At 71.7% G+C, this 47331-nt stretch carries 45 protein-coding genes, 3 tRNA genes and 2 pseudogenes (1 of these 50 cut by a window edge); 27 read left to right on the top strand and 23 right to left on the bottom strand.

The window, feature by feature from the left end:
- On the bottom strand, positions 1-35 hold the start of the coding sequence (locus AC0AIB_RS05970) for a LuxR C-terminal-related transcriptional regulator (RefSeq protein ID WP_465096195.1). Its footprint begins 2644 nt before the window's first position; the window shows 35 of its 2679 coding nt (coding positions 1-35); the start codon lies at positions 33-35; the stop codon falls past the left edge of the window.
- A gap of 448 nt (positions 36-483) precedes the next feature.
- Between AC0AIB_RS05970 and clpS the strand changes: the two genes are divergently transcribed.
- From clpS to rdgB, 8 genes are all read left to right on the top strand, one after another.
- Positions 484-774, top strand: a complete 291-nt coding sequence (gene clpS, locus AC0AIB_RS05975; RefSeq protein WP_091251593.1) for an ATP-dependent Clp protease adapter ClpS — start codon at positions 484-486, stop codon at positions 772-774.
- 61 nt (positions 775-835) lie between these two features.
- A complete protein-coding gene (locus AC0AIB_RS05980) occupies positions 836-1330 on the top strand; it encodes a DUF2017 domain-containing protein (RefSeq protein ID WP_328348909.1) in 495 nt (164 codons plus the stop codon).
- A 55-nt stretch (positions 1331-1385) separates the two neighbouring features.
- Positions 1386-1874 carry a M67 family metallopeptidase gene (locus AC0AIB_RS05985; RefSeq protein WP_328339645.1) on the top strand — a complete coding sequence of 163 codons (489 nt, stop codon included), beginning with the start codon at positions 1386-1388 and terminating at the stop codon, positions 1872-1874.
- A 61-nt stretch (positions 1875-1935) separates the two neighbouring features.
- Positions 1936-2355 carry a MoaD/ThiS family protein gene (locus AC0AIB_RS05990; protein ID WP_465096196.1) on the top strand — a complete coding sequence of 140 codons (420 nt, stop codon included), beginning with the start codon at positions 1936-1938 and terminating at the stop codon, positions 2353-2355.
- An 11-nt stretch (positions 2356-2366) separates the two neighbouring features.
- Positions 2367-3332 (top strand): PLP-dependent cysteine synthase family protein, encoded by a 966-nt coding sequence (locus AC0AIB_RS05995; RefSeq protein WP_328339641.1) that lies wholly within the window; start codon positions 2367-2369, stop codon positions 3330-3332.
- Positions 3333-3525: 193 nt separating this feature from the next.
- Positions 3526-4272 (top strand): MBL fold metallo-hydrolase, encoded by a 747-nt coding sequence (locus tag AC0AIB_RS06000; protein ID WP_328339639.1) that lies wholly within the window; start codon positions 3526-3528, stop codon positions 4270-4272.
- Between the two features lie 200 nt (positions 4273-4472).
- Positions 4473-5201, top strand: coding sequence for a ribonuclease PH (gene rph, locus AC0AIB_RS06005; RefSeq protein WP_328339637.1), 729 nt, complete (start codon positions 4473-4475; stop codon positions 5199-5201).
- Entirely contained in the window at positions 5198-5812 is a 615-nt protein-coding gene (rdgB, locus tag AC0AIB_RS06010; RefSeq protein WP_465096197.1) for an RdgB/HAM1 family non-canonical purine NTP pyrophosphatase, read from the top strand. The genes rph and rdgB overlap by 4 nt, the downstream gene beginning before the upstream one ends.
- Before the next feature lie 400 nt (positions 5813-6212).
- Here the strand turns inward: rdgB and hutH are convergent, their stop codons facing one another.
- From hutH to AC0AIB_RS06045, 7 genes are all read right to left on the bottom strand, one after another.
- Positions 6213-7751 (bottom strand): histidine ammonia-lyase, encoded by a 1539-nt coding sequence (gene hutH / locus AC0AIB_RS06015; RefSeq protein ID WP_328339633.1) that lies wholly within the window; start codon positions 7749-7751, stop codon positions 6213-6215.
- Complete coding sequence (locus AC0AIB_RS06020; protein ID WP_328339631.1) at positions 7739-8974, bottom strand: amidohydrolase family protein; 1236 nt, start codon at positions 8972-8974, stop codon at positions 7739-7741. Before AC0AIB_RS06020 ends, hutH begins: the two co-directional genes overlap by 13 nt.
- Before the next feature lie 54 nt (positions 8975-9028).
- On the bottom strand, positions 9029-10384 hold the full coding sequence (locus AC0AIB_RS06025; RefSeq protein WP_465096213.1) for a formimidoylglutamate deiminase: 1356 nt from the start codon (positions 10382-10384) through the stop codon (positions 9029-9031).
- Positions 10381-11622: an allantoate amidohydrolase gene (locus tag AC0AIB_RS06030; protein ID WP_465096198.1), complete on the bottom strand. Its 1242-nt coding sequence runs from the start codon at positions 11620-11622 to the stop codon at positions 10381-10383. Before AC0AIB_RS06030 ends, AC0AIB_RS06025 begins: the two co-directional genes overlap by 4 nt.
- 55 nt (positions 11623-11677) lie before the next feature.
- Complete coding sequence (hutU, locus tag AC0AIB_RS06035; RefSeq protein WP_328339627.1) at positions 11678-13333, bottom strand: urocanate hydratase; 1656 nt, start codon at positions 13331-13333, stop codon at positions 11678-11680.
- Between the two features lie 12 nt (positions 13334-13345).
- Complete coding sequence (locus tag AC0AIB_RS06040; RefSeq protein ID WP_328339625.1) at positions 13346-14197, bottom strand: MurR/RpiR family transcriptional regulator; 852 nt, start codon at positions 14195-14197, stop codon at positions 13346-13348.
- A gap of 71 nt (positions 14198-14268) precedes the next feature.
- Positions 14269-15309 carry an LCP family protein gene (locus AC0AIB_RS06045; protein ID WP_465096199.1) on the bottom strand — a complete coding sequence of 347 codons (1041 nt, stop codon included), beginning with the start codon at positions 15307-15309 and terminating at the stop codon, positions 14269-14271.
- Between the two features lie 125 nt (positions 15310-15434).
- Between AC0AIB_RS06045 and AC0AIB_RS06050 the strand changes: the two genes are divergently transcribed.
- The 3 genes from AC0AIB_RS06050 (at position 15435) to AC0AIB_RS06060 (ending at position 17955) form a co-directional block, all read left to right on the top strand.
- Positions 15435-16268, top strand: coding sequence for an O-methyltransferase (locus AC0AIB_RS06050; RefSeq protein WP_465096200.1), 834 nt, complete (start codon positions 15435-15437; stop codon positions 16266-16268).
- A 169-nt stretch (positions 16269-16437) separates the two neighbouring features.
- Complete coding sequence (locus AC0AIB_RS06055; protein ID WP_328339619.1) at positions 16438-16764, top strand: hypothetical protein; 327 nt, start codon at positions 16438-16440, stop codon at positions 16762-16764.
- 54 nt (positions 16765-16818) lie between these two features.
- Positions 16819-17955 carry an expansin EXLX1 family cellulose-binding protein gene (locus AC0AIB_RS06060; protein ID WP_328339617.1) on the top strand — a complete coding sequence of 379 codons (1137 nt, stop codon included), beginning with the start codon at positions 16819-16821 and terminating at the stop codon, positions 17953-17955.
- Positions 17956-18117: 162 nt separating this feature from the next.
- Here AC0AIB_RS06060 and AC0AIB_RS06065 read toward each other — a convergent pair whose 3' ends face one another.
- The 3 genes from AC0AIB_RS06065 to bcp all read right to left on the bottom strand — a co-directional run bounded on the left by AC0AIB_RS06065 (position 18118) and on the right by bcp (position 20178).
- Positions 18118-18645 (bottom strand): N-acetyltransferase family protein, encoded by a 528-nt coding sequence (locus AC0AIB_RS06065; protein ID WP_465096201.1) that lies wholly within the window; start codon positions 18643-18645, stop codon positions 18118-18120.
- Positions 18646-18710: 65 nt separating this feature from the next.
- Positions 18711-18796 (bottom strand) — tRNA-Leu (locus AC0AIB_RS06070).
- 905 nt (positions 18797-19701) lie between these two features.
- The gene (bcp, locus tag AC0AIB_RS06075; protein WP_328339614.1) at positions 19702-20178 is read right to left on the bottom strand and encodes a thioredoxin-dependent thiol peroxidase; all 477 of its coding nucleotides are present in this window, start codon (positions 20176-20178) and stop codon (positions 19702-19704) included.
- 138 nt (positions 20179-20316) lie between these two features.
- Between bcp and AC0AIB_RS06080 the strand changes: the two genes are divergently transcribed.
- From AC0AIB_RS06080 to AC0AIB_RS06095, 4 genes are read left to right on the top strand one after another with little or no spacing between them, the layout of a single operon-like run.
- The gene (locus AC0AIB_RS06080; protein ID WP_328339612.1) at positions 20317-21036 is read left to right on the top strand and encodes an energy-coupling factor ABC transporter permease; all 720 of its coding nucleotides are present in this window, start codon (positions 20317-20319) and stop codon (positions 21034-21036) included.
- The gene (locus AC0AIB_RS06085; protein WP_465096202.1) at positions 21033-21479 is read left to right on the top strand and encodes a PDGLE domain-containing protein; all 447 of its coding nucleotides are present in this window, start codon (positions 21033-21035) and stop codon (positions 21477-21479) included. Before AC0AIB_RS06080 ends, AC0AIB_RS06085 begins: the two co-directional genes overlap by 4 nt.
- Positions 21480-21493: 14 nt before the next feature.
- The gene (gene cbiQ, locus AC0AIB_RS06090) at positions 21494-22264 is read left to right on the top strand and encodes a cobalt ECF transporter T component CbiQ (protein ID WP_328339609.1); all 771 of its coding nucleotides are present in this window, start codon (positions 21494-21496) and stop codon (positions 22262-22264) included.
- A complete protein-coding gene (locus AC0AIB_RS06095; protein ID WP_328339607.1) occupies positions 22261-23025 on the top strand; it encodes an energy-coupling factor ABC transporter ATP-binding protein in 765 nt (254 codons plus the stop codon). The genes cbiQ and AC0AIB_RS06095 overlap by 4 nt, the downstream gene beginning before the upstream one ends.
- On the opposite strand, the gene AC0AIB_RS06100 is transcribed toward AC0AIB_RS06095, so the two are convergent.
- The 3 genes from AC0AIB_RS06100 to AC0AIB_RS06110 are packed head-to-tail and all read right to left on the bottom strand — an operon-like array spanning position 22952 to position 25330.
- Entirely contained in the window at positions 22952-24100 is a 1149-nt protein-coding gene (locus AC0AIB_RS06100) for a hypothetical protein (RefSeq protein WP_328339605.1), read from the bottom strand. The genes AC0AIB_RS06095 and AC0AIB_RS06100 overlap by 74 nt on opposite strands.
- Positions 24097-24813, bottom strand: a complete 717-nt coding sequence (locus tag AC0AIB_RS06105) for a DsbA family protein (protein ID WP_465096203.1) — start codon at positions 24811-24813, stop codon at positions 24097-24099. The genes AC0AIB_RS06100 and AC0AIB_RS06105 overlap by 4 nt, the downstream gene beginning before the upstream one ends.
- Positions 24806-25330: a MauE/DoxX family redox-associated membrane protein gene (locus AC0AIB_RS06110; RefSeq protein WP_328339601.1), complete on the bottom strand. Its 525-nt coding sequence runs from the start codon at positions 25328-25330 to the stop codon at positions 24806-24808. The genes AC0AIB_RS06105 and AC0AIB_RS06110 overlap by 8 nt, the downstream gene beginning before the upstream one ends.
- A 343-nt stretch (positions 25331-25673) precedes the next feature.
- On the opposite strand from AC0AIB_RS06110, the gene AC0AIB_RS06115 reads away from it, so the two are divergent.
- Together AC0AIB_RS06115 and AC0AIB_RS06120 are read left to right on the top strand one after the other, a co-directional pair.
- A complete protein-coding gene (locus AC0AIB_RS06115) occupies positions 25674-27329 on the top strand; it encodes a copper resistance CopC/CopD family protein (protein ID WP_465096204.1) in 1656 nt (551 codons plus the stop codon).
- 16 nt (positions 27330-27345) lie between these two features.
- Complete coding sequence (locus AC0AIB_RS06120) at positions 27346-28077, top strand: YcnI family copper-binding membrane protein (RefSeq protein ID WP_328339597.1); 732 nt, start codon at positions 27346-27348, stop codon at positions 28075-28077.
- Between the two features lie 172 nt (positions 28078-28249).
- On the opposite strand, the gene AC0AIB_RS06125 is transcribed toward AC0AIB_RS06120, so the two are convergent.
- Positions 28250-29530, bottom strand: coding sequence for a glycosyltransferase family 87 protein (locus tag AC0AIB_RS06125; protein ID WP_465096205.1), 1281 nt, complete (start codon positions 29528-29530; stop codon positions 28250-28252).
- 73 nt (positions 29531-29603) lie between these two features.
- Between AC0AIB_RS06125 and orn the strand changes: the two genes are divergently transcribed.
- Both orn and AC0AIB_RS06135 read left to right on the top strand, forming a co-directional pair.
- The gene (orn, locus tag AC0AIB_RS06130; RefSeq protein WP_465096206.1) at positions 29604-30194 is read left to right on the top strand and encodes an oligoribonuclease; all 591 of its coding nucleotides are present in this window, start codon (positions 29604-29606) and stop codon (positions 30192-30194) included.
- A gap of 100 nt (positions 30195-30294) precedes the next feature.
- Positions 30295-30367 (top strand) — tRNA-His (locus AC0AIB_RS06135).
- A 192-nt stretch (positions 30368-30559) separates the two neighbouring features.
- Here AC0AIB_RS06135 and AC0AIB_RS06140 read toward each other — a convergent pair.
- Positions 30560-31855: a L,D-transpeptidase gene (locus tag AC0AIB_RS06140; RefSeq protein WP_465096207.1), complete on the bottom strand. Its 1296-nt coding sequence runs from the start codon at positions 31853-31855 to the stop codon at positions 30560-30562.
- A 174-nt stretch (positions 31856-32029) separates the two neighbouring features.
- Entirely contained in the window at positions 32030-33307 is a 1278-nt protein-coding gene (locus AC0AIB_RS06145; RefSeq protein ID WP_465096208.1) for a L,D-transpeptidase, read from the bottom strand.
- 186 nt (positions 33308-33493) lie between these two features.
- On the opposite strand from AC0AIB_RS06145, the gene AC0AIB_RS06150 reads away from it, so the two are divergent.
- Positions 33494-33569: transfer RNA gene (locus tag AC0AIB_RS06150), tRNA-Lys, on the top strand.
- 175 nt (positions 33570-33744) lie between these two features.
- Here the strand turns inward: AC0AIB_RS06150 and AC0AIB_RS06155 are convergent.
- The 3 genes and pseudogenes from AC0AIB_RS06155 to AC0AIB_RS06165 all read right to left on the bottom strand — a co-directional run.
- Positions 33745-34095, bottom strand: coding sequence for a hypothetical protein (locus tag AC0AIB_RS06155; protein ID WP_465096209.1), 351 nt, complete (start codon positions 34093-34095; stop codon positions 33745-33747).
- Positions 34096-34164: 69 nt separating this feature from the next.
- The gene (locus AC0AIB_RS06160; protein ID WP_465096214.1) at positions 34165-34545 is read right to left on the bottom strand and encodes a hypothetical protein; all 381 of its coding nucleotides are present in this window, start codon (positions 34543-34545) and stop codon (positions 34165-34167) included.
- A gap of 27 nt (positions 34546-34572) precedes the next feature.
- A pseudogene (locus AC0AIB_RS06165) lies at positions 34573-34818 on the bottom strand (hypothetical protein); the annotation flags it as partial.
- A 326-nt stretch (positions 34819-35144) separates the two neighbouring features.
- On the opposite strand from AC0AIB_RS06165, the gene AC0AIB_RS06170 reads away from it, so the two are divergent.
- From AC0AIB_RS06170 to AC0AIB_RS06185, 4 genes and pseudogenes are all read left to right on the top strand, one after another.
- Positions 35145-35978 carry an SAM-dependent methyltransferase gene (locus AC0AIB_RS06170; protein WP_465096210.1) on the top strand — a complete coding sequence of 278 codons (834 nt, stop codon included), beginning with the start codon at positions 35145-35147 and terminating at the stop codon, positions 35976-35978.
- Positions 35979-36297: 319 nt separating this feature from the next.
- Positions 36298-36447 (top strand): annotated as a pseudogene (locus tag AC0AIB_RS06175) (IS5/IS1182 family transposase); the annotation flags it as partial.
- 490 nt (positions 36448-36937) lie between these two features.
- Entirely contained in the window at positions 36938-37345 is a 408-nt protein-coding gene (locus AC0AIB_RS06180; RefSeq protein ID WP_328339437.1) for a nitroreductase family deazaflavin-dependent oxidoreductase, read from the top strand.
- A gap of 111 nt (positions 37346-37456) precedes the next feature.
- Positions 37457-37897, top strand: a complete 441-nt coding sequence (locus AC0AIB_RS06185) for a VOC family protein (protein WP_465096211.1) — start codon at positions 37457-37459, stop codon at positions 37895-37897.
- Between the two features lie 179 nt (positions 37898-38076).
- Here the strand turns inward: AC0AIB_RS06185 and AC0AIB_RS06190 are convergent, their stop codons facing one another.
- Positions 38077-39189 (bottom strand): cellulose binding domain-containing protein, encoded by a 1113-nt coding sequence (locus AC0AIB_RS06190; protein ID WP_328339431.1) that lies wholly within the window; start codon positions 39187-39189, stop codon positions 38077-38079.
- A gap of 382 nt (positions 39190-39571) precedes the next feature.
- On the opposite strand from AC0AIB_RS06190, the gene abc-f reads away from it, so the two are divergent.
- A complete protein-coding gene (abc-f, locus tag AC0AIB_RS06195; protein WP_465096215.1) occupies positions 39572-41248 on the top strand; it encodes a ribosomal protection-like ABC-F family protein in 1677 nt (558 codons plus the stop codon).
- Positions 41249-41293: 45 nt separating this feature from the next.
- On the opposite strand, the gene AC0AIB_RS06200 is transcribed toward abc-f, so the two are convergent.
- Positions 41294-42436 carry a DegT/DnrJ/EryC1/StrS family aminotransferase gene (locus AC0AIB_RS06200; RefSeq protein ID WP_328339430.1) on the bottom strand — a complete coding sequence of 381 codons (1143 nt, stop codon included), beginning with the start codon at positions 42434-42436 and terminating at the stop codon, positions 41294-41296.
- A complete protein-coding gene (locus tag AC0AIB_RS06205) occupies positions 42433-43665 on the bottom strand; it encodes a cytochrome P450 (protein ID WP_328339428.1) in 1233 nt (410 codons plus the stop codon). Before AC0AIB_RS06205 ends, AC0AIB_RS06200 begins: the two co-directional genes overlap by 4 nt.
- A 491-nt stretch (positions 43666-44156) precedes the next feature.
- Here AC0AIB_RS06205 and AC0AIB_RS06210 point away from each other — a divergent pair, with 491 nt between their 5' ends.
- Positions 44157-45365 carry a cytochrome P450 gene (locus AC0AIB_RS06210; protein ID WP_328339426.1) on the top strand — a complete coding sequence of 403 codons (1209 nt, stop codon included), beginning with the start codon at positions 44157-44159 and terminating at the stop codon, positions 45363-45365.
- 216 nt (positions 45366-45581) lie between these two features.
- Positions 45582-47331: type I polyketide synthase (locus AC0AIB_RS06215; protein WP_465096212.1), on the top strand; the 1750-nt coding region annotated here is incomplete at its 3' end.

Here is a 47331-nt window from a genome sequence, read left to right on the forward strand (position 1 = left end):
TCATCCGTACGGCCGACGAAGCTCCACCGACTCATCCACGCAGCGTATCGATGTGGATCGGTCCAGAGCCACCCGGTCACGCGGTGAAGTGGAGTAACTCCGTGATTGGCACTGAGTATCCGCAATGCGTCGGCGGAGTATGCGCACGGTTGCCGCCGGATGGATTCGCGTACCGCAACCTGCCGCCGGGTGACCGGTACCGGTCCGACGCCCCGCGCGGGTGCGCGACGTCGTCCGGGCCGGGGCCGGCGCGTCGACCGGCACCACGACCTGGTGCCGGAGGCCGACGGCCGAGACGCTCTTCGCGTCCCCCGGGGTTTCCGCCGGTGCGTCGGGCAGCCGGCTCGCCGGCACCACCGGGCGTCCCTCCGGTTTTTCCCGATATCCGTATCTCACCGGGTTTCCGCAGCTCGGGAGGGTGATCAGGGTCGCGCCGGCGTTCCGGTTCATCGGATCGCCACTTCCGGTGGCACGATGGGGGGCATGGCGGCTCCACAGGTTGCACCGGTCGAGACGCCGGACACCGACGAGGTGCCGGTCGCGGACCGGCAGTGGGTGACGATCGTCTGGGACGACCCGGTCAACCTCATGACGTATGTGACCTGGGTCTTCCAGAAGCTGTTCGGTTACAGCCGGGAGAAGGCCGAGAAGCTGATGCTGGACGTGCACCACAAGGGCCGGGCGGTGGTGTCCAGCGGCGCCCGCGAGCGGATGGAGCACGACGCGTCGCAGTTGCACGCGTACGGCCTCTGGGCGACGGTGGACCGCTCGTGAGCGCGAGGAGTGAGCCGGTGTTGCGAGCCCCGCAGTCGCGAACCGAGGTGGCCCCGTGAGTATGTTCCGTCGGCAGGGCGACCGGTACGTGGCGACCTTCGCCGTGGACGAGGCCCGGGTGCTGCGCAAGGTCGCCAGTGAGGTGGTCGGCCTGCTCACCGACGGCTTCGACCATGCCGACCCGGTCGTCGGCCGGCTCTTCCCCGAGGCGTACCCGGACGACCCGGCGGGTACGGCGGAGTTCCGCCTGTACACCGAGGGCGACCTCAAGACCGCCAAGATCGACCAGGCCGGCGCGGTGCTCGCCGCACTGCCCGACTCCGCCGGCGGCGAGGTGCGGTTGGACGCCGAGGCGGCCGAGGCGTGGCTTCGCGCGCTCAACGACGCCCGGCTCGCGATGGGCGTCCGGCTGGAGGTCAAGGACGGCACCGACCTGGGCGAGGAGCTCGACGACGCGGTCGCCGACGACCCGACCTCGTCCCGGGTGTTCCAACTGTCGGTCTACGCCTACCTCGGTTATCTCCAGGAATCCCTGCTCAACGCCTTGATCGACTGAAGTGTGACGGTCACCGCCTCGCCGGGCGCGGCGGGCGGGCGCTAGGCTGGGTGACGTGCTGAGCATCGACCGGTCGATCGTCGAGGCGATCGTCTCCCACGCGCGCCGGGACCACCCCGACGAGGCGTGCGGAGTGGTCGCCGGACCCGTCGGCGGCGACACCCCGACCCGGCACATCCCGATGGACAACGCGGCCCGCTCGATGACGTTCTACGAGTTCGACTCGATGGAGCAGCTGCGGGTGTGGCGGGAGATGGACGACCGCGACGAGGAGCCGGTCGTCATCTACCACTCGCACACCGCCACCGAGGCATACCCGTCCCGCACGGACGTGGCCTTCGCCGGTGAGCCGGGCGCGCACTACCTGCTGGTCTCCACCCGCGAACCGGACACCGAGGAGATCCGGTCGTTCCGGATCGTCGACGGCGTGGTGACCGAGGAGCCGGTGCGGATCGTGGATGCCGGGGTGGACCCGCACGCGGTCCAGTCCTACATGTTCGGGCAGAGCCCGGCGACGGTCGACTACGAGTGTTCCGGCAGCTGACCTTCAGCTCCGCACACCCTTTCCGTCCGGCACCGAGGCACACCCGACCAAGGAGTACGTCATGGCCATCGAGGTTCGCATCCCCACCATCCTGCGCAGCTACACCGGCGGCGCGAAGGTCGTCGAGGGCGCCGGGGACACCCTGGGCGACCTGCTCACCGACCTGGACTCCCGGCACGCCGGCCTGAAGGGCCGGCTGGTCACCGACGCCGGCGCGCTGCACCGGTTCGTCAACGTCTACGTCAACGACGAGGACGTCCGGTTCCTGGGCGCGCTCGACGCCAAGCTCAACGACGGTGACAGCGTGACCGTCCTGCCGGCCGTCGCCGGTGGCGCGTTCGGCTTCGCCGCCGCAGCGGCGATCAGCCAGCACCGTGCCGCCACCGCGGCGGTCAGCCGGCACCGGGTCAGCCAGCACGCCGCCGCCGCGGCGACCGCGTCGTCCGCGGTGGCTCGGCGCGTGGCCGTCGCCGCCCGCTGAGGGCGGGCGTCATGACGCGGTACGACAGCCTGCTCGACGCCTGCGGTGGCACCCCCCTGGTGGGGTTGCCCCGGCTCTCGCCGACGGTGCCCGACGGGGCACCGCCGGTGCGGCTCTGGGCGAAGCTCGAGGACCGGAATCCCACCGGCAGCATCAAGGACCGCGCGGCGCTGTTCATGGTCCGGGCGGCCGAGCAGGCCGGCAGTCTCCGGCCGGGCGACACGATTCTCGAGCCGACCAGCGGCAACACCGGCATCTCGTTGGCCATGGTGGCCAAGATGCGCGGCTACCGGCTGGTCTGCGTGATGCCGGAGAACGTCTCCACCGAACGGGTCCAGCTGCTCCGGATGTACGGCGCGGAGATCATCTTCTCGCCGGCGGCGGGCGGTTCGAACCAGGCGGTCGCCACCGCCAAGCAGATCGCGGCGGAGCACCCGGACTGGGTGATGCTCTACCAGTACGGCAACGAGGCCAACGCGCGGGCCCACTACGAGACCACCGGGCCGGAGCTGCTGCACGACCTGCCCACCATCACGCACTTCGTGGCGGGCCTGGGCACCACCGGCACCCTGATGGGCACCGGACGGTTCCTCCGGGAGAAGGTCGAGGGCATCCAGGTGGTGGCGGCCGAGCCGCGCTACGGCGAGCTGGTCTACGGGCTGCGCAACATCGACGAGGGTTACGTCCCCGAGTTGTACGACGCGACGGTGCTCAACAGGCGCTTCTCGGTGGGCACCCGGGACGCGGTGCTGCGTACCCGGCAGTTGGTGGAGGTGGAGGGGATCTTCGCCGGCTTCTCCACCGGGGCGATCCTGCACGCCGCCCTGGCCGTGGCGCACGAGGCGGTGCGGGACGGCCGCCGGGCCGACGTGGCCTTCGTGGTCTGCGACGGCGGCTGGAAGTACCTTTCCACCGGGGCGTACGGCGGCACGCTCGCCGACGCCGAGAGCGCCCTGGAAGGGCAGCTCTGGGCATGACCAGCTGCGGGGGCCGGCCGGCGGAGTGTCGGCCGGCCCCGTGGGTGTCACGTTGGTGACAACTTCCAGAAGATGATTCTTGCCCCGCCGTCGCTGCGCGTAGGCTGCGCAGCGTGGCGTACGCGTCGGTAGAGATCATCAGCGGTGCTCCCCCCGGCGTTTCGGCTACTCATAGTAATCGCGGGGCCACCGGATGCGGCTGACCGTCCTGGGCTGCGCGGGAAGCTTCCCCGGTCCCGAGTCCCCCTGTTCGGCCTACCTGGTCGAGGCGCAGGGCTTCCGGCTACTTGTCGACTTCGGGTCCGGTTCGCTGTCCACCCTCCAGCGCTACGCCGGCCTGCACGCCCCGGACGCCATCCTCCTGACCCACCTGCACTGCGACCACATCCTCGACGCCGCGTCGTACGTGGTGGTCCGGCGGTACGCCCCGGACGGCCCGTACCCGCCGTTGCCGGTCTACGCGCCGCCGGGCGCCCCGGACCGGCTCGCCACCGCCTACGGCCAGGACGACGGCAGCGTGGAGGACGTCTACCAGTTCTACGGCCTCCAGCCGGGCACCTTCCCGATCGGCCCGTTCACCGTCACCGTCGACCGGGTCAACCATCCCGTCGAGACGTACGGGGTGCGGCTGGAGCACGAGGGTCGGGTGCTCTGCTACTCCTCGGACACCGCCCCCTGCGACGCGCTGCTGCGGCTCGCCCAGGACGCCGACGTCTTCCTCTGTGAGGCGAGTTACCTCGACGGGGTGGACAACCCGCCGGATCTGCACCTCACCGGTCGGGAGGCAGGCGAGACCGCCACCAAGGCCGGGGTGGGCCGGCTGCTGCTGACCCATCTGGTGGTGGCCTGGGGCAGCGAGTCGCACACCATCGCGGCGGCGGCCGGGGCGTACCCCGGGCCGTTGGAAGTGGTCCGGGCCGGTGCCAGCTACGACATCTGACCCGGCCCGGATTCGTGCGGTAGTGTTCGCCGCCGCTTAGCCGGCCCGTCGTCTGGCGCACTCCTGGCCGACATCGGTGGCCGGGTTCCTGCGGGTGCACGACGCCGCCCCGGTCCCGCCGGCCCGGACCGGAGAGCCCCCGGCCTCCGGCTGAGGAGACCGCGGGACGCCTCGATCACCGCACCGCATAGGGTGCAGGGATGGCACGACCTGACGGGCGTCGACCCGACCAACTCCGACCGGTGACGCTGACCCGTGGCTGGAGCACCCACCCGGAGGGCTCGGTGCTCGTCGAGTTCGGGGGGACCCGGGTGCTCTGCACCGCCAGCGTCACCGAGGGCGTGCCCCGCTGGCGCAAGGGCTCCGGGCTCGGCTGGGTGACCGCCGAGTACGCGATGCTGCCCCGGGCGACCAACACCCGCTCGGACCGGGAGAGCGTCCGCGGCAAGATCGGCGGGCGGACCCACGAGATCTCCCGGCTGATCGGCCGCAGCCTGCGCGCCTGCGTCGACCTGAAGGCGCTCGGCGAGAACTCGATCGTGCTCGACTGCGACGTGCTCCAGGCCGACGGAGGCACCCGCACCGCCTCGATCACCGGCGCGTACGTCGCCCTCTACGACGCGGTGAGCTGGCTTGCCACCCGCAAGTCGCTGGCCGGCAAGCCGGAGAAGGTGATGCACCGGTCGGTGGCCGCGGTCAGCGTCGGGATCGTCGCCGGTGAGCCGCTGCTCGACCTCTGCTATGTCGAGGACGTGGCCGCCGAGGTGGACATGAACGTCGTCTGCACCGGTGAGGGTGACTTCGTCGAGGTGCAGGGCACGGGCGAGGACGGGGTCTTCTCCCGGGCGCAGCTCGACGCGTTGCTGGACGTGGCGTCGTTGGGCTGTCTGGAACTGGCCGAGGCGCAGCGGAAGGCACTCGCATCATGAACAAGGTCCTGCTCGCCTCCCGTAACCGTAAGAAGCTGGTGGAGCTCCAGCGCATCCTCGACGGCGCGCTCGGCGCGCACCGGATCGCCCTTCTGGGGCTGGACGACGTCGAGGAGTACCCGGAGCTGCCGGAGACCGGTCTCACCTTCGGTGAGAACGCCCTGATCAAGGCGCGGGAGGGCTGCCGGCGGACCGGCCTGCCCACCATCGCCGACGACTCCGGCATCGCGGTCGACGCGCTCAACGGCATGCCGGGGGTGTTCAGCGCCCGCTGGGCCGGGCGGCACGGCGACGACCGGGCCAACCTCCAGCTGGTGCTGGACCAGATCGCCGACCTGCCCGACGAGCACCGGGGGGCGTCCTTCGTCTGCACCGTCGTGCTGGTGCTGCCCGGCGGCAAGGAGCACCTGGTCGACGGCCGCCAGCCCGGCCGGCTGCTGCGTGCCCCGCGCGGTGAGGGCGGCTTCGGGTACGACCCGATCTTCCTCGGCGACGGCCAGGACCGGACCAACGCGGAGTTGACCCCGCAGGAGAAGGACGCGATCAGCCACCGGGGGAAGGCGCTGCGCGAGCTGGCGAAGCTGGCGGCCAAGGTGCTGCCCGCCAGCTGACCCAGCCGTCGATCGACCCGTCGCCCCGCCGGCGTATGCGACGCCGGCCGGCCGTCGACCGACTCATCGTCGCCGGGATACGCGCCGACGTCCGGCCGTCGATTAAGGAACGGCACCGCAGCCAGTCACCGAAAGTAGTTTCGATCAGGCCCCCACATTTCCACCCCACATCCTTTGCTCTGCTGCTCCCGAGGCGACAGGCACGCAGAGTGTTCGCCAGGATTACTGTTCTTGGAATCTGCGTATGAGTTTTCACTGTTCAAGCCCCTGTCGCGTCAGTGGCAGCAGAGCAAAGGGTCTGCACCGGGGTGGTGGCCCTCGGGACCTTGATCACGCTCGGTAGCCGGGTGCGACGAGTCGGCCTTGACTACTGACCGCCACATTTCTGCCAGCCTCACTGTCAGCTCAGCGGGCCGACCTGCCGTTCGATGGCGGCGCGCAGGTCGGGGCCGGCCAGCACCGAACGGGCCGATTCCAGCACCGGGGCGAGGAAGACGTCCGGGCCGGGCGCGCCGGCCGCCGGGCCGAGCGCGTCCAGCGCGGCCCGTCCCGCCGGCGACGGCACCAGCGGCGCACGGAGTTGAAGCCCCCGGACCGCTGCCAGCAGCTCCACGGCGAGCAGGCTGGTCAGGTTGTCCAGCACGGTGCGCAGCTTCCTGGCCCCCGCCCAGCCCATCGAGACGTGGTCCTCCTGCATGCCGCTGGTCGGCAGCGAGTCGACCGAGGCGGGGGCGGCCAGCCGGCGGTTCTCCGCGACGATCCCGGCGGCCGTGTACTGGGCGATCATCAACCCGGAGTTCACCCCGGCGTCGGGGGACAGGAACGCCGGCAGGTCCCGGTTGCGGGTCACGTCGAGCAACCGGTCCACCCGGCGCTCGGCGATCGCCCCCACCTCGGCGGCGGCGATGGCCAGGTAGTCGGCGGCGAAGCCGAGCGGGGCACCGTGGAAGTTGCCTGTCGACTCGACCCGACCGTCCGGCAGCACCACCGGGTTGTCCACCACCGAGATCAGCTCCCGGCCGGCCACCGTCACGACGAAGTCCAGGGTGTCCCGGGCCGCGCCGGCCACCTGCGGGGCACACCGCATCGAGTACGCGTCCTGCACGGCGTGTGCCAGGTCATCACGGTGCGAGTCCATCACCCGCGAGTCCTGGAGCAGCCGGTGGATGTTCGCCGCCGAGGCGGCCTGCCCCGGGTGCGGCCGGATGGCGTGCAGCTCGGGCAGGAAGGGCCGCTCCGAGCCGAGCATCGCCTCGATGGCCAGCGCGGCGGTCACGTCGGCCATGGTGAACAGGTGCCGGGCGTCCGCGACGGCCAGCAGCAGCATCCCGAGCATGCCGTCGGTGCCGTTGATCAGCGCCAACCCCTCCTTGGCGGCCAACGCGACAGGGGTCAGCCCGGCGTCGCGCAGCGCGTCGGCGGCGTCGACCCGCTCACCGGCCGGGCCGAGCACCCATCCCTCGCCCAGCAGCACCAGTGCACAGTGCGCCAGCGGCGCCAGGTCACCGGACGCGCCGAGCGAACCGTGCTCCGGCACCCACGGGGTGACGTCGGCGTTGAGCAGGTCGACCAGCCCCTGGGCGAGCAGCGGCCGGACCCCGGAACGGCCCAGTGCCAGCGAGCGGACCCGCAGCAGCATCATCGCCCGGACCACCTCCCGGGGCATCGGCGCGCCGATGCCTGCGGCGTGCGAGCGGATCAGCGCATGCTGCAACTCGGCCCGGCGCTGCGGGGCGACGAAGGTGTTGGCCAGCGCCCCGAAGCCGGTGGAGACGCCGTACACGGGGCGGCCGGCGGCCTCGATGCCGTCCACGATGGACCTGCTGCTGACCATCGCGTCGACGGCGGCCGGGGCGAGCACGACCCGGGCGTCGCCGCGCGCCACGGCGAGCACGTCGGCGGGGGTGATCCCGGTGGGTTGGACGGTCACAGTCGACATTGCGGCACTCCGTTGTGCAGGACCTGGCGGACCAGTGGAACACCCGGCCGGTAGGCCAGGTGCAGGTGGGACGGGGCGTCGAGGATCATCAGGTCGGCGCGCGCCCCGGGACGCAGCACCCCGACGTCGGTCCGGCGCAACGCCCGTGCGCCGCCGGCCGTCGAGGCCCAGACCGCCTCCGCCGGGGTCATCCGCATCTCACGGACGGCCAGCGCGACGCAGAACGGCATCGAGGAGGTGTACGACGACCCGGGGTTGCAGTCGGTGGCCAGCGCCACGGTCACCCCCGCGTCGAGCAACCGCCGGGCATCCGGGTACGGCGACCGGGTGGAGAACTCCGCACCCGGCAGCAGGGTCGCCACGGTGCCCGCCCGCCCGTCCGCGGAGGTCGAGCCGTCCCCGGAGGCCGACCCGTCGGCCCCCGCCGAGCCGGCAAGCGCGTCGACGTCGGCGTCGGACAGGTGGGTGCAGTGGTCGACGCTGGCCGCACCGAGTTCCACCCCGAGCCGCACCCCCGGCCCCGGCCCGAGCTGGTTGGCGTGCAGCCGCAACCCCAGCCCGGCGGCCTGTCCGACGGTGAGGATCGCCCGCGCGTGGTCGGCGTCGAACGCGCCGCGCTCGCAGAACACGTCCACCCAGCGGGCGTACGGCGCGGCGGCGGAGAGCATCGGCCCGCACACCAGCCCCACGTAGTCGTCGGGACGACCCGCGTACTCGGCGGGGACGACGTGCGCGCCGAGGAAGGTGGTCTCGCTGGTCACCTCGGCGGCGATCCGCAGCGAGCGGGCCTCGTCGGCAACGGTCAGGCCGTACCCACTCTTGATCTCCATGGTGGTGGTGCCCTGCCGCATCGCCTCGTCGCGCAGCCGGCGCACGGTGTCCCGCAGGTCGTCGTCGGAGGCCGCCCGGGTCGCGCCGACAGTCGTCCGGATGCCACCCCCGGTGTACGGCTCGCCGGCCATGCGGGCCGCGAACTCGGCCGCCCGGTCCCCGGCGAAGACCAGGTGGGCGTGGCTGTCCACGAACCCGGGCAGCACCGCGCCGCCCTCGGCGTCGATCCGCCGGTCGGCGGCCGGCGCGTAGCGGGCCGGCCCGATCCAGACGACCCGACCCGCCTCCACCAGCAGGGCGACCCCGCGCCGCAGGCCCAACGGCCCGTCACCGCCGGCCGCCGGCACGTTGGTGACCAGCTCGCCGATGTCGTCGACCAACAGGCTGCTCACGCCGCCCCTCCCGCCGCCGGGCGCCGCGTTCCGCGCGTCGCCGGACTGGTAGGGCTAGGCACCGGTCACCGCCGCGATCGCCGCGCGCAGCTCCGCCGGCACGTCCACGGTCAGGTGCCGGCCGTCGCGCACCACCTGCCGCCCGTCCACCACCACCTGGTCGACGTCGGCGGCGGTGGCCGCGAAGAACACCGCCACCGGCGGCACCCCGGCGGTACGCGGGCTGTCCAGCCGGACCGTGACCAGGTCGGCGCGTTCGCCGACGGCGATCCGCCCGGCGTCGGCCCAGCCCAGCGCGGCGTGCCCGGTGACGGTGGCCGCGTCGCGCAGCGCGGCGGCGGCGAAGTGCCCGCGTCGCCGGGTACGCAGCCGCTCGTCGAGCTCCACCGCGCGGGCCTCCTCGAACAGGTCGACCACGGCGTGACTGTCGCTGCCCAGGCTGAGCGGAATACCGGCGTCGGCCATCAGCCGGGCCGGGCCGATCCCGTCGGCCAGGTCCCGTTCCGTGGTGGGGCACAGACACACCCCGGTCCGTTGTTCGGCCAGCAGGGTCAGGTCGGCGCTGGTCGGATGGGTGGCGTGCACGGCGGTGACGTCCGGGCCGAGCACTCCGCGGTCGGCGAGCAGCCCGGTCGGGGTACGCCCGTGCACCGTCCGGCAGGCGTCGTTCTCGGCGGGCTGCTCCGACAGGTGCACGTGCAGCGGGGCACCCTGCCGGTACGCCCAGCCGGCGACGGTGGCGAGCTGGTCCGCCGGCACCGCGCGCACCGAGTGGATCGCCGCCCCGCGCAGCGCGTGCGCCCCGGCCGGGCGGAACCCGTCGACCCGTTCCGCCCAGCGCCGCGCGTCCCCGTCGCCGAAGCGCCGCTGCACCCCGGCCAACGGCTCGCCGGCCACCGAGGCGGTCAGGTAGCAGGCGTCCAGCAGGGTGATCCTGATACCGGCCTGCGCCGCCGCCTCGACCAGCGCCGCGCCCATCGCGTTCGGGTCGTCGTACGGGTGGCCGTCGGGGCCGTGGTGCAGGTAGTGGAACTCGCCGACGCAGGTGACCCCGGCCAGCGCCATCTCGGCGTACGCGGCCCGGGCCAGGGCCAGGTAGGAGTCGGGATCGAGCCGGCCGGCGACGGCGTACATCACGTCCCGCCAGCTCCAGAAGTCGCCCCGACCGCCGTGGGTACGCCCGCGCAGCGCCCGGTGGAAGGCGTGCGAGTGGGCGTTGGCCAGGCCGGGCAGGGTGAGCCCGGGCAGTCGTACCGCCTCGGCCAGCACCTCGACCCCGGCGTCCGGTGCGGTGTCCCGGGCCAGCGGGGTGACGGCGGTGAACCGGCCGTCCTCGGCCTCGATCAGCACGTCCGGGGTCGGTGCGGCACGGTCGGGCAGCCACGCCTGTTCGGCCAGCCAACGGGTCAGTGGCATGCCAGCTCCTCCAGCACCCGGGCCAGCGCGACCACCCCGGCCGCACAGTCGGCGTCGGTGGCCGACTCGGCGGGGGAGTGCGACACCCCGGTCGGGTTGCGGACGAACAGCATCGCGGTGGGCAGGTGCGCGGCGAGCACCCCGGCGTCGTGCCCGGCCCCGGTGGGCAGCACCGGCGCGGCAAGCAGTCCCGCCAACCGGTCGGCCAACTCACGGTCGAAGGCGACAAGCGGGGTGGCCGACTCCTGGGTCACGGTCAGCTCGGTGCCGTCCCGCCGGGCCCGCTCGGCCGCCTTGGCCTGCACCGCCTCGACCAGGCCGTGCAGGGTCTCCGCCTCGGCGGCCCGGGCGTCGAGCCAGCCGGTCACCTTCGACGGGACCGCGTTGGTGGCGTTCGGTTCCACCGCCACCCGGCCGACTGTGGCGTGCGCGTCGCGCAGCCGGGCCTCCTTGTTCGCCGCCAGCACGGTGAACGCGTAGGTGAGCATCGGGTCGCGGCGGTCGGCCATCCGGGTCGTACCGGCGTGATTGCCCTCGCCGCGCAGTTCGAAGCGCCACCGGCCGTGCGGCCAGATGGCGCTCGCCACCGCGACCGGCGCGTCGGCGTCGACAAGCACCCGCCCCTGCTCCACGTGCAGCTCCACGAAGGCGGCGAACCGGCCGAGCAGCGCCGGGTCGGCCCCCGCCGGCCGGTCACCCAGCGCCTCGGCGAAGCTCACCCCGGCCGCGTCGCGCAGCCCGGCCGCGCGGTCGACGTCGATCTCGCCGGTGAGCAGCCGCGATCCCAGACACGGTACGCCGAACCGGGCACCCTCCTCCTCGACGAACGCGGCCACCACCACCGGCCGGACCGGGACGGCTCCGGAGTCCCGCAGCTCGTCCACGGCGAGGAACGCGCTGACGATGCCGAGCGGCCCGTCGTACGCCCCGCCGTGCGGCACCGAGTCGAAGTGGCTGCCGGTGAGCACCGCCCCGCCTCCGGTCGGGCCGTCGCTGTCCCGGGTGCCGGTGGGCGGGGTGCCGCCCGGGTCACCCCACCAGGCGAAGAGGTTGCCGTTGCCGTCCTCGCTGACCGGCATGCCCCGGAGGTCGGCCTGTGCCCGGAACCACTCCCGCAGCCGCAGCTCCGGCGCGGTCAGCGCGTACCGCAGGTAGCCGCCGCTGTCGGCGTCCCGGCCGACCGGCGCGATCTCGTCCCACAACTCCCGGAACCGCCCGGCAAGACTGCTCACGCGGTGCCTCCGTTGTTCGCGACTGCGGTGCTCCGCTTCGCTGCGCTCCTCGCGCTCACGCGGTGCCCTCCGCCATGGGGATGCGGACGTCGGTGCGGGCGGCGACGTCGCGGGCGGAGTCGTAGCCGGCGTCGACGTGCCTGATGACGCCCATCGCCGGATCGTTGCTGAGCACCCGTTCGATCTTCTGCCCGGCCAGCGCGGTGCCGTCGGCGACGCAGACCTGACCGGCGTGGATGGACCGGCCGATGCCCACCCCACCGCCGTGGTGGATGGACACCCAGGACGCCCCGCTGGCGGTGTTGACAAGCGCGTTGAGCAGGGGCCAGTCGGCGATCGCGTCGGAGCCGTCGGCCATCGCCTCGGTCTCCCGGTAGGGGCTGGCGACGCTGCCGCAGTCCAGGTGGTCCCGGCCGATCACCACGGGTGCGGACAGCTCACCGGCGGCGACCATCTCGTTGAACCGCACCCCGGCGACGTCCCGCTCGCCGTAGCCCAGCCAGCAGATCCGGGCCGGCAGACCCTGGAAGGCGACCCGGTCGGCGGCCATCCGCATCCACCGGGCCAGCGACTCGTTCTCCGGGAACAGGTCGAGCACGGCCCGGTCGGTGGCGGCGATGTCGGCCGGGTCGCCGGAGAGCGCCGCCCAGCGGAACGGCCCCCTACCCTCGCAGAACAACGGCCTGATGTACGCCGGCACGAAACCGGGAAAGTCGAACGCCCGCGGGTACCCGCCGAGCTGCGCCTCGCCCCGGATCGAGTTGCCGTAGTCGAACACCTCCGCGCCCGCGTCGAGGAAGCCGACCATCGCCTCGACGTGCCTGGCCATCGACGCCCGCGCCCGGTCGGTGAACTCGGCCGGCTTGGCCTGCGCGTAGTCCCGGGCGTCGGCCAGCTCCACCCCCTCCGGCAGGTACGACAGCGGGTCGTGCGCGCTGGTCTGGTCGGTCACCACGTCGACCGCGACGCCCCGGCGGAGCAGTTCGGGGAAGACGGTGGCGGCGTTGCCGACAACGCCGACGCTCAACGCCCGCCGGTCCCGCTTCGCGGCCAGCACCCGGGCGACCGCGTCGTCCAGGTCGTCGGCCACCTCGTCGAGGTAGCGGTCGTGCACCCGCCGGTCGAGCCGGGTCCGGTCCACGTCGACGATCAGGCAGACCCCGTCGTTCATGGTGACCGCGAGGGGTTGCGCCCCGCCCATCCCGCCGCAGCCGGCGGTGAGCGTCAGCGTCCCGGCGAGGCTGCCGCCGAAGCACTTCGCGGCGACCGCGGCGAACGTCTCGTAGGTGCCCTGGAGGATGCCCTGGGTGCCGATGTAGATCCACGAACCGGCGGTCATCTGCCCGTACATGGTCAGGCCGAGCGACTCCAGGCGGCGGAACTCGGGCCAGGTGGCCCAGTCGCCGACCAGGTTGGAGTTGGCAAGCAGCACCCGGGGGGCCCACTCGTGGGTCCGCACCACCCCGACCGGGCGGCCCGACTGCACCAGCATCGTCTCGTCGTCGCGCAGCTCGGTGAGCGTGCGCACCAGCGCGTGGTACGACGGCCAGTCCCGGGCCGCCTTCCCGGTGCCGCCGTAGACCACCAGGTCGTCGGGGCGTTCGGCCACCTCCGGGTCGAGGTTGTTCATCAGCATCCGCAGGGCGGCCTCCTGCGGCCACCCCTTCGCGGTACGGGTGGTGCCACGGGCGGCGCGGACGGGCTGGTGCATGGCGTACTCCTCTCAGCCGAGGAACAACTGACGACGGGCGGCGGACGACTCGAACGCCTCCAGACGGCGTTGGGTCTGGAGCGGTGCGGCGTCGCAGATCGCCTGGAGCACCACCATCGCCAGCGTCATCGGGGCGGTGTGCAGGTCGAAGACGAGGTCGGTGCCGACGGCGGCGGGGAGCACCAGTGCGGCGTACTCGGTGGCGGGGCTGACCGGGGAGTCGGTGATCGCGACGACGGTGAGGCCGGCTTCGCGGGCCGCCCGCAGCGCGTCGAGGGTCTCCCGGGGGTAGCGGGGCAGCACGAAGGCGAGCAGCGCGTCCGCCCCGGCCGAGGCGGCCTGTTCGAGCCGGTCGGTGAGCAGGCTGCCGCCGTCGTCGAGGACCCGGACGTCGGGAAGCACCTTGGCGGCGAAGTAGGCGAAGTAGGCGGCCAGCGGGGCGGCGGCGCGCAGGCCGAGCACCGGCAGCGGGCGGCTCGCCGCGAGCAGCCGGCCGGCGGTGGCGATCTTGTCCCGGTCGGCCAACTCGCCGGCCAGCCGTTCCAGGTTGGCCATCTCGGCACGTACCGCGGCTTGCAGTTCGTTGCCGTCGTCGGGGCGGCCGTCGGGGCCGGCGGCGGTCAGCTCGCGCAGCCGGCGGCGCAGCGCCGGGTAGCCGTCGTGGCCGAGCGCCACGGCGAACCGGGTCACCGACGGCTGGCTGACCCCGGCCAGCTCGGCCACCTCGGCCGCCGACAGGTAGGCCACGGTGGCGGCGTGCTGCACCAGGCAGTGCGCGATGCGCCGCTGGGTGGGGGTGAGCCGGACCCCGTGGAACAGGCCGAGCAGCCGGTCCGGCGGCGCGGCGACGGCTCCTTCATTCATGCCGAGACTCTATGCATGAAATATTTCAGGGGCAAGCGTCGCCCGTTCCCGCGTCGTGCCGGCTGCGCCTGTCAGCGGGCGGCGCGGACGATCTCGGCGGTGGCGTCCCGGCGGACCGCGTCGTAGAACGCCTCGGACTTCTGCTCGTCGGCGAAGACCACGCTCTCGGTGCCCACCCGGCCGGTGCCCCGGGACGGGCTGGTGACGAAGGTCAGGTTGCCGCCCCGCAGGCCGCGCAGCTCGGTCGCCAGGTCCAGCAGCGACATCTCCCGGTCGACGGAGACCGACGCCGAGGCGGCCCGGACGAAGTCGTCGAGCTTCCCCGGGCTGGTCAGGATGCCCCCGGTGGCCGCCTTGTCGAGGATCGCCCGGATCACCTGCTGCTGGTGCCGGATCCGGGCGAAGTCACCGTCCGGGAACTGCTTGCGCTGCCGGGAGTAGTCAAGCGCCGTCTCGCCGTCCATCGTCTGCCGACCGGCGGCGAAGGTGCGCAACGGCGGGTGGATCGAGGTGAAGCGGTGGTCGACGGTGATGTCCACCCCGCCCAGCGCGTCGATGATCTCCTGGAAGCCGGCGAAGTCGACCACCGCCACGTGGTCGACGTGCACCCTGGTGAACTCCTCGACGGTCTGCACCATCAGCGGAATCCCGCCCCAGGCGTACGCCGCGTTGATCTTCGCGGTCCGACCGCCGTGCCGGCCGTCGGTCGACCGGGGCACCCGGACCCAGGTGTCCCGGGGGATCGAGACGAGCTGGGCGCTCTTCCGGTCCTTCGGCAGGTGGGCCAGGATGATCGTGTCGGTACGCGACCCCTCGGTCCGCTCCGGATCCCGGGAGTCGCTGCCCAGGATCATGATGTTCGTGGCGTCCCGGGCCACCACCGGCGGCCGGTTCTCCGTCGGCACCCCGGTGAAGGCGTCCACCCGCTCGACGTCCTTCTCCACCGAGCGCAGATAGAGCGCGCCCGCCGCGACGCCACCCGCTCCGAGCAGGGCCAGCGCCAGCACGACCACCAGCGCGATCCGCCAGCCCCGCCGTCGCTTCGGCGGTGACCCGGGGCCCTCGGTGGAGGTGACCGGGGCGGAATCCGAAACCTGCTCGCCTGCTGGCATGGCCGCATGTTACTGAGTCGTCACCCCGTCGGGCAGCCCGCGTACGCCCGACGGGATGAGGGCCGAAGGTCTGCCGGACGCTGGACGTTCAGTCGCCTGTCACCTGCGGCTGGTAGAACCTCGCCGTGGACGCGACGAAACTGCGCCGGGCCATCGCCCGTACCCCGCTGGCACCGGTGGCCGCCTTCCCCGGACGGCTCGCCCGGGTCGCCCGCTACGACGCGAAGGTGCTGCGCACCTCGGCCAGGTGGCTGGCCACCTCCCGGGAGCACCACAACTACACCTACGAGTTGACCCAGCTCAGCCGACAGCACCTCACCTGGTTCGTCAGCGTGGTCTGCGACGTCCCGGTGGCCCGGGTCCGGGGGTACCTCGCCGAGATCACCGGTGACGCGGCGCTGCGCCGGCACATCGAACAGGCCACCGCCCGGTCCGCTCGACGCGGCCTGGCCGACCGTCGGGTCCGCTACGCGCGCAGGGTCGGCTGGTACGCGATCGTCCGGGCCACCCGCCCCGCCCACGTCGTCGAGACCGGCACCGACAAGGGGCTCGGTAGCTGCGTGCTCGCCGCCGCCCTGCTGCGCAACGCCGCCGAGGGGCACCCCGGCAGGCTCACCTCGCTGGACGTCAACCCGGAGGCCGGCTACCTGGCCCGCAGCGCGCCCTGGTCCGACGTGATCGACCTGGTGGTCGGCGACTCGGTCACCGCGATCGCCGCCCTGGACCGGCCGGTCGACCTGTTCCTGCACGACAGCGACCACAGCCACGCCCACGAGCGCCGCGAGTTCGACGCGGTCGAGCCGAAGCTGGCCCCCGGCGCGATCCTGCTCACCGACAACGTCACCACCACCGGCGTGCTGGCCGAGCATGCCGAGCGCACCGACCGCCGGTTTCTCGCCTACCGGGAGACCCCGCTCGACCACTGGTACCCCGGCGACGGCATCGGCGTCGCCTGGTGAGGCCCGACCGACTGTGACCCGGGCCTGGCCGGCGGGGCCGGGCGGGGGACGGCACCCTGCGGCAGGGGCGGTGCCGGACGGTCGAGGCGCACTCCGCCGGCCGGGGGTTGCCCCGGGTCGGTCGTGGATCGATGATTGCCGAACCACCACCACCGACGGAGGAGTCGAGATGCAGGTTCTCCACCAGCCCCGCGTGGCCTGGGACATGGCCCGGCTGATCGTTTCGGCCGTCCCCGACGACCGGCTCTTCGACTGGTTGTGCGACGAGGTCGGCGCGCTGCTCGGCCCCGACCACGCGCGGTCCCTGCGGGACACCCAGCAGCGGCTGCGGCCGTGGGCCCGGACCACCCCCGACGCCGCCGCCGTCGAAGCCGGCCGTTGGCGGGTCCGCCTGGAGGACCTGCTGCGCACCCGACCGGAGACCGCCGAGCCACTGCGGTCGCTCACCGTGATCGCTTCGGGGCTCTACCGCGACCAGACCGGTCGACCGGCTTAGCTTTCGCTTAGGCGGCTTGTCCCCGGGACGCCCGCTCCGGCAGCATCGGTCGGCGTGACCGATGGCAGCGTGTCCGAGGAACCCACAGGCGGCCCCGGGCCGGTCCGCAGCGCCCCTGACGGGTCCGCCGGCCGTCCCGGGCCGGGGCGTCGCCGCGCCCGGGGCGTCGGACGTCGCCGCTGGCTGGTCGCCGGAGGCGTCGCCGCGCTCGCCACAGTGCTCGGGCTCAGCCTGGCGCTGCGCTCCGGCGCCGCCCCGGCCTGCGCCGCCCCACCGGGCGGGCTTGCCGCGCCGGCCGGGTTCGCCGCGGCGGCCGGCGTCGCGCCGGTTGCCCTGGCCGCCGGGCAGATTCCGCTGGCGGCTCCACCCACCGGGGGTACGGTCCACAAGGGGAAGGCCACCTTCTACGACTCGAAGGGTGCCGGCGGGAACTGCTCCTATCCGTCCGCCCCGGCGAACCGGCTCTACGTGGCGCTCGGTCCCACCGAGTACAGCGCCGGCGCGGCCTGTGGCGGCTACCTCGACGTCACCGGCCCCCGGGGCACCGTCCGGGTCCTGATCATGGACCAGTGCCCGGAGTGCGCCGCCGGGCACATCGACCTCTCCCGCGAGGCGTTCGCCCGGATCGCCGACCCGGTGCAGGGCATCGTCACCGTCAGCTACCGTGCGGCGGTCGACCCGCCGCTGGCCGGCCCGCTCACCTTCCGGATCAAGGAGGGCGCCTCGCAGTACTGGTTCGCCGTGCTGGTCGCCGAGCACGGCAACCCGCTGCGCACCGTCGAGGTACGACAGGGCTCCGGCGCCTGGCGTACCACCGCCCGGCAGGACTACAACTACTGGCTGGTCGACTCCGGGGCCGGTCCCGGGCCGTACGCCGTCCGGGTCACCGACGTGTACGGCCACCGGGTCACCGCCACCGGCATCACCATGTCCCCCGGCCGGGTGCAACGCAGCACCGTGAAGATGTACGGCGGCGGCAGCGCCCCGGCTGCGCGGGCGACCCCGTCCACCCCGTCCACCCGGTCGTCCTCGCCACGCCCCAGCGTCACCGCGAGCCGGACCACCGCCAGCCCGTCGGCGGTTGCGTCCGCCGCCGCACCCGCCCCGCAGGACGGGACCGGCGTGCCCGCTCTCGCCGCATCGTCGGCGCCGGGCGCCGGCCGGCCGGTCGGCTGCGCCTCGCGGGGCTGACGGCCCGCCGGCCGCCCACCTCGCGCTGCCCGGCCCTCGCGCTGTCTCGCCTCGCGGGTCGGCTCGGCCCGCGCCACCACCTCGGGGAGGTTGCGGTGGCGGAATCAGCCGACGCCACCGCGTCGCCGACCCTGGGTTGATCGGGCGGCAGAGCGGGGGTGGTCAGGCTGGGGTGTCCAGGTCGAGCCACATGAGGATCTCGTCACGATCGTCGCCGGGCGCCACCCGCAGCGCGCCAGGCAGCCAGCCCACCTCGCGGTAGCCGAGCCGGTCGTAGAACCCCTCCAGGCCCAGCCCGCCGCGCACCGTCACGTGCAGCGCCCGCCAGCCCAGCCCGGGTGCGCGCCGGGCGGCCTCCCGCATCAGGGCCCGCCCGTAGCCGCGCCCCTGGGTGTCCGGGTGGACCATCACCCGCTTGAGGACGCCCCAGTGCGCCTTCAACCGGAACCGGTTGTCGGTGAGGAACAGCACCGCGACCGGCCGGTCGCCCTCGTACCCGACCAGCAGCCGGTCCGGGCCGTCGGTGACGGCGGCGAAGGCGGCCTCGGCGACGGGGCGTACGTCGGTGACGGTGACCGGGGCGACGAAACCGACCGCACCACCGGCGTTGGTGGCGTCGACCCAGAGGTCGACGACCTGTTCACGCAGCTCGGAGGTGAGGTCGGGGTCGAGGACGAAGCGCAGGCTCACCCTGCCGATCCTGCCGCCCCGACCCGACCTGAGCCCCCGATCGTGACCCTCCTGACAGGGTCGGGTGGTGCGGGAGGGGGGACTTGAACCCCCACGTCCTTTCGGACAATAGGACCTAAACCTACCGCGTCTGCCATTCCGCCACTCCCGCTCGGGTCAGAGTTTAGAGCGTCGGGCGGAAACGGTGGAGAGCCCGGCCCGGCGCAGAATGTTCGAGACCGTCCCGTGACTGACGACGCAGCTGCCGTCCGTCGCCTGTCGGACGAACTCGGCGAGTTTCCGAGGGCCAAGCTCTGGACGGGCCAGCGCATACCGGATGACGGTCTGGTGGTGCGGGGAACCGCCCGGCTCACGGCGCGGGGCGGTGACGCTGCCGGTGGTGGCGAGCCGTGCCGGAGCCGGGAGATGTGGTTACGGTGGCAACCGATTCGTCGGGCCGCCTCGCTCGGCCCGACGGCACCCACCTCCACCTGCCGGATCATCTCTGCGATCTGCTCTGCGTCGACCGGTTCGTGACGCGGTGGCGGTACGGGCGGGTGGGATGCGACAAGCGCCGGAGCTGACCGGTTGCGCCCGGCGTAGGTGGGGGTCTGACTGTGGCAGTTGGGGCAGAGCAGGCGCAGGTTCGGTGGCCGATTGTCGAGGAAGTCACCGTTGAGGTGGTCGACATGCAGGGTCAACGGGCCGCCCCGCCAGACCGGCCCGGTGCCGCACTCCTCGCACTCGTCCGGTACGCCGATGTCGCGTAGCGCGCCCTTGAGCCGGGCCCCCGGGACGCGTCGGGAACCGTCCGGGAGCGGACGCAGCACCTGGGCCGACGGGGTGCGTCGTCCGGGCGGTCCGCTGCTCGCCGGGCGGCGGGTGAAGTGGGAGGTGTCGATGCCGAAGCGGCGCAACTGCCGGCTGATATGGGCGTGTGAGCCACCGTTGAGGCGTACGCCGAGCAGCCGCAGCACGCCGGTGACGGAGTGGGCGGCGGCGGCTGCCTCGGCGAGCACCTGGGGTGGATATCGGTACCGGACCACACGCCGAGCGTAGTGGCCGGGTGTGACGCGCTCAGTCGAGGCCGAGGTCGCGGCGCAGCTTGGCGACGTGGCCGGTGGCCTTCACGTTGTAGAACGCGTGCTCGACCTTTCCGTCCGGGTCGATCACGAAGGTGGACCGGATCACCCCGGTCACCGTACGGCCGTAGAGCTGCTTCTCGCCGAAGGCGCCGTACGCGGTGAGCACCGCCTTGTCGACGTCGGCGACCAGCGGGAAGGTGATCGCGTCGCGCTCGCGGAACTTCGCCAGCTTGGCGGGCTTGTCGGGGGAGATGCCGACCACCTGGTAGCCGGCGGCCCGGAGCGAGGCGAGCGAGTCGCGGAAGTCGCAGGCCTGCTTGGTGCAGCCGGGGGTCATCGCCGCCGGGTAGGCGTACAGGATGACCCGGCGACCGCGCAGCGCGGCCAGGGAGAGCGTCTCGCCGGTGTCGGTGGGGAGGGTGAAGTCGGGGGCGGGGTCACCGGGGGCGAGGCGGTCGGGCGCGGTCATGGCGACGACCCTACCGCCGGGGTGCGACGCCCCAGCCCAGCCCCGCCGGCGGTGAGCAAGGCCATGCCTTGTTGCCGCATCTTGGCAACAACAGTCTTCGGGAAATAGGCTGAGCCCGCCGGCCGACTGGGAGGTCACGTGGAAACTCTGGCGATGCACATCTCGAACGGGATCATCAACGGTCCCGTCGCGGGCGTCTTCGCGGCCGTCGCGCTGGCCGCCCTGACCTTCTGCGTGCTGCGCGGCCGGCGCGACCTGGACGACCGGTTGGCGCCGATGGCCGGCCTGGTCGCCGCGTTCATCTTCGCCGTGCAGATGCTCAACTTCCCGATCTTCACGGCCGGGGTCTCCGGTCACCTGCTCGGCGGCGCGCTCGCCGCGCTGCTGGTCGGCCCGTGGGTCGGCGCGCTCTGCGTGTCGGTGGTGCTGATCGTGCAGGCCCTGGTCTTCGGCGACGGTGGCGTCGCCATGCTCGGCCTGAACATCACCAACATGGCGCTGCTCGGCACCGCGGCGGCGTACCTGCTGATCGCCGGCCTGCTGCGGGTGCTGCCCCGCACCCCCACCGGCCTGGCGGTGACCGCGTTCGTCTCGGCGCTGGTCAGCGTGGTGGTCGCGTCCCAGGGGTTCGTCGTCCAGTACTGGCTCGGCGGCACCACCGACCTGGGCGGCAACCTGACCGGCCTGGCCGGCACGATGGCCGGCGTGCACCTGCTGATCGGCATCGGTGAGGGGCTGATCACCGCGACCACCGTCGCCACCGTCGCCAAGGTCCGGCCCGACCTGGTGTACGCGTTGCGCGCGCTGAAGCCGGCGACCGCGCCGGTGCCCGTTCCGGCTGTCGGAGGTGTCCGGTGAGGAAGCGTTCCTGGGGTTTCGTGGCGGTCGGTCTGCTTGTCGCCCTGGTGCTGGCCGGAGTGGTCAGCAACTACGCCTCGTCGCACCCGGACGGCCTGGACTCGTCACTGCTCAAGGGCTGCACGGTGAACGCCGACGACGAGATCACCGGCGGTTCCTGCCCGGCCCAGCAGTCCAAGGACCACGAGTTGGTCGACAGCCCGCTCGCCGACTACGGCATCCGGGGCGTGGACAACGGCTTCCTCTCCACCGGCCTGTCCGGGGTGGTCGGGGTGCTGCTCACCTTCGCCGTCGGCGGCGGCGTCTTCTGGTTGCTGCGCCGCCGCGGCCCGGCCGACACCGGCGACGGGCGGTCCGTCGACGCCGACGGCCGCCGGTCCGTCGACACCGATGGCCAGCACTCCGCCGACGACCGGCAGCCCGCAGCCGGCACCGCCGGCTGACCGGGCGGTACGACGTGGGTGCCGGACACGCGCACGTGCTCTACCGGGACACCCCCTCCCGGGTGCACCGGCTGCCCCCAGAGGTGAAGATCGCCGCGATGGTGCTGTTCACCCTGGCCGTGGTGGCCACCCCGCGCGAGGCGTTCTGGGCCTTCGGCGGGTACGCCGTGCTGGTCGCCGTCGTCGCCGTGCTGGCCCGGGTGGGCCCGCGCTGGCTGTTGTTGCGGGCCACGATCGAGCTGCCGTTCGTGCTCTTCGCCGTCGCCCTGCCGTTCCTCGGGGCCGGTGAGCGCACCGGGTTCGCCGGGCTGAGCCTGTCGGTGGACGGCCTGCACGGGGCGTGGAACATCGTCGCCAAGGGCACCCTGGGGGTGCTCGCGTCGCTGCTGCTGGCCGCGACGACCACCACCCGGGACCTGATCGTCGGCCTGGACCGGCTGCGCTGCCCGCAGATCATCACCCAGATCGCCACGTTCATGCTGCGCTATCTCGACGTGCTGGTCGGTGAGGCCCGCCGGATGCGGGTGGCCCGGGTCTCCCGGGGTGACGACCCGCGCTTCCTGTGGCAGTTGCGCGGCTTCGCCGCCGGGGTGGGCGCGCTGTTCCTGCGGGCCTTCGAACGGGGCGAGCGGGTCTACCTGGCGATGCTCTCCCGGGGTTACACCGGGCGGATGCCGGCGGTCTGGCAGGGTGCCGGCGCGGCGACCGCCGGGCAGTGGGTAGCGGCGGCCACCGTGCCGGTCGTGGCGGTGGCCATCGCCGCGACCGCCGTCGTCCTGACATGATCGGGTACGTGCAGACCGCTGTCTCCCTGGACGTGCGTGGCGTCCGGTACGCGTACCCGGACGGCCACGTCGCCCTGGCCGGGGTGGACCTGGCCGTGCCGCGCGGCGAGCGGGTGGCCCTGCTCGGCCCGAACGGCGCCGGCAAGACCACGCTGGTGCTGCACCTCAACGGCATCCTCACCCCGACCGAGGGGGTGGTGAGCGTGGGCGGGCTGACGGTGTCCCGGGACCGGGACACGCTGGCCGAGATCCGTCGCCGGGTGGGCATCGTCTTCCAGGACCCGGACGATCAGCTCTTCCTGCCCACGGTGGCCGAGGACGTGGCGTTCGGCCCGGCGAACCTGGGGCTGCGCGGTGCCGAGCTGGCCACCCGGGTGGACGAGGCGTTGACCGCGGTGGGGATGGCCGAGCACCGGGACCGGGCCCCGCACCACCTGTCGTTCGGGCAACGTCGCCGGGTGGCGGTGGCCACCGTGTTGGCGATGCGCCCGGAGATCCTGGTCCTCGACGAGCCGTCGTCCAACCTGGACCCGGCGGCCCGCCGCGAGCTCGCCGAGATCCTGCGCGCCCTGCCGGTGACCCTGCTGATGGTCACCCACGACCTGCCCTACGCGGCGGAGCTGTGCGAACGGGCGGTCATCCTGGACGCCGGGCGGATCGTCGCCGACGCCCCCACCGTCGACCTGCTCACCGACTCGGCCCTGCTGGCCCGGCACCGCCTGGAACTGCCCCACGGCTTCCAGCCGCAGCGTCTGCGTTGATCCCGCCGGCTGGGGTGGCGGCGCGGGCGGCGGCGTGCAGCCGGAGCAGACCGGCCCCGACCGCGCCCACCCCGCCGATCAGCACCCCGGTGAGCAGCACCCGGGCGGTGCCGCCCGACCAGGGCACCGGGGCGACCGCGCGGGACAGCACTGTCAGGTTGGCGACGCCGACGAAGAGGGTCAGGCACGCGCCGGCCAGCGCGAGCACGAAGTCGGCGGCGGGTCGTCGGGCCAGCGCCCAGCCGCCGGCCGCCATCGCGCCCAGCCCGGTCAGCAGCGGCCAGAGCTGCCCGGCGAGCAGCCCGAGCAGCACCCCGCCGACGCCCTGCGCGCCGGCGTCCAGCTCGCGGCCAAGCACCAGGGAGACGGCGGCGGCACCACCGAGGGCGAGCACCGCGCCGACACCGCGCAGCGCCCGACTGCCCGCCCCGGTACCGGCCGGCAGCAGCCCCGCCGCGCCGACCAGCAGGGCACCGAGGGTGGCGGCCACCCACCACGGGTACGGGTCCGGCGGCGGCACCCAGTCGAGCGTGCCGTGCAGCTCCACCGGTTCGTCGCCGGCGCGCAGCGGCACGGTCCACTCGCGGACCCGGTGTTCCCGGCCCGGGTCGGCGGCCACCTGGGCCGGCACTCCGGACTCCCGCCACAGGGCGCGCTGGTCGTGCCAGCGGACCCGCTGGTCGTCGCTGATCCTGCGCCACTGCGGTGCGGCGGCCGGGTCGGCGGTGGCGGGCAGCGCGGTGTCCCCGGCCAGGGTGCGGTTCAGGTAGGTGGCGGGGGAGCGGGCGTTCTCGTACGCCCCGCCCGGCCCGACCCGCAGGTACGGCTCACCGGAGTAACCGGTCACCTCGACGTCCCGGCCGGTGTGGTTGACCAGTTCCAGTCGGGCGCCCGCCTCGACGGCCCGGACGGTCAGCCCCGGCCGGGCAGGGGTGATCCCGGTCACGATGGTGCGGTAGTCGGTGCCGTCGGGGGCGTCCGCCCCGTGGGCGTACGCCGGTGCGGCGGTGCCGAGCAGGCCGAGCAGTGCGGCGGTGACCAGCAGGACGGCCCGCCGCAGGGGTGCCGGGGTCACTTGCCGGCCGCCTCCACGGCTGCGGTGATGCCGGCCGGGCTGCGGTCCTCCACGGCGGTGCCGTTCACCTTGATGGTCGGGGTGCCGGTGACCCCTGCCTTGCTGGCGTCGTCGGTGAGGTGCTCGGTCCACGCCTTGTACGTCCCGTCCCTGACGCAGGAACCGAAGTCGTCCTTGGCCAACCCGACGCCCGCGCCGATGTCGATCAGCTGGTCGTTGCTCAGCCCGGCACTGCCCTCGGCGGGCTGCTGGGCGAAGAGCGCGTCGGTGAACTCCTTGAACTTGCCACCCTTGGCCGCGCAGCCCGACGCGGCCGAGGCGCGGGTCGAGTATTCGGTGGTGGAGAACCGGTTGAGGTAGGCGACCGGGTGGAAGACCACCCTGGCCTTGCCCGAGGAGACGAGCTGGTCGACGGTCTCGCCGCTGGTCTGCTGGAACTGCTTGCAGGCCGGGCAGAGGTAGTCCTCGTACAGGTCGATGGTGACCGGCCCGGTCCCGAGCACGATGCCGGTGCCGGCGTCGTTGGCCCCGGGCGGGGCGGTGAAGGTGTCCGACTTCTGGCCGGAGTAGACGCTCCACCCGATCAGGCCGGCGATCACCAGCAGCACCACCGCGCCGACGGACGTCCAGAGGGTCCGTTTGCGGCGCTTCTCCCGGGCGAGCTGTTCGCGGACCACCCGCGCGGCCTCGTTGCGTCCCTTGCGACTACTCATCGTCGTCCTCCACGGGTGGGTCGCCCGCGAGCCAGCCGTCCACCGAGAACGGGGTGCGGGGCCAGATCAGCAGGAATCCGGCCAACGCCAGAAATCCCAGGTCCCGGAGGATCTCCGGGAGGTAGCTCGGGGCCTGGCCGGCGGCGAGCTGCCCGCCACTGCCGAAGCACCCGCAGTCGATGGCCAGGCCCCGGGCCCAGGCCGAGGCGATGCCGGCGATGAAGACGAGCAGCAGAGCGGCGGAGATCCCGGCGCTCAGCCGGGTCGCCAACCCGACGAGCAGCAGCAGGCCCAGTGCCAGTTCCACGAAGGGCAGCGCGGCGCCGACCGCCGTCGCCACCTCGTACGGCATCACCTGGTAGGCGTTGACGGCCCGCCCGGAGGCGGCCAGGTCACCGACCTTGGCCCCACCGGCGAACAGCCAGACGGCGGCCAGGCCGAGCCGGACGGCGACGCCGAGCCAGGGCCGGACGACCGGCCAGCGTCCGGCCGGGGTACGCGCTGCGGTCACGCCCATTGGTCGTACCGTCCGGTCCTCGGGTTCCCTGGCCGGGCCGACCCCCGGCGGGCCGGCCGGGACCGGGTGGGGGCGGTCGGCGAGCCGTGGCGGACGGTCGCGGCGGGGGCGCGGTGAGCGGGGATCACGACAAGCCAGGCTACGCGGCGTGGCTGTGGCGGGCAGGGTCCTTCGGCCCTTTGCATGGTCCCGCTCACGTCGGGAACTTTTTCCTCCTGCCATCCGACTACCTGCTCATGACGTGCCACCACCTACGGCAGGCGCCCTCGCCGCCGTGGTCGCCCCGTGCCGTCCCGGGGTGGCCGGGTGGGCGCACCGCGCCCCGGTCAGCGAGCATGGCGGGATGAACGCAGTCGATCGTCGCTGGCTCGCCCGGATGGGCGCCGCTGCCGGCCTGCTGGTCACCCTCGTCGCCCTGCTGCTCGCCCCGGCCGGGCCGGCGAGCGCCCACGCCGTGCTCTCCAGCAGTAGTCCGGTGGCTTCGGCCGTGGTGCCGAGCGCCCCGTCGGAGGTGGTGCTGACCTTCTCCGAGTCGGTCCGCAAGGTCCCCGACAAGGTGCGGGTCATCGCCCCGGACGGCTCCCGCGCGGACCGCGGCGAGCCCCGGTTCGAGGGGTCGGTGGTGACCATCGGGGTGGACCCGGCCGGGCCGCAGGGCACCTACCTGGTCAGTTACCGGGTGATCTCCGCCGACAGCCACCCGGTCTCCGGTGCGTTCACCTACTCGGTGGGGGCGCCGTCGGCGCCACCCACCGACTCCGGCTCGGACAGCCGGGCCGACCCGGTGGTCGGCGTGGGCGTGAAGGTGGCCAGATATCTGGGGTACGCGGGCCTGCTGCTGGTGGTGGGTCCGACGCTGGTGCTGGCCGCGCTCTGGCCGCTGCGGCTGTCCCGGAAGGGGCCGGCCCGGCTGTTGTGGGCCGGCACCGGGCTGCTCGCCGCCGCGACCGTGGCCGAGGTGTGGTTGCAGGTGCCGTACACCGCCGGTGGCGGGTTGTTCGACGTCACCGGGGAAGGGCTGGCCGAGGTGCTGGGCAGCGGGTACGGCACCGCGCACCTGATCCGGTTGGGCCTGCTGGCGGCTGCGGTGTTCCTGCTCCGGCCGCTGACCCGGGGGCCGGTGGGGCGTACCGACGGGTTCATCCTGACCGGGCTCGGGGCGGCCGGGCTGTTCACCTGGCCGCTGGCCGGGCACCCGGCGGCCTCCCCGGCACCGGCGGTCTCGGTGCTCGTCGACGCGGTGCACCTGGGCAGCATGGCGGTCTGGCTGGGCGGCCTGGTGATGCTTGCCGGGTTCCTGCTGCGCCGTGCCGACGAGCGGGAGCTGGGGGCGATCCTGCCGATCTGGTCCCGCTGGGCGGCGCTGGCGGTGGCGGCCCTGCTGCTGGCCGGTGTCGTGCAGGGGCTGATCGAGGTGGCCACCCTCCAGGCCCTCACCGGCACCACGTACGGCCGGTTGCTGCTCGCCAAGATCGGGCTGTTCGCGCTGGTGGTGGGGGTGGCCGCGTACTCCCGGCAGTTGGTGCGGCGACGGACCGCGGCGGCCCGGCCGATGCCGGTGCGGCGCGCGGTCTGGGTGGAGTTGGCGGTCACCGCGGTGATCCTGGGGGTCACCGCGGTCCTGGTGCAGACCCCGCCGGCCCGGACCGCCGTGGACGGTGGGGCGGGCGCGCAGAGCGGCTACTACTCGACCACGCTGACCAGCCCGATCTACTCGCTCCAGGTGGAGCTGGACCCGGCCGAGCGGGGCAACAACTCGATGCACCTGTACGCCTACACGCCTGACAACCGGCCGCAGCCGGTGGTCGAGTGGAAGGCCACCGCCGCGCTGCCCTCGGCCGGGGTGGAACCGATCGACATTCCGATGCTGCGGCTCACCGACAACCACGCGACAGGGGAGTTCAGCTTCCCGTCGGCGGGGGAGTGGCAGCTGCGCTTCACCGTCCGTACGTCCGACATCGACCAGGCCACGGTGACCGCCACCGTGCCGATCAAGTAAGAAGGGCCCGTCCCAGATGATCCGTCTCCGGCGCACCGCATCCGCCGCCGCGCTCACTCTCACCGCCGTCGCCGCCACGCTGCTCGGCTTCGCCGGGCCGGCCGCCGCGCACGTCACGGTCAACCCGAAGGAGGCGACCCAGGGTGGCTACGGCCGGTTCGCCCTGCGGGTGCCCAACGAGAGCGACACCGCCTCCACCGTGAAGATCGAGGTGAACCTGCCGGAGAACGCCCCGGTCGGTTCGGTCTCCACGATGCCGGTGCCGGGGTGGACGGTGGCGGTGGAGAAGCGAAAGGTCGACCCGCCGATCGAGGTGCACGGCAGCCAGCTCACCGAGGCGGTGTCCAAGCTGACCTGGACGGCCGCCGCCGGTGGGGGCGTCAAGCCGGGCGAGTTCCAGGAGTTCCCGATCTCGTTGGGTCCGCTGCCGCAGGTGGACAAGATGGTCCTCAAGACGCTCCAGACCTACTCCGACGGCAACGTGTCGCGCTGGATCGAGGAGCCCACGCCGGGTGCGGAGGAGCCGGAGAACCCGGCGCCGGTGCTGACCCTGACGGCGGCGGCCGGGTCTCCTTCGGCGGCTCCGGCGGCCGCCGCGCCGGCGGCGAAGGACGACGACGATGACGACGACTCGGGTTCGACGGCGATCGTGCTGGGCGTCGCCGGTCTGCTGGCCGGGCTCGGCGGGTTGGCCCTCGGCGGGCTGGCCTTCGCCCGGACGCGGCGGGAGTCGACGCCGAAGTCCTGACCTGCGCTGCCACTACCGGCCCGTCGGATCCGTCCGGCGGGCCGGTACCGCCTTTCCGGTGGCCGGACGCGGTGACGGCCCTCCGCGCTGCCGACGCGGAGGGCCGTCTCACCGGGGGATCGGTGCGCGGTGAGCCGTGACCGGCTGATACCAGATTAGCGTGGAAAGTCGGTCAAGGTGTCGTCTGTCCCTTTGTTTCGCTCGCCCGGTGGGTCGGGAGTGGTTCCCGGCGGACCGGGAGCAGCACCAGCAACAGCAGTGCCAGCAGCACGTACGCGTTGCGGAGCAGGAACTCCCAGGGGGTGTCCGTCCGGGCGGGTGCCACCCCCCAATCGTGGAACGAGACCACCCCGTACACGATGACCAGGCCGGTGCCGGTGGCCAGGGTGAGCAACCGACGGCGACGCCGCGCCCCCGCCTCGGTCTCCCGGTCCGCGTCGAGCGCGGCGTCCACCAGCACCACCACCGCCGGAACGAACCAGTAGATGTGGTGGGTCCAGGTGATCGGGCTGACCAGACCACCGACCAGTCCGGTGAGGGTGAGGCCGGTCAACCAGTCGCCGGCCCGGGCGGCCCGGGCCGCCCGGTGCAACCCGTACCCGAGAATGGCGACGACCAGGACTCCCCAGAGCAGCCGGTTCGGTTCCTCCGGGGCGTCGATCCGGCTGAGCAGGCCGAACAGCGACTGGTTGCCTGTGTAGTCGGTACGCCCGACCCGGTCGGTGGCCCACAGTTCGTGGGTCCAGAACCGCCACGAGTCGCGGGGCGCCACCGCCGCGGCCAGCAGCGTCGCCGCCGCCGCGGTGACACTTGCCACCACTGCCGCCCGCCACCGCCGGGTCACCAGCAGGTAGACGATGAAGATGCCCGGAAAGAGCTTGAGTGCCGTGGCCAGCCCGATGCCCACCCCGGCCCAGCGTCGTGCCTGCGGTACGGCGAAGAGCAGGTCGGCCAGGATCAGCACCACCAGCAGCATGTTGATCTGACCGAAGGTGATCGTCTCCCGGGTGCTCTCCACCGCGAAGACCAGCAGCACCGCCACGGTGAGCGCGAACGTCCGGTGCAGACCGTGCCGGTCGATCACCGGCAGCACCAGCCACCTGGTGGTGACCACGACACCGACGCAGGTCAGCGCGGTGAAGACGACGATGGTCAGGCCCAGCGGCAGCACCCCGAACGGCCGCAGCAGCAGCGCGCTGAACGGTGGGTACGTGAAATAGAGCTCACCCTGCACCCGGTCGGGCTGCACGTAGTCGTAGAGCGGATGCCCCGACGCCCACCAGTCCATCGCCCGCATGTAGATCTTCAGGTCGAAGAAGTCGTGCACCAGGCCCGGCAGGTAGAGCGCCGGCAGCACGGCGGCCAGCGCCAACACCGTGACGACCCGGCGGACCGTACGGCTTCGCTGGTCCTCCGGGGCGGTGACGGTGGAAGCGACGGATTCGGCGGGCACGGGGAAACCCTAGCGGTCCCACCCCGCGACGGTGCCGAGGCGCGGGGACCTGGGCTGCGCGTAGTCTGTCCCGGTGGCTGACCTTCTCGTCTGGATCGACTGTGAGATGACCGGGCTCGACCTCGGCAGCGACAAGCTGATCGAGGTCGCCGCGTTGGTCACCGACCCCGACCTCAACGTGTTGGGGGAGGGTGTGGACGTGGTCATCCACGCCGACGAGGCGGCCCTGGAGGCGATGCCGGAGATCGTCCGCACCATGCACGCCAAGTCCGGCCTCACCGAGGAGGTACGCCGCTCCACGGTGACCCTCGCCGAGGCCGAGGACATGGTCCTGGAGTACGTCACCAGCCACGTGAAGGACCCGCGTACCGCGCCGCTGTGCGGCAACTCGATCGCCACCGACCGCGGCTTCATCGCCCGGGACATGACCCGCCTCGACGCCCACCTGCACTACCGCATGATCGACGTGTCGTCGATCAAGGAGTTGTGCCGGCGCTGGTACCCGCGGGTGTACTTCGGTCAGCCGCAGAAGGGGCTGGCGCACCGGGCACTCGCCGACATCCGGGAGAGCATCCGGGAGTTGGAGTACTACCGGCGCACCCTGTTCGTGCCGCTGCCGGGCCCGGACGTGGAGACGGCCAGGGCGATCGCCGCGCAGCTCTAGCCCGGTCCGCGCGCCGGGGGCGCAACCCGGTGGACGGGCCCCGGCCGGGTGTGGCTATTATTAGTCCGCACCCGCCCGGGAGACCGACGCGGAAGGCATGGTGGCTGTAGCTCAGTTGGCAGAGCACCGGGTTGTGGTCCCGGTTGTCGTGGGTTCAATTCCCATCAGTCACCCGTTTGGTGGATCTCTTCCGCCGCACTCAGGCCCCCTCTTCCGAGGGGGCCTGAGTCGTTTCCGGGGCCGGGTCTGGGGTGACTCGGGCCTGCGCCACCCCAGACGCACACCGGCCCCCGCCAGGTGGCGAGGGCCGGTTGGATGGTCTTTCGGAGCGTCGTCAGGTGGTCTGTCGGAGCGTCCCGGAGGGGTCAGGTCGTCGGCTCGGCGCTCGGCGTCCCGGAGGCGTCGTCGGGGCTGGCGCCGGCGTCCGGCTGCCCGGCGTCCGGGTCGTACGGCAGGGCGCTGCCCTTGACGTACTCGTCCCAGCTCATGTTCCAGTCGGTCCAGCCGTTGCCGTTCTGGAGCTTGCGTTCGGTGCCCTTGACCGTGATCGGGTCACCGATCTTCGTGTTGGCGAACAGCCAGGCACCGTCCTTCATCGACACGTTCACGCAGCCGTGCGAGACGTTCGTGGTGCCCTGCTGCCCCTCCGACCAGGGGGCGGCGTGGATGAACTCGCCACCCCAGGTGAGCCGCTGGGCATAGTCGATCTTGGTGCGGTAGCCCTCCTCGGGGCCCAGCTCCGCCATGGTGTCGAAAACCGTCTTGCGGAGCTTCTCGATCACCACCATCGTGCCGCTGGACGAGGGGGTGCTCTTCTTGCCCAGGCTGACCAGGACGGTCTTGACGACCTTGCCGTCCCTGGTGACAGTCATCTTCTTCGTCTTGTTGTCGACCTGCATCACCACCGCCGGGCCGATCTTGATGTCCACGCTGAGGTCGGACCGGCCGTACCAGCCGCCGCCCATCGGCACCCCGGCGGCCTGCACCCGGTACGACACAGTGGTGCCCGACTTCCAGAACTCCTTCGGCCGGTAGCGGACCTCGGTGGGGCTGACCCAGTGCCACACGCCCTCCTGGGCCGGGGTGCTGGTGACAGTCATCCGGCGCTGCACGTCGTCGCGGTAGTCCTCCGGGATGTCCCGGCCGAACTTCACGATCAGCGGCATGCCCACGCCGACCACCTGGTTGTCGCCCAGGAAGCTGGTGACCCGTACCTGCTTGTCCGGCTTGGCCATCACGGTGAAGGCGCTGGTCGCCGTCGCCGCCTTGCCGTCGTCGCCGGTCGCCGTCACGGTCGCGGTGTACTTCCCGCCGTACTCCAGGGCGGTGGCGGGCAGCCAGCTCGCGCCGTCCGCGGCGAGCCTGCCCTCGACGGCCTTACCAGCAGCGTCGGTGAGCGCGACGGTGGTGTCCTTGGCGTCCTTGGCGGTGAAGACGATGCCGGTGGAGGCCGGGACGTCGGTGGCGTCGGCCTTCGGTTCGGTGATCGTCGCGGTGGCCTTCGGCGCGCTCTCCTCGCCGCCGCCGTGCCAGCTCGACGGCTTGTCGCCGCCGGAGCCGGTGCAGGCGGAGGTGAGGGCCAGCGCCGCGGCGAGGACCCCCGCCGCGAGCACCCGGCGGCGACCGGTACGCCCGGTCAGGTGGTCCTGGACAACTCGCATGATTCCCTCACAGTCGTGGTCCCCGATATCCCATCGTCCCTCACTGACGCGCCGCAACGCCCGTCGGTTGCGAAGGGTGAACTGAAACACGCCGCCGAGCGGGGTACGACGACGGCGCGTCACCGGCCCACGTCGGTGCGGGGCGGCGCGGACCGCGCCGCCCCGCACCGACGGTCAGACCAGTGGGCCCGAGCCGCCCTGCGGAACCGGCGACGCGCTGCCCTTGACGAACTCCGCCCAGGTCAGGCTCCACGCCGTCCAGCCATTGCCCGCTTCGAGCTTGCGGGGGGTGCCCGTGACCGTGATCGGGTCACCGACCTTCGTCTGCGCGAAGAGCCACCGGCCCATCGCCATCGAGACGTTGACGCAGCCGTGCGAGACGTTCCGCCGGCCCTGCACCCCCTCTGACCACGGAGCCGCGTGGATGTACTCGCCACCCCAGGTCAGCCGCTGGGCGAAATCGATCTCGGTGCGGTACTGGTTCGCCGGGTCCGGCTCGTCCATGGTGTCGAAGACGGTCTTCTCCTTCTTCTCCATCACCACCATCGTGCCGCTGGACGAGGGAGTGCTCTTCTTCCCCAGGCTGACCGGCAGCGTCTTGACCAACTGGCCGCCCTGGAAGACCTGCATCTGCTTGGTGGCGTTGTCCACCTTCATCTCGAAGGACCGCCCGATCTTGGCGGTCGCCGACCGGTCGACGTTGCCGTACCGGCCGTTGCTCAACGGAATCCCGGCCAGCGCGATCCGGACGCTCAACGTCGTCCCCGGCTGCCAGTACTCCGGCGCCCGGTAGTACGCCTGGGTGCCACTGGAGACCCAGTGCCAGGCCCCCGGCTGCGGCGGGTCCGTCTTGACGAACATCCGCTTCTGGACGGCCGCCCGGTCCTTCTTCGGGATGCCCGGACTGAACTCGGCCACCACCGGCATGGCCACGCCGTACGTCCGGTCGTCGAAGAGATACAGGCCGGAGCCGATCATCGAGCTCGGCTTGGCCATCGTGGTGAACGTGCTCACCCCCTGCCGGGGCTGGCCGTCCGCGCCGGTGCCGGTCACCGTGGCCTTGTACTTGGTGCTGTACTTCAGGGCCGACGACGGCACCCAGGAACTGCCGTCCAGCCGCATCCTGCCGTCGACCTGCTTGCCGTCACCCGTGGTGAGGGTGACCGAGGAGACCTCCCCGCCGCCCGGAAGGCTGGCGCTGATCTCGGTGCTGACCGGCCTGCTCTTCGCGCCGTCGGCCGGGCTGACCGCCAGGTCGGCGGCCGTCGGCGTCGATGACGTCGTCCCGTCGGACTGCGTCGGGGTCACCGCCTCGGCGCTCGACGAGGTCTCGGTGCCGCCGACGAACTCGGCTTCCTTCTTATTCGGGTCGCCGCCGCACCCGGCCAGTGCCAGCGACGCCGCCAGGACTAGAGCGCCCGCCATCGCCCCGCCCCGCGTTAACCTGCCCATCCCCACCTCTGTTCTCGCGTACCTGGCGGACATCGTGCCCCATCCCGGCCACCGGCTCGATCCCGCGCGGCGTTCAGTGGGAGAGTTGGTAGCTTTTGCCCGTTAAGCTCGACCGAAGAGGGGAGCCGGGTAGCGGATTGGAACCCCGCTCATGGCCCGTGCTAAGGTTCTCTCCGTTGCCAACGAGCGCCGCTAGCTCAACTGGCAGAGCAGCGGACTCTTAATCCGCGGGTTCGGGGTTCGAGTCCCTGGCGGCGCACCACCAAAAAGGCTCTGACCTGGGGTTTCACCCTGGGTCGGAGCCTTTTGGCGTTGCTGTTGGTGGTTCGGTGTCTCGGTGGGTGCTCGGGAGCCGTTGGACCGTTCCGTGCCCGTGGACCGGGGCCTACATCGGTGCACCTGGCGCTCCGGCCGGCGGGTGTCTCCGATTGCTGGTTTCAGACTGGTGCCGGTGGGTGGTGGGCAACGACTGCTGCTGCGGGGATGTGGTCGTCGATGAGGAGGGCGACGAGTTCGTCGAGTAGTAGTTCGAGGTCGTCGGGGGTGGTCAGGCCGTAGTGCTTGTTGACGATCCGTTCGTCGGCCACGCGGACTGTCTCTAGTTCGGCCTCGCCGGTGCTCCAGATCGTTATCGCGGCGAGCCATGACGGGGACTCGAACTCACTGATGACGATCGGTTTGCCGTGGTTCGGCTCGATCGGTCGGGTGTGCCACGCCATACCCAGCCGCGTCCATGTCCGGGCCCGGGCCAGCACGGCGTCGGACAGTGTTTCCAGCGGAAAGGTCACGGCCGCGACTATCACACGCTCTGCGCGGGAGGGCTGGCGCCGATCCCGGACGTGCCCAGGTCGAACCGGTTAGGCAGCATGCCGGGCTGCGATCTCGAATGCCGTGGTCCAGGGGAAGGTGAGCCGTCGGTCGTTGCCGGTGCCGGGTGGGTGTGGTTCCCAGTTGTGTTCGGGGCCGAGGAGGATGTGTACGCCTTCGTCGCGGAGGCTGGTGACGGCGCGGCGGTAGGGGCGTCGGGTGGCGAGGGCGGTGTTGACGAAGGGGACGATGACTGTGGGTATGTGTCGTCCGATGAGTTCGGCGATGGTGGTCATGGCGTAGTTGTCGGCGAGGCCGAGGGCGGTGACCGTCGTGGTCCAGGACTGTTGGTGTGCGGTGTTGATCAGGGTGGTGACGTCGGGTGCGGGGCCGGCGGCGCAGACGACGATCTGGAGGTGCCCTGCGGTCACCGGGGGATCCCGGCTGTCTGGGTGAAATGCGGTGTCCCGGTCGTCGCGGCGGGCTGCGGCGACGGCGCCGCGTAGGACGAGGGCGCCGTACACGGCGACCGCGTCGGTCGACGCGAGGCGGGTGTCCCGGTCGAGCACGCCGGCTGCGGATGCGGCGAGGGTCACGGCCTGGTCGTCGTGGTTGTTGCTCATCAGGGCGTGGGTCATGATCCGTGCGCTCGCGGCGACGGCGACCGGGTCCTGACTCGTCGCGGCGGCGCGGGTGCTCTGCTCTCGGCCGGGAGCCTCGTCATGCCGCCGTATCCTGCCATGATCCGAGGGGAGCCGACCTGTCAACGCCGTCTCCAATCCAGGCCCCGGCTTGGAGGACCCGGCACCTTGGGTTCCCGGGTGCGCCGCGCGTCAGGGCCCTGGATGGAGCCCATCGGCTCATGACAACCACGAAGTTCAGCAACGACCACCAGCGGCGACTGCCGTCACAACGTCCGCACGGTCGAATCCATGGTGGACGCAGCATTCCGATATCCATGGTTGTCGGATTATCATGTGGCGGAACGGCGAGCCGGTTCCGCGCCGTAGAAACCTCCGAAAGGGCTCGAATGACGGCAATCGCCAACCGCCCGGATAGGGCGGTAGCTGACCTGGAAAACGCCAATATCGCACGGATTTACGATTACTATCTGGGAGGCCTCTACAACTTCGCCATCGACCGGCAGAAAGCGGAGCGCATCAAGCTGACGCTACCCAGCGTCGACCTGCTGGCTCGCGGTAACCGGGACTGGCTGCGCCGATCCGTGCGGTATCTGGTGGCGCAGGGGGTGGAGCAGTTCATCGACATCGCGGCGGGTCTGCCGACTGCCAACAACACGCACGAGGTGGCGCACGCCCTCAACCCCCGCGCGCGGGTGATTTACGTGGACAACGACCCATCGACCGTCATCCACGGCGAGGAAATCCTCGCGAAGGAGCCGCTCGCCGCCATGGCGGAAGCCGATGGGAGGCACCCTGAGCAGGTATGGGCGCACCCAGCAATCCGTGAGTTGATCGACCTGTCTCAGCCGGTGGGGATCATCATGGGTGGGCTGCTCGTGTTCATCTCCGACGAGGATGATCCGAAGGGGCTCATCGCGGCGTACCGGGACGCCCTGGCGCCTGGCAGTTACCTCGCGATCTCCCACCTCACCGCCGACACGGTGGACGCGGAAACAAGAGCGCAGGTAGACCGAATGGTCGCCGCCTACCAAGCCGGGGTCGGTGCGGCCCTGCACGTGCGGGACAAGGCGACGTTCACGTCCTGGTTCGAAGGTATGGAACTGATTGATCCGGGGGTGACCCTGATGGCGGACTGGCGTCCGGACCCGGGTCTGGACGTGGATGCCCAGACGCCGTCGCGGCAGCTCGGCTACGGCGCGCTCGGCAGGATCACTACGTAGCTGCTGATGAACGGTGTCGAGATCAGCGCCCGTCGACCCGTGCTGCGGAACGACACGGCGCAGCAACGCGGGAAGCCGGTGGTGCGTGGCGCCCCACCGGCAATCGGTGTCGGCGATCTCGTCGTCGAGCCAGACGAATGGCGGCGTACCGCATCAGCGGACGGTCTTCCATCCAATGAGCCTTTCAAGCTGATCTTGCAGCTCGGCGGGTGTGGCGGACCAGGTGATCGACGGGCGCGAGGCTCCAGGTAGGACAGCAGATCGACCAAAGCCCGATGCCCCCGACCGGGAGTGTCGCCATGCTGTCCTACCCGCCACGATCCCGTTGTCCAACCGGACCCTGAACCACCTCGCCGACCGCAGCCGCGCCCACCGCCTGCAGCGCCGATCCCGCTGGCGGCGACTGAACCCAGGCCGACAGGCCCTACTCCTCCTGGCCCATCCGCGCAACGGCGACACCTGCACCCAGAATCTCCCGCAGCATCCTGTGGTGGGGACGGGGTCACCGACGTCCACCATCCGGAGTGCTTCCCGGCGCGGAGCCGGACTCGCCAGGTCCACGGCCACGGGCACGCGTGGCACAGTAGCCGAGCGCCCTGTGCGGCCGACCGTGACGACGCGGAGCGGGCGTTTCGAGGCATGGCGGATATCGGCTGGCGAGGCGTGCGGTCAGCGGGCCATGGTTAGGGCGTGATCGTCATCCAAGGGGTACGCGTGCGGTGGAGCGTGGCATCTGGGTGCACCGGCCTTTGTTCCTTCGCCCGGCAACGGCTACCGGAAGGCGTTCGCGTGCCGCTTCGCAGAGCCAGCAATGCACTCTCGGCAGCGACGGTCGAGCTTGACGGACGTCAAAGTAGCTCCGGGCTTCCTGACGCTGTCGAAGCTCTGGTCGTCTCGTCCTGGCGGGAGCTGGCAGGATGGCGGTACGGAAAGCGGCCGTTCGGGGCGAGGAGTAGTCGATGAGTGACTGGAACGACAAGATCATTTCCGAGTTCCGCGCGAACGGTGGACAGGTGGGTGGCCAGTTCGCCGGTGCCCCGCTGCTGCTGTTGCACACCGTCGGTGCCAGGAGCGGTCAGCCCCGGGTGAACCCGATGATGTACCAGGAGGTGGACGGCGGCTACGCCGTGTTCGCTTCCAAGGCCGGTGCGCCCACCAATCCCGACTGGTACCACAACCTGCTCGTCCATCCGCATGTCCGAGCGGAGATCGGTACGGACACGGTCGAGTTGGTCGCCAGGGTCGCCGCCGGGGAGGAGCGGGAAGGGATCTGGGACGCGCAGAAGGCCGCGTACCCGGGTTTCGCCGACTACGAGCGGAAGACCGCCCGCCAGATCCCCGTCGTCGTGCTGGAACCCGCTCCGTAGGTGGAGGCTGGCTCCGCTCCTGTCGTGGACCGCGCGTCGCAGATCACCGGCGGTCGGGGCGGGTAGCGTCAGCGGGACGGAAGCCTGATCGATACGACGGGGGCACGGTCCATGGCACATGTGCGACGCTTCGACCACGTCGGCATCACGGTGGCGGATCTTGATGTCGTGACGGCCTTCTTCGTGGCGCTCGGCCTGGAGGTCGAGGGGAGGGCGTTCGTCGAGGGGGAGTTCCTGGAGACGGTGTGCGGCATTCCCGACTCCCGTACCGAGATCGTCATGCTGAGGTCGCCCGACGGTGGTGCCCGTCTGGAGCTTGCGAGATTCGTCCGGCCGGATGCCGTGCCGGGCTCGCCGGCGGCCATGGCCAACGAGTTGGGATTGCGTAACGTGTCGTTCGAGGTCGACGACGCGCGGGCGGTCGTCGACTGGGCCGCAGGCGAGGGTTACGGACTGGTCGGTGGCATCGGCGAGTACGAGGGCGCGTGGCGGATGGCCTACGTCCGGGGGCCGGAGGGGATCGTCGTCTCGCTGGCCGAGCGGATCGGCTGAGCCGCCCCGCGCCCGGATCGCCCGTACTCGAACAGCATGGTCCCTGGGTGTCGGAGGTCGCGGAGTTCGAGCGCGCGCGTCGTCGGCGCGGGGCGCGGTAGCCCCTGAGGAACCCACGAGCGGCCGGAGGTGAGGAAGAACCCCCTGCCGCCCGGAAAGCGGTAGCAGGGGGCCGTTCCTCATCGGCAGGGGGTGTCGTTCAGGGAGAAGTTGGTGGGGGTCGCGTTGCTGCCGCTCCACGTGGCCTGGAAGCCGAACGAGACGCTGGCACCGGCCGCGATGGTGCCGTTCCAGCCGGCGTTGCGGATCGTGACGGCGGAGCCGGACTGGGTGTAGGTGGCGCTCCAGAGCGTGGTGATCCGCTGGTCGCCCGGGAACGTGAAGGCCAGGGTCCAGCCGGTGACGGCGGTCGTGGCGGTGTTCTTGACCGTGACGTTGGCGACGAATCCGCCGGGCCATTCCGACTGCTTCTGGTAGGTCACCGCGCAGGTGGGGCCGGGCGGTGAGGTGGTGGGGCCAGGGGGCGAGGTGGTCGGGCCGGTCGGCGGGTCGATCCGGACGTCGTTTGTCGCGATCGACACGTTGCCTGCCGCGTCCCGGGCCCGTACGTAGTAGCGGTTGGGCACGGACGGCGCGAGTGACAGCGTGTGGCTGGTGCCCGGCACGGTGGCCACCAGCGTCGAGACGAAGACACCGTCCCAGCGGTAGACGTTGTAGCCGGTCACTGCGACGTTGTCCGTCGAAGGCGTCCAGTTCAGCGTGGCGGACGTGGCGGTCACGTCGCTGACGGTCAGCGTCCCCGGGGCGCTCGGCGGCACGGTGTCGGGGCCGGCGTCGGTCGCCGGGGTGACGATGGTGAGTGGGTTCGACGACGGTGAACTGTGCCCGCCCGAGTCACTGGCCTGCACGTAGAAGCGATACTGCGTGGCCGGCTTGAGGGTGATCGTGGCCGTGGTGACGTTGCCGACCCGGGCGGTTTCCCCCAGGTCGTAGAACGCCTGGAAGTAACCGATCGTGTATCCGGTGATGTCGCAGCAGCCGGGGACGGCGGCGGTCCAGCTCAGGGTGACCGACGTGGAGGTCACCTGGGTGGCCCTGAGTAGCGTGGGCGGGGCCGGTGGCGCCGGTGTGACGGGCGGGGTCGATGGCGGAACGGTGCTGGCCAGCGTCGACACGGTGTCGGCACCGGCCGCGGGTGTGGTTACCAGACCCACACCCAGCACCGTGACCGGCAGGGTGGCGGCGGCCACCAAGGCCGGCCACAGGCGGCGGAACAGAGAGCCCCCGTACACAGGCTGCTCCTCTCTCGTCAGGCGGTGGCACAGGACGCGCCGTTGAGCGCGAAGCGCGGTGGCGCGGTGTTGCTGGCGATGAACCCGCCGACGGGAGTCTGATCGTGGCCGTGACCACGACGGCCGGCGACATGTGACGGAACAACGAGCCGGCACTCGTGTCCACCATGTATGGACGATGTCGCTACAAATCGATGTACGTCAAGGTGTCGTTCGGTGGTTGGGACGTCCAACGGTGCGGCGTGGGATGGTGGCGACCGGGGTTCCGGGCCGGTGCGGGGGCGGGGCGGACGCTCACATGGTTGACTGGGGTGGAAAACGGACATTGGTGCGAGGAGCCTCCTTCAGGCGGTTCCGGTCCGTGACCGTTTCCGACGTGCCAATGGCGACACAGGAGGCCCGTTTGCAGAACAGCCCGCCGTCAGCTCATTCGCAGCTCGTCCTGCACGAGGTCACCAAGCATTACGCCGAACGGGTCGTCCTGGACCGGGTCTCGCTCTCCGTCAAGCCGGGGGAGAGGGTCGGTGTCATCGGCGAGAACGGGTCGGGGAAGTCGACCCTGCTGCGGCTCGTCGCCGGGTTGGAGACTCCGGACGACGGCGAGCTGACCGTCTCGGCGCCCGGCGGGATCGGCTACCTCGCCCAGCGGCTTCGCCTGCCGGCCGGCGGCAGCGCCGTACGGGACGTGGTGGACCACGCGCTGGCCGACCTGCGCGACCTGGAGGCGCGGTTGCGCGCTGCCGAGGCGGACCTGGCCACCGCCACGCCCGAACAGCTGGACACCTACGGCACGTTGCTCACCGAGTTCGAGGCCCGCGGCGGCTACCAGGCCGACGCCCGGGTGGACGCCGCCCTGCACGGTCTCGGCCTGGCCGAACTCGATCGCGACCGGGACGTCGACACGCTCTCCGGCGGGGAACGGTCCCGGCTCGCGCTCGCGGCGACCCTGGCCGCCGACCCGGAACTGCTGCTGCTCGACGAGCCCACCAACGACCTCGACACCGAGGCCGTGGAGTGGCTGGAGGACCACCTGCGGTCGCACCGGGGCACCGTCGTCGTGGTCACCCACGACCGGATGTTCCTGGAGTCGGTCACCCCCACCATCATCGAGGTCGACACCGACACCCGGGGCGTGCACCGGTACGGCGACGGCTACAGCAGCTACCTCCGGGCGAAGGCCGCTCTCCGGGCGGGCCGGGAGCGCGCGTACGCGGACTGGCTGGCCGAGATCGAGCGACAGTCCCAGCTCGCGGAGCGGGCCGGGACGATGCTCCGGTCGATCTCCCGCAAGGGACCGGCGGCGTTCAGCGGGGCCGGTGCCCACCGCTCCCGTTCCTCGTCGACGGCGACGTCACGGAAGGCCCGCAACGCCAACGAGCGACTGCACCGCCTGCGGGAGAATCCGGTACCGCGCCCCGCCGACCCGTTGCGTTTCACCGCGTCGGTCGCCTCGGACACCATGGACGTCGACACCCGCCGCGTCGAGTTGACCGACGTCCGGGTGGGCCGCCGCCTGCACGTACCCGAGCTGATCATCGGTCCCGCCGAACGGTTGCTGGTCACCGGCCCCAACGGCGCGGGCAAGAGCACGCTGATGCGGGTGCTCGCCGGGGAACTCGTCCCCGACGGCGGGACGGTGCGACTGCCGGCCCGGGTCGGTCACCTGCGCCAGGACGTGACGGTCGGGCAGCCGGGGCGCTCCCTGCTGGAGGCGTACGCGTCGGGTCGGCCGGGGCACCCCGACGAGTACGCGGACGAGCTGCTCGACCTCGGTCTGTTCCGCTCCGAGGACCTGCGCATGCCGGTCGGGGCGCTCTCCGTCGGGCAGCGCCGCCGCATCGACCTGGCCCGGCTGGTCAGCCGCCCGGCCGACCTGCTGCTGTTGGACGAGCCCACCAACCACTTCGCACCCCTGCTCGTGGAGGAGTTGGAGCAGGCGCTGGACGGCTATGCCGGAGCGCTGGTCGTGGTGACGCACGACCGGCGGATGCGGAGCACCTTCATCGGGGCCCGGTTGGACCTGCGCCAGGGCGTGGCCATCGGGGCGGGCCGGGCGTGACGATCCGCCCGGGATCCCCTGGTCACGCCCGGGGCGGTGCGGATCTCACCGGGGAAGGTGCCCAGCGCCGTGGAGGTCGGCCATGATGTCGCGCAGGGCAGCCACCACCGTGTCGACGCCCTCGTCGGGCAGGTGAGGACCGATCGGCAGACTCAGGACCTCCTCGGCCAGCCGCTCGCTGATCGGCAGCGGCCCGGCCCGACGCACGTCCTCGGTGTCCCGGTACGCCCCGGAACGGTGCACCGGGACCGGGTAGTGCACAAGCGTCGCCACCCCGGCGGCGGCCAGCCGGGCCCGCAGCGCCTCGCGGTGCGGGGTGCGTACCACGTACAGGTGCCACGCGGACGTCGCCCAGGGCGCGACGGAGGGCGGGACGAGATCCGGTAGACCGGCCAGCGCCTCCGTGTAACGTCGGGCGACCCGGGCCCGCCGCTCGGTCCACTCGTCGAGGCGGGGCAGCTTGGCCCGCAGCACCGCGGCCTGGAACTCGTCCAGCCGCGAGTTGTAGCCCTGCACCTGGTGGTCGTACTTCCGGACCGAGCCGTAGTTACGCAGCAGCCGGACCCGCTCGGCGACCCGGTGGTCGTCGGTGACGACGGCCCCACCGTCGCCGAGCGCGCCGAGGTTCTTCGCCGGATAGAAGCTGAAGGCGACGACGCCGCCGGCACCGACGGGCCGTCCCCGGTAGGCGGCACCGTGCGCCTGCGCCGCGTCCTCCACCACGGGTACGCCGTGCCGGTCGGCGACCGCCCGTACCGGGTCCAGGTCGACCGGGTGCCCGTACAGGTGCACGACGAGGACCGCCTTGACCCTGGGGGTGAACGCCGCGGCCAATCTGTCCGGGCAGATGCCGTAGGTGCGTTCGTCGGGCTCCACCGGCACCGGCCGGGCCCCGGTGGCCGAGACCGCCAGCCAGGTCGCGATGAACGTGTGCGCCGGCACGATCACCTCGTCGCCGGGGCCGACGTCCAGCGCCCGCAGGGCCAGCACCAGGGCGTCCAGTCCGTTGCCCACCCCGACGCAGTGGCGCGCCGAGCAGTACGCGGCGAACTCCGCCTCGAACGCGTCCAGTTCCGGCCCGAGCAGGTACCAGCCGGAGGCGGACACCCGGGCGTACGCGGCGTCCAGGTCGGCCCGTACCTCGTCGTTGCCGGCGTTCAGATCCAGGAAGGGAACGACTGCCCTCACCTCGGATGCTGTCCGTCGCGCACTACCTGGACGGGGAGTCGTCGTGCGGTGAGCTGGTCGGCGTCGTAGAACTCGACCCCGTCATGGTCGATCCGGAACTCGGTGAACTGGTCGAGTGTCTGGTTGAGGAAGACCTTCGCCTCCAGCCGTGCCAGGAACGCGCCCAGGCAGTGGTGGATGCCGTGGCCGAACGCCAGGTGCTTGTTGGACTCGCGTCGGATGTCGAAGGCGTCCGGGTCCGTGAACACCTCGGTGTCGCGGTTCGCGGAGGCGATCCAGGCGATGACCATCTGGCCCTTGCGCATGGGGTGGCCGAAGATGTCGGTGTCCTCGTTCAGAATTCGGAAGATGCAGTTGAACGGGGACCGGTAGCGCAGCGTCTCCTCGATGACGGCCGGCACGAGACTGCGGTCCGCGCGTGCCGCCGCCTGTGCCTCCGGGTGCTCCTCCAGCACCAGGAACAGGTTGCTGAGCAGCGTGGCGCTGGAGATGTGCCCGGCGGTGAGCAGCAGCGCGACGATGTTGACGACTTCCTCGTCGGTCAGCTTGCGCCCGTCGACCTCCGCCTCACAGAGGCCGCTGATCAGGTCGTCCTTCGGTGCGGCACGCTTCTGGGCGATCTGCGCGTACAGGAACTCGGACCACTCCTCGATGGCCGGCCCCACCGTCTCGGTGAAGTCGTCGGGCAGGTTGGGGTACTCCAGGCCCTCGTTGCTGAGGATGATGTCCACCCAGTCGCGGAACTTCTCGTGGTCCTCGGTCGGAATGCCGAGCAACTCGGCGATGACCGTCACCGGTAGCGGGTACGCGAGGTCGCTGGCGATGTCGATCGTGTCCTGGTCGCGTACCCGGTCCAGCACGTCGGCGGTGATCTGCCCGATCCGCAGCTCCAGTTGGGCGATCCGGCGGGGGGTGAAGGCCTGGCTCACCAGCTTGCGTAGCGGCGCGTGCCGCGGTGGGTCGATGCCGCCGATGGTGCCGGGGCCCATCAGCAGGGCCAGCTCCGACGGTACGGGAAAGACCGAGGTGAAGTCCGAGGAGAAGATCAGCGGGTTCGTGGTGACGGTCTGGTAGTCCCGGTAGGAGAACACGTGCCAGGCCTGGCGGGTCTCGTCCCAGGACACGGGCCAGTTCTTCCGCATGTACGCGAACCAGTCCAACAGCCCCTGGGCGTCAGCGCCCTTGGGCAGGTCGATCGGTCCCGCCGGAGCGTTCGGGGTCTGCGTCATGGCGTGCTCATCTCCTCGGTGGGCTCGGCCGTCGGGCCGGAGGGAAAGAGAACCTTGGTTCGCGAGGGTGACGCGGAATCGGAACTGCTGTGGAGATCACGAGGTGCGGGACGTGTCGTCGTGGACTCGGCATCGTGCCGGGCGGCGAGTCCGGGCTGTGGTGGCGGGCGGGGCGTGCCGTGATTCGCTCGGGCGTCGTAAGTTTCGGTCCCAGTCGTGACGGCCGCAAGACTGGACCTGACATAGTGCCATCTACAACGCTCGGGCCACCCCTTTTATTGGTCGATCACGGTCATTGTTGGCAATGCTCGGACCGGTTTCTGGTCGAGACCTGACATAGTCTTCTGCGGCTTCGTGACAATGGTCATCGATCGGTGTTGGCTGAATCAGTGAAAGGGGCGCGCTGTTTGAGGGTGGCGTTGTCAAGATCAATTCCTGGACCCTGACCTTGATCAATGCAAAAGTGCACCCCTGCCTGGAGGAGAGCTGCCATGGAGCACCCAGTAACGGCCGGTTCCAGCAGGTCCTACCCCTTCAGTGACCGCACCGACCTGGATATCGATCCCACCTATGGCGAACTGCGCGTAAAAGAGCCGGTCGCCCGTGTCCGGATGCCCTACGGCGGGGATGCCTGGCTGGTCACCCGGCACGCCGACGTCAGGAAGGGACTCTCCGACCCCCGGCTCAGCATCGCCGCCGGCGCCGGGCGGGACGTACCCCGTGCCTCTCCCCGTCTCCAGGAACCCGACGGGCTGATGGGCCTACCCCCCGACGCGCACGCCCGCCTGCGCAGACTCGTCGCCACGGCGTTCACGCCGAAGCGCGTACGGGACATCGCCCCGCGCGTCGTCCAACTCGCCGACCAGATCCTCGACGACATGGTCGAGACCGGGCCGCCGGCCGACCTCGTGCAGCAGCTCGCGCTCCCCCTGCCGGTGATGATCATCTGCGACATGATGGGCATCGGGTACGACGAGCAGCACCTGTTCCGTGCCTTCAGCGACGCCCTGATGTCCTCCACCCGATACACGGCCGACCAGGTCGACCGCGCGGTACAGGATTTCGTCGAGTACCTGGGCGGCCTCCTTGCACAGCGTCGCGCGCACCGCACCGACGACCTTCTCGGTGCCCTGGTCGAGGCGCGGGACGACGGTGACCGGCTCACCGAGGAGGAACTCGTCATGCTCACCGGCGGGCTGCTCGTCGGTGGGCACGAGACCACCGCCAGCCAGATCGCCTCGCAGGTCTTCCTCCTGCTGCGCGACCGCACCCGGTATGCGCAACTCCACGCCCGCCCGGAGCTGATCCCCACGGCAGTCGAGGAACTGCTGCGGGCGGCCCCGCTCTGGGCCTCGGTCGGCCCCACCCGTATCGCCACCGAGGACCTGGAACTGAACGGGACGACCATCCGGGCCGGCGACGCCGTCGTCTTCTCACTGGCCTCCGCCAACCAGGATGACGACGCTTTCGCGAAGGCCGCCGACATCGTGCTCGACCGTGACCCGAACCCGCACATCGCGTTCGGGCACGGGCCCCATTACTGCATCGGGGCGGCACTGGCCAGATGGGAGATACAGGCCGCCGTCGGTGCCTTGGTCAGGCGACTTCCCGGTCTCCGCCTGGCCGTCGAGGAAAGCGAACTCGAATGGAACCGCGGAATGATGGTACGCAGCCTCGTGGCCCTGCCGGTGACGTGGTGACCCGGCCTGGGCGCCGGATCAGGTGACGATCGGGTCAACGCACCGGCACGGCCGGCCCGGAGCTGACGCCGGCCCGGTGGAACCGAAACCCGTCGTCGTACGTGCCCGCCGGGACAACGCGAGTTGTGGGCGGAGACGCAGGCAGCGCAGCGTAGCCGTCCGGTCGGGCCGGGAGTGTGCTTCCGAGCATCGTTTCTTTCGAACCCAGGAGACGTCATGACCGAGCAAGGTGACGTGTTGCGGCACAGCGACATCGCCGTCATCGGAATGTCCTGCCGCCTTCCTGACGCACCGGGAATCGACGAGTTCTGGGAGTTGCTGTGCGGCGGTCGGAGCGCGGTCGACCGCCAGTCCGACGGCAGCTGGCGGGCGGTGGTGGAGGGAAAGGGCGAATCCGACGCAGCGTTCTTCGGGATGTCCCCGCGCCAGGCTGCCGCCGTAGACCCGCAACAGCGCCTGATGCTCGAACTCGGCTGGGAGGCCCTGGAGCACGCCCGCATCCGACCGACCGACCTCAGGGGCTCCGACACCGGCGTCTTCGTGGGGCTCACCGCCGACGACTACGCCACCCTGCTGCACCGCTCCGGAACGCCGATCGGCAGCCACACCGCGACCGGCCTGAACCGTAGCCTCACGGCGAACCGCCTGTCTTACCTGCTGGGTCTGCGTGGCCCCAGCTTCACCGTCGACTCGGCGCAGTCGTCCTCGCTGGTCGCCGTCCACCTGGCGTGCGAAAGCCTGCTGCGGGGCGAGAGCGCGGTCGCCGTCGTCGGCGGGGTGAGTCTCATCCTGGCTGACGAGAGCACCGCCGGCATGGCACGCATGGGCGCACTGTCCCCTGACGGACGCTGCTTCACCTTCGACGCCCGGGCCAACGGCTACGTCCGTGGTGAGGGTGGTGTGGCCCTGGTCCTCAAGCCGCTGGCCCACGCGGTCCAGGACGGCGACCGGGTGCACTGCGTCATCCGGGGCGGCGCCGTCAACAACGACGGCGGTGGCCCCGGCCTTACCCATCCCGACCGGGAGGCACAGGAGACCCTGCTGCGTCGGGCGTACGAGCGGGCGGGGGTGCCCCCCCGACACGTGGACTACGTCGAGCTGCACGGCACCGGGACGAGGGTCGGCGACCCCGTCGAGGCGGCGGCCCTCGGAGCGGTGCTGGGTGCCGGCCGCGACTGCGACAACCCCCTCGCGGTCGGATCGGTCAAGACCAACATCGGTCACCTGGAGGGTGCCGCCGGCATCACCGGCCTGCTGAAGGTCGTGCTGTGCGTACGCGAGGGAGTGTTGCCGCCGAGCCTCAATTTCCGTACGCCGAACCCGGACATCCCCCTCGACGAGCTGAACCTGCGGGTCCACACGGAACTGCAACCGTGGCCGGGCCACGCGACGGACCGCCCGCGTACTGCCGGGGTGAGTTCCTTCGGCATGGGCGGTACGAATGCCCATCTGATTGTCGAACAGGCTCCCGTGATGGTGGAGAAGCCGGCTGTCGGTGTGGGTGATCGAGGTTTGTCGGTGGTGCCGGTGGTGGTGTCGGGGCGGTCGGTGGGGGCGTTGCGGGCGCAGGCGGCGCGGTTGCGGGAGTTGTGTGCGGGTCTTACCAGCGATGATGCCGGCCCTGGTGCGGGCGCTGGTGCGGGGTCTGGTGCGGGGTTGGTGGATGTGGGTTGGTCGTTGGTGTCGTCGCGGTCGGTGTTTGAGCATCGTGCGGTGGTGTTGGGTCGGGATGTCGCGGAGGTTGTGGCGGGCTTGGATGTGGTGGCGTCTGGTGTGGCGGTGCCGGTTTCCGGGACGTCGGGTTCGGGTTCGGTTCAGGGGTCGGGTGTGGGGTCTTCGGTGGTGGTGGGTTCGGTGGGTTCGGGTTCGGGTTCGGGTGGTGGTGGGGTGGTGTTTGTGTTTCCGGGTCAGGGGTGGCAGTGGGTGGGGATGGGTGCGGTGTTGTGGGGGGAGTCGGAGGTGTTTG

The organism is Micromonospora sp. DSM 43699 (assembly GCF_055517075.1).

Excerpts from the sequence above, each read along its gene's own strand:
- clpS (WP_091251593.1), top strand. The coding sequence starts at position 484 with ATGGCGGCTCCACAGGTTGCACCGGTCGAGACGCCGGACACCGACGAG.
- AC0AIB_RS05980 (WP_328348909.1), top strand. The coding sequence starts at position 836 with ATGTTCCGTCGGCAGGGCGACCGGTACGTGGCGACCTTCGCCGTGGAC.
- AC0AIB_RS05990 (WP_465096196.1), top strand. The coding sequence starts at position 1,936 with ATGGCCATCGAGGTTCGCATCCCCACCATCCTGCGCAGCTACACCGGC.
- AC0AIB_RS05995 (WP_328339641.1), top strand. The coding sequence starts at position 2,367 with ATGACGCGGTACGACAGCCTGCTCGACGCCTGCGGTGGCACCCCCCTG.
- AC0AIB_RS06000 (WP_328339639.1), top strand. The coding sequence starts at position 3,526 with ATGCGGCTGACCGTCCTGGGCTGCGCGGGAAGCTTCCCCGGTCCCGAG.
- rph (WP_328339637.1), top strand. The coding sequence starts at position 4,473 with ATGGCACGACCTGACGGGCGTCGACCCGACCAACTCCGACCGGTGACG.
- rdgB (WP_465096197.1), top strand. The coding sequence starts at position 5,198 with ATGAACAAGGTCCTGCTCGCCTCCCGTAACCGTAAGAAGCTGGTGGAG.
- hutH (WP_328339633.1), bottom strand. The coding sequence starts at position 7,751 with ATGTCGACTGTGACCGTCCAACCCACCGGGATCACCCCCGCCGACGTG.
- hutU (WP_328339627.1), bottom strand. The coding sequence starts at position 13,333 with ATGCACCAGCCCGTCCGCGCCGCCCGTGGCACCACCCGTACCGCGAAG.
- AC0AIB_RS06040 (WP_328339625.1), bottom strand. The coding sequence starts at position 14,197 with ATGAATGAAGGAGCCGTCGCCGCGCCGCCGGACCGGCTGCTCGGCCTG.
- AC0AIB_RS06045 (WP_465096199.1), bottom strand. The coding sequence starts at position 15,309 with ATGCCAGCAGGCGAGCAGGTTTCGGATTCCGCCCCGGTCACCTCCACC.
- AC0AIB_RS06055 (WP_328339619.1), top strand. The coding sequence starts at position 16,438 with ATGCAGGTTCTCCACCAGCCCCGCGTGGCCTGGGACATGGCCCGGCTG.
- bcp (WP_328339614.1), bottom strand. The coding sequence starts at position 20,178 with ATGACCGCGCCCGACCGCCTCGCCCCCGGTGACCCCGCCCCCGACTTC.
- AC0AIB_RS06095 (WP_328339607.1), top strand. The coding sequence starts at position 22,261 with ATGATCGGGTACGTGCAGACCGCTGTCTCCCTGGACGTGCGTGGCGTC.
- AC0AIB_RS06105 (WP_465096203.1), bottom strand. The coding sequence starts at position 24,813 with ATGAGTAGTCGCAAGGGACGCAACGAGGCCGCGCGGGTGGTCCGCGAA.
- AC0AIB_RS06110 (WP_328339601.1), bottom strand. The coding sequence starts at position 25,330 with ATGGGCGTGACCGCAGCGCGTACCCCGGCCGGACGCTGGCCGGTCGTC.
- AC0AIB_RS06115 (WP_465096204.1), top strand. The coding sequence starts at position 25,674 with ATGAACGCAGTCGATCGTCGCTGGCTCGCCCGGATGGGCGCCGCTGCC.
- AC0AIB_RS06120 (WP_328339597.1), top strand. The coding sequence starts at position 27,346 with ATGATCCGTCTCCGGCGCACCGCATCCGCCGCCGCGCTCACTCTCACC.
- AC0AIB_RS06140 (WP_465096207.1), bottom strand. The coding sequence starts at position 31,855 with ATGCGAGTTGTCCAGGACCACCTGACCGGGCGTACCGGTCGCCGCCGG.
- AC0AIB_RS06145 (WP_465096208.1), bottom strand. The coding sequence starts at position 33,307 with ATGGGCAGGTTAACGCGGGGCGGGGCGATGGCGGGCGCTCTAGTCCTG.
- AC0AIB_RS06170 (WP_465096210.1), top strand. The coding sequence starts at position 35,145 with ATGACGGCAATCGCCAACCGCCCGGATAGGGCGGTAGCTGACCTGGAA.
- AC0AIB_RS06180 (WP_328339437.1), top strand. The coding sequence starts at position 36,938 with ATGAGTGACTGGAACGACAAGATCATTTCCGAGTTCCGCGCGAACGGT.
- AC0AIB_RS06185 (WP_465096211.1), top strand. The coding sequence starts at position 37,457 with ATGGCACATGTGCGACGCTTCGACCACGTCGGCATCACGGTGGCGGAT.
- abc-f (WP_465096215.1), top strand. The coding sequence starts at position 39,572 with ATGGCGACACAGGAGGCCCGTTTGCAGAACAGCCCGCCGTCAGCTCAT.
- AC0AIB_RS06205 (WP_328339428.1), bottom strand. The coding sequence starts at position 43,665 with ATGACGCAGACCCCGAACGCTCCGGCGGGACCGATCGACCTGCCCAAG.
- AC0AIB_RS06210 (WP_328339426.1), top strand. The coding sequence starts at position 44,157 with ATGGAGCACCCAGTAACGGCCGGTTCCAGCAGGTCCTACCCCTTCAGT.